40 protein-coding genes (1 of these 40 cut by a window edge) are annotated in these 41171 nt (G+C 68.1%); 16 read left to right on the plus strand and 24 right to left on the minus strand.

The genetic code is table 11. The features are described from left to right. Positions 1–1000, plus strand: the 3' portion of a protein-coding gene (locus AB0M15_RS11510; RefSeq protein ID WP_363816487.1) for a (p)ppGpp synthetase. The gene continues 29 nt to the left of window position 1, outside the view; 1000 of the gene's 1029 nt are visible here — the last part of the coding sequence; its start codon lies off the left edge, out of view; its stop codon occupies positions 998–1000. On the opposite strand, the gene AB0M15_RS11515 is transcribed toward AB0M15_RS11510, so the two are convergent. Both AB0M15_RS11515 and AB0M15_RS11520 read right to left on the minus strand, forming a co-directional pair. Further along, the gene (locus tag AB0M15_RS11515) at positions 997–1965 is read right to left on the minus strand and encodes a winged helix-turn-helix domain-containing protein (RefSeq protein ID WP_363816489.1); all 969 of its coding nucleotides are present in this window, start codon (positions 1963–1965) and stop codon (positions 997–999) included. The genes AB0M15_RS11510 and AB0M15_RS11515 overlap by 4 nt on opposite strands. 52 nt (positions 1966–2017) lie before the next feature. Continuing rightward, complete coding sequence (locus AB0M15_RS11520; RefSeq protein WP_363816491.1) at positions 2018–3448, minus strand: MFS transporter; 1431 nt, start codon at positions 3446–3448, stop codon at positions 2018–2020. A gap of 141 nt (positions 3449–3589) precedes the next feature. On the opposite strand from AB0M15_RS11520, the gene AB0M15_RS11525 reads away from it, so the two are divergent. From AB0M15_RS11525 to AB0M15_RS11535, 3 genes are all read left to right on the plus strand, one after another. After that, positions 3590–5353, plus strand: coding sequence for an ABC transporter ATP-binding protein (locus AB0M15_RS11525; RefSeq protein ID WP_363816493.1), 1764 nt, complete (start codon positions 3590–3592; stop codon positions 5351–5353). Next, positions 5350–7128 (plus strand): ABC transporter ATP-binding protein, encoded by a 1779-nt coding sequence (locus AB0M15_RS11530; protein WP_363816495.1) that lies wholly within the window; start codon positions 5350–5352, stop codon positions 7126–7128. The genes AB0M15_RS11525 and AB0M15_RS11530 overlap by 4 nt, the downstream gene beginning before the upstream one ends. 84 nt (positions 7129–7212) lie before the next feature. Then, positions 7213–9003: an alpha/beta fold hydrolase gene (locus AB0M15_RS11535; protein WP_363816497.1), complete on the plus strand. Its 1791-nt coding sequence runs from the start codon at positions 7213–7215 to the stop codon at positions 9001–9003. Here the strand turns inward: AB0M15_RS11535 and AB0M15_RS11540 are convergent. From AB0M15_RS11540 to AB0M15_RS11555, 4 genes are all read right to left on the minus strand, one after another. After that, on the minus strand, positions 8996–9913 hold the full coding sequence (locus tag AB0M15_RS11540) for an LD-carboxypeptidase (protein WP_363816499.1): 918 nt from the start codon (positions 9911–9913) through the stop codon (positions 8996–8998). The genes AB0M15_RS11535 and AB0M15_RS11540 overlap by 8 nt on opposite strands. Beyond that, complete coding sequence (locus AB0M15_RS11545) at positions 9910–10548, minus strand: flavin reductase family protein (protein WP_363816501.1); 639 nt, start codon at positions 10546–10548, stop codon at positions 9910–9912. The genes AB0M15_RS11540 and AB0M15_RS11545 overlap by 4 nt, the downstream gene beginning before the upstream one ends. Before the next feature lie 36 nt (positions 10549–10584). Continuing rightward, positions 10585–14004 (minus strand): phosphodiester glycosidase family protein, encoded by a 3420-nt coding sequence (locus tag AB0M15_RS11550; protein WP_363816503.1) that lies wholly within the window; start codon positions 14002–14004, stop codon positions 10585–10587. 139 nt (positions 14005–14143) lie between these two features. Beyond that, entirely contained in the window at positions 14144–14461 is a 318-nt protein-coding gene (locus AB0M15_RS11555) for a rhodanese-like domain-containing protein (protein WP_363816505.1), read from the minus strand. A gap of 139 nt (positions 14462–14600) precedes the next feature. On the opposite strand from AB0M15_RS11555, the gene AB0M15_RS11560 reads away from it, so the two are divergent. Further along, positions 14601–15584 carry a hypothetical protein gene (locus AB0M15_RS11560; protein ID WP_363816507.1) on the plus strand — a complete coding sequence of 328 codons (984 nt, stop codon included), beginning with the start codon at positions 14601–14603 and terminating at the stop codon, positions 15582–15584. A 4-nt stretch (positions 15585–15588) separates the two neighbouring features. Here AB0M15_RS11560 and AB0M15_RS11565 read toward each other — a convergent pair whose 3' ends face one another. Then, positions 15589–16446, minus strand: coding sequence for a DNA-formamidopyrimidine glycosylase family protein (locus AB0M15_RS11565; RefSeq protein ID WP_343966764.1), 858 nt, complete (start codon positions 16444–16446; stop codon positions 15589–15591). A gap of 77 nt (positions 16447–16523) precedes the next feature. Here AB0M15_RS11565 and AB0M15_RS11570 point away from each other — a divergent pair, with 77 nt between their 5' ends. Together AB0M15_RS11570 and AB0M15_RS11575 are read left to right on the plus strand one after the other, a co-directional pair. Then, entirely contained in the window at positions 16524–17021 is a 498-nt protein-coding gene (locus tag AB0M15_RS11570; protein ID WP_363816509.1) for a CbrC family protein, read from the plus strand. Positions 17022–17100: 79 nt separating this feature from the next. Next, positions 17101–17244 (plus strand): hypothetical protein, encoded by a 144-nt coding sequence (locus tag AB0M15_RS11575; RefSeq protein WP_185441943.1) that lies wholly within the window; start codon positions 17101–17103, stop codon positions 17242–17244. A gap of 3 nt (positions 17245–17247) precedes the next feature. Here AB0M15_RS11575 and AB0M15_RS11580 read toward each other — a convergent pair whose 3' ends face one another. From AB0M15_RS11580 to AB0M15_RS11595, 4 genes are all read right to left on the minus strand, one after another. After that, complete coding sequence (locus AB0M15_RS11580) at positions 17248–18069, minus strand: class I SAM-dependent methyltransferase (RefSeq protein WP_363816512.1); 822 nt, start codon at positions 18067–18069, stop codon at positions 17248–17250. A 44-nt stretch (positions 18070–18113) separates the two neighbouring features. Continuing rightward, the gene (locus AB0M15_RS11585; protein WP_363816514.1) at positions 18114–19055 is read right to left on the minus strand and encodes a DUF6528 family protein; all 942 of its coding nucleotides are present in this window, start codon (positions 19053–19055) and stop codon (positions 18114–18116) included. Between the two features lie 90 nt (positions 19056–19145). After that, positions 19146–19787 carry a hypothetical protein gene (locus tag AB0M15_RS11590; RefSeq protein ID WP_363816516.1) on the minus strand — a complete coding sequence of 214 codons (642 nt, stop codon included), beginning with the start codon at positions 19785–19787 and terminating at the stop codon, positions 19146–19148. After that, entirely contained in the window at positions 19762–20316 is a 555-nt protein-coding gene (locus AB0M15_RS11595) for a SigE family RNA polymerase sigma factor (protein ID WP_363816518.1), read from the minus strand. The genes AB0M15_RS11590 and AB0M15_RS11595 overlap by 26 nt, the downstream gene beginning before the upstream one ends. A gap of 142 nt (positions 20317–20458) precedes the next feature. Here AB0M15_RS11595 and AB0M15_RS11600 point away from each other — a divergent pair, with 142 nt between their 5' ends. Continuing rightward, entirely contained in the window at positions 20459–20968 is a 510-nt protein-coding gene (locus AB0M15_RS11600; RefSeq protein ID WP_363816520.1) for a hypothetical protein, read from the plus strand. On the opposite strand, the gene AB0M15_RS11605 is transcribed toward AB0M15_RS11600, so the two are convergent. Next, on the minus strand, positions 20943–23273 hold the full coding sequence (locus AB0M15_RS11605) for a tetratricopeptide repeat protein (protein WP_363816522.1): 2331 nt from the start codon (positions 23271–23273) through the stop codon (positions 20943–20945). The two genes, AB0M15_RS11600 and AB0M15_RS11605, sit on opposite strands and share 26 nt — an antisense overlap. Positions 23274–23397: 124 nt before the next feature. Here AB0M15_RS11605 and AB0M15_RS11610 point away from each other — a divergent pair, with 124 nt between their 5' ends. After that, a complete protein-coding gene (locus AB0M15_RS11610) occupies positions 23398–24570 on the plus strand; it encodes a peptidoglycan DD-metalloendopeptidase family protein (RefSeq protein ID WP_363816524.1) in 1173 nt (390 codons plus the stop codon). A 61-nt stretch (positions 24571–24631) separates the two neighbouring features. Here the strand turns inward: AB0M15_RS11610 and AB0M15_RS11615 are convergent, their stop codons facing one another. After that, positions 24632–24901: a hypothetical protein gene (locus AB0M15_RS11615; RefSeq protein WP_363816526.1), complete on the minus strand. Its 270-nt coding sequence runs from the start codon at positions 24899–24901 to the stop codon at positions 24632–24634. Positions 24902–24984: 83 nt separating this feature from the next. Here AB0M15_RS11615 and AB0M15_RS11620 point away from each other — a divergent pair, with 83 nt between their 5' ends. Continuing rightward, complete coding sequence (locus AB0M15_RS11620) at positions 24985–25938, plus strand: helix-turn-helix domain-containing protein (RefSeq protein ID WP_343966749.1); 954 nt, start codon at positions 24985–24987, stop codon at positions 25936–25938. A 489-nt stretch (positions 25939–26427) separates the two neighbouring features. Here AB0M15_RS11620 and AB0M15_RS11625 read toward each other — a convergent pair whose 3' ends face one another. The 5 genes from AB0M15_RS11625 to AB0M15_RS11645 form a co-directional block, all read right to left on the minus strand. After that, on the minus strand, positions 26428–27207 hold the full coding sequence (locus AB0M15_RS11625) for an ABC transporter permease (RefSeq protein ID WP_363816529.1): 780 nt from the start codon (positions 27205–27207) through the stop codon (positions 26428–26430). After that, entirely contained in the window at positions 27204–28193 is a 990-nt protein-coding gene (locus AB0M15_RS11630; protein WP_363816531.1) for an ATP-binding cassette domain-containing protein, read from the minus strand. The genes AB0M15_RS11625 and AB0M15_RS11630 overlap by 4 nt, the downstream gene beginning before the upstream one ends. Positions 28194–28344: 151 nt before the next feature. Continuing rightward, the gene (locus AB0M15_RS11635; RefSeq protein WP_363816533.1) at positions 28345–29040 is read right to left on the minus strand and encodes a PadR family transcriptional regulator; all 696 of its coding nucleotides are present in this window, start codon (positions 29038–29040) and stop codon (positions 28345–28347) included. 67 nt (positions 29041–29107) lie between these two features. Next, the gene (locus AB0M15_RS11640; protein ID WP_363816535.1) at positions 29108–29620 is read right to left on the minus strand and encodes a GNAT family N-acetyltransferase; all 513 of its coding nucleotides are present in this window, start codon (positions 29618–29620) and stop codon (positions 29108–29110) included. 42 nt (positions 29621–29662) lie between these two features. Then, positions 29663–30751 (minus strand): adenosine deaminase, encoded by a 1089-nt coding sequence (locus AB0M15_RS11645; protein WP_363816537.1) that lies wholly within the window; start codon positions 30749–30751, stop codon positions 29663–29665. 72 nt (positions 30752–30823) lie between these two features. On the opposite strand from AB0M15_RS11645, the gene AB0M15_RS11650 reads away from it, so the two are divergent. Further along, entirely contained in the window at positions 30824–31327 is a 504-nt protein-coding gene (locus AB0M15_RS11650) for a DUF1016 N-terminal domain-containing protein (RefSeq protein WP_363816539.1), read from the plus strand. A gap of 57 nt (positions 31328–31384) precedes the next feature. On the opposite strand, the gene AB0M15_RS11655 is transcribed toward AB0M15_RS11650, so the two are convergent. Continuing rightward, on the minus strand, positions 31385–31846 hold the full coding sequence (locus tag AB0M15_RS11655; protein WP_363816541.1) for a nitroreductase family deazaflavin-dependent oxidoreductase: 462 nt from the start codon (positions 31844–31846) through the stop codon (positions 31385–31387). Positions 31847–31968: 122 nt separating this feature from the next. On the opposite strand from AB0M15_RS11655, the gene AB0M15_RS11660 reads away from it, so the two are divergent. Then, positions 31969–32658, plus strand: coding sequence for a TetR/AcrR family transcriptional regulator (locus tag AB0M15_RS11660; RefSeq protein ID WP_363816544.1), 690 nt, complete (start codon positions 31969–31971; stop codon positions 32656–32658). Here AB0M15_RS11660 and aat read toward each other — a convergent pair. After that, entirely contained in the window at positions 32642–33328 is a 687-nt protein-coding gene (gene aat / locus AB0M15_RS11665) for a leucyl/phenylalanyl-tRNA--protein transferase (RefSeq protein WP_363816546.1), read from the minus strand. The genes AB0M15_RS11660 and aat overlap by 17 nt on opposite strands. Positions 33329–33424: 96 nt before the next feature. Here aat and AB0M15_RS11670 point away from each other — a divergent pair, with 96 nt between their 5' ends. The 3 genes from AB0M15_RS11670 to AB0M15_RS11680 all read left to right on the plus strand — a co-directional run bounded on the left by AB0M15_RS11670 (position 33425) and on the right by AB0M15_RS11680 (position 36030). Beyond that, a complete protein-coding gene (locus tag AB0M15_RS11670; RefSeq protein ID WP_363816548.1) occupies positions 33425–34336 on the plus strand; it encodes a class I SAM-dependent methyltransferase in 912 nt (303 codons plus the stop codon). 124 nt (positions 34337–34460) lie between these two features. After that, positions 34461–35156 (plus strand): EcsC family protein, encoded by a 696-nt coding sequence (locus AB0M15_RS11675; protein ID WP_363816550.1) that lies wholly within the window; start codon positions 34461–34463, stop codon positions 35154–35156. 43 nt (positions 35157–35199) lie between these two features. Further along, positions 35200–36030, plus strand: coding sequence for a helix-turn-helix transcriptional regulator (locus AB0M15_RS11680; RefSeq protein ID WP_363816552.1), 831 nt, complete (start codon positions 35200–35202; stop codon positions 36028–36030). Between the two features lie 181 nt (positions 36031–36211). On the opposite strand, the gene AB0M15_RS11685 is transcribed toward AB0M15_RS11680, so the two are convergent. Continuing rightward, positions 36212–37138, minus strand: a complete 927-nt coding sequence (locus AB0M15_RS11685) for a hydroxymethylglutaryl-CoA lyase (RefSeq protein ID WP_363816554.1) — start codon at positions 37136–37138, stop codon at positions 36212–36214. Between the two features lie 52 nt (positions 37139–37190). Here AB0M15_RS11685 and AB0M15_RS11690 point away from each other — a divergent pair, with 52 nt between their 5' ends. Beyond that, positions 37191–37835 (plus strand): GNAT family N-acetyltransferase, encoded by a 645-nt coding sequence (locus AB0M15_RS11690; protein ID WP_363816556.1) that lies wholly within the window; start codon positions 37191–37193, stop codon positions 37833–37835. Positions 37836–37967: 132 nt separating this feature from the next. Here AB0M15_RS11690 and AB0M15_RS11695 read toward each other — a convergent pair whose 3' ends face one another. The 3 genes from AB0M15_RS11695 to AB0M15_RS11705 are packed head-to-tail and all read right to left on the minus strand — an operon-like array spanning position 37968 to position 41004. Continuing rightward, positions 37968–38771: a metallophosphoesterase family protein gene (locus AB0M15_RS11695; protein WP_363816558.1), complete on the minus strand. Its 804-nt coding sequence runs from the start codon at positions 38769–38771 to the stop codon at positions 37968–37970. 44 nt (positions 38772–38815) lie between these two features. After that, entirely contained in the window at positions 38816–40180 is a 1365-nt protein-coding gene (locus AB0M15_RS11700) for a hypothetical protein (RefSeq protein ID WP_363816560.1), read from the minus strand. Further along, a complete protein-coding gene (locus AB0M15_RS11705; RefSeq protein ID WP_363816562.1) occupies positions 40180–41004 on the minus strand; it encodes a hypothetical protein in 825 nt (274 codons plus the stop codon). Before AB0M15_RS11705 ends, AB0M15_RS11700 begins: the two co-directional genes overlap by 1 nt. Between the last annotated feature and the right edge of the window lie 167 nt (positions 41005–41171).

A 41171-nucleotide genomic window follows, 5' to 3' on the forward strand; every position in this document is an offset into this window, starting at 1 on the left:
GGTGCAGGCGGCTGCGCAGTACGAGCGGACGCATCAGCAGTACGTCGGCGGCGCCCGCAAGCTGGAAGCGCTGATCAACGAGCTGATCGGCGAGGAAGAGGGCATCAACTACCTCAGCGCCACCGCCCGGGCCAAGGATCCCGAGTCGTTCCTGGCGAAGGCGTCCAAACCGCATCCGGACGATCCCGGCAAACCGAAGTACGACGATCCGCTGAACCAGATCACCGACCTGGTCGCCGCCCGGATCATCACCTTCCTGGTCGAGGCCGTCGACCGGGTCTGCGAGGTGATCGAGTCGGAGTTCGAGATCGTCGAGCACACCGACATGGGCGCGCACACCCGCGCGCAGGGCGCCTTCGGGTACGCGAGCAAGCACTACCTGGTACGCCTGAACGCGCACCGCCGCGAGCTGCCGGAGTACGCGGTGCTGAAGAACCTGACGATGGAGATCCAGGTCCGTACCGCCGTCCAGCACGCGTGGGCCGAATTCGAGCACGACATCCGCTACAAGCTGGACATCCCGCCGGATCGCAAGCCAGAGTTCGACCGGCGCTTCCTGCTCGCGGCGGCCCTGATGGAGCTGGCGGACAACGAGTTCGCGGAGATCGACAAGCTGTACCGCGAGTTGGCCGCCGCCGAGCCGGACGCGGCGCCGATGGACCTGACGACGGCGAATCTGACCACGTACCTGACCAGGCGCTACCCGGATGCCCCGCACGCCAAGACGAACCACTACGCGTGGATCCTCGGCATCCTGGCCCAGCTGGGCATCACCACCGAGGACCAGTTGACCGAGCTCCTGCAGGACATCGACAGCAACGCCGTCCAAGCCGCGATGACACATCGCTTCCCGGCCGGTACGGTCCGCCGGCTCGACGACGACCTGCTGGCGGCGAAGGGCTCGGAGTACGTGGATCTCTTCCCGGCCGAGGAGCGTCGGCAGAAGATCCTCCGCGGTCGATTGAAGGCACTCGCCCGCGCCGGACTGTTCGAGGGCTAGCGCGGTCGCTGGCGTAGTAGTGCTGCGCCGAGTGGGGTGAGGACATGCAGAACAGTCTTGTCGGCGCGGTGCGTCGCGATCAGGCCGCTGTCGCGGAGCACGGTGAGGTGGTGGCTGGTCGTGGGGGCGCCGATGCCTACCTGGACCCCGATCTCGCTGGCGGTCAGCCCTGAGGCGGTGGCCCGGAGGACGGCAGCTCGGGTCTTGCCGAGCAGGGCCGCGGCGGTCACCTCTCCGGTCTTGGGGTTCGGGGGCTCACGTAGTACCGGGTAGACGAGGACTGGTGACAGGTCTGTGTCCGCCAGGGTGATCGCGTTCTGCCAGCAGAAATAGGACGGGATCAGGCGGAGGCCTCGGCCGGCCAGGTGGATGGTTCGGTTGATGGGGTAGCGGACCTCGAGGACTGGTGAGCGCCAGCGCATCAAGGGCTGGAAGCTGCTCAGCAGTCTGTCGGGGCCGCCTCGAGCCAGTGCGCGAGCACGGGTCGCCCGGTCGGCTGCGAGCTCTGCGGAGATCAGGTCGGCGTGGGGTTCGATCACCTTCTGGTGGTACGTCCGCAGGGCGGCTCCAAGGTCGGAGCGCAGGTCGCCCGCGGCGAGCCGAGGACCCCACGAAGGAGCCTGATGGACCAGTGCCAGCGTCTTGAGTTCATCGGTGACTCGCTCGGCGGGGGTCGACAGGATGGAGTCGATGTCGGCCTCGAGGCCCCCAGCGGCGGGCGGGGTGAGGAAGTCGGGGAAGTAGGCGGCCCGGGGGAACAGCGGCAAGAGCATCGAGGTGACCTGCTTGCGCAGTACCGGTTCGGTCAGGGTTTCGGCGGCAGCCCGGTACCAGGGCGCGTAGGCCCACCGGCCCCGCCTGGTCTGGAGCCGGTCGAGACTGTTGGCGATCTCCCACAGCGGGTCGGCGGTGGTGGCGACCCGAACCTGAGAGAGGTCGTCTTCGGTGAAGATCACTCGCAGCATGTCGCCCCCAGTCGGCCTCGACTACAGATCGAAGGCGAGCGGCGACGGCCTGTCAAGCAATTCGAGCTGCGGACTCCATGTCGGCGGCCACGCGGGCAGCCGTACTGCGCGCCCAGCGGCCGCTCGTGATCAGTCCGAAGACGAGGACCAGTACGCCGCAGCCCGCGATGATGTACCACCCGAGCCGAGCCGCCGAGACGAAACCGGTCTCCAGCGGGCCGGTCAATCGGGCGGTCAGCACGGTACCGACGATCGCGACCCCCAGCGAGGCGCCGACCTGACGACTCGTGGAGGCGATCGCGGCGGCGACACCGGCCTGCGAGCGCGGCATCCCGGAGACGGCCGCGTTGGTGATCGGCGAGTTGAGCATGCCGAAGCCGAGACCGAAGATCAGGTACCCGAGCAACAGCAACGGGACGGCAGTAGTGGCGGTCAACTGGGCGAGCATCAGCCCACTCAGGGCGAGCATCGTGCCGGCGACCACCAGCGGCAGCCGCGGCCCACGGTTGCCGACCAGCCAGCCCGAGACCGGCGCGAAGACCACCGTCATCGCGGCCATCGGCAGCGTCAGCAGGCCCGCGTGCAGCGCGGTGAAGCCCCGAACTTCCTGTAAATAAAGGGAATTCAGGAACAGGAAGCCCGACAACGCGGAGAACCCGGCCACCGCGATCAGCGTTGCCCCCGAGAAGGGTGCGCTGCGGAAGAAGCGCGGATCGAGCAGCGGCTGCTCGCGCCGCTGCTCGTAGAACACCAGCGCCAGCAGCGAGAGCACCACGACGGCAAAGCAGGAGATGATCAGCGGCGAGCCCCAGCCGGCCGACCTTCCCTCGATGATCCCGTAGGTCAGCCCGACCAGGAACAGGATCACCAGCGACTGCCCGACCGGATCGAGCCGGCGCGCGACCGCCGCCCGCGACTCGGGAACGAAGAACGCGGTCAGCACCAAGGCAATGACGACAACCGGCACGTTGACGAAGAAGATGAACCGCCAGCCGGCCGAGTCGACCAGCGCGCCACCGACCACCGGGCCGACCGACATGCTCAGCCCGACCACGCCACCCCAGACACCGATCGCCTGGGCGCGCTCGCGCGGATCCGTGAAGGTGTTGGTGATGATCGACATCGCCACCGGGTTCAGCATCGAGCCGCCGATCGCCTGCACCATCCGGAACGCGATCAGCAGGTCGACCGTGGGCGCGAACCCGCAGGCCAGCGAGCCGAGCCCGAACAGCACCAGCCCGGCCTGGAAGACCCGCCGCCGGCCAAGACGGTCGGCGGTCGAGCCGGACAGCATCAGCAGGCTGGCGATCACCAGTGTGTAGGCGTCGATCGTCCACTGCAGCTTGGAGACCGAGGCGTTCAGCTCGGACCGGATCGAGGGCAGCGCCAGGTTCACCACGGTCGTGTCGAGGCCGACGATGAACAGGCTCAGGCAGCAGATCGCCAGCACCAGCAACCGACGCCGCCGACTCAGCTCCTGCACTCGTCTCCCTCGCTCCGACCTCGGTTGAAGACTGTACTATCCAGCCGGAAAAGCCTTGGCGAAGTGTCGGCGGCCCGACCTAGTCTGGATCCATTCGCCTGATCAGGTCCGAACAAGCCCCTCTAGTTCCTTTGGGACGTCATGTCGCTGCGCCTCATTCCGTTCGCCGATCCGGGTGTGCCAGACACCCGGTCCGGCCTCCGTCTCATACTCTGGCTCGAACACCAGCAGCTACGTGGTCAGGCCGTAGCGCTCTGTTGGGGTCTGCTCTACTTCGGTGGCATCGCCGCCGCGCCCGTCGCGGTCGGGCTGGCCGTCCAGGCCGTGATCGACAAGTCCTGGGCGCGGCTCTTCCTGGCCGGCCTGTTGCTGCTCGCGATGGGTGCTGCCAAGGCGGGCGCCGACTCGTTCTTCCACAAGGCGGTCGTCACCAACTGGATCGCCACCGCCTCCCGGCTCCAGCAACTGCTGTCCCGCAAGGCGGCTGAGCTGGGCTCGATGCTGACCCGCCGGATCGCCGCGGGCGAGGTGGTCGCGGTCAGCAGCGGTGACGTCGAGAAGATCGGCTGGTTCGTCGAGGTGCTCGGCCGGTTCGCGGCCGCGTTGCTGACCTGCTTCGCGGTGGTCGTCGGGCTGCTCTTCTACGAGCCGCGACTCGGCCTGGTGGTGCTGATCGCCGTACCGATCCTGGCCTTCTCGATCGTGCCGCTGATGGGTCCGGCCGAGCGTCGCGCCGACGCGCAGCGGGCCAAGGGTGGCCGCGCCACCGAGTTGGCCGCGGACACCGTCGCCGGGCTGCGCGTGCTGCGTGGCATCGGCGGTGAGCAGCTCTTCCTCGACCGCTATCGCGCCGCCTCACAGGAGTACCGGCAGTCCGCGGTCCGTAGCGCGCGGATGTGGTCGCTGATCGCGGCCATCCAGGTGCTGCTGTTCGGACTGTTCCTGGTGCTCATCGTGTGGATGGGCGTCGGGCTGGTCACCGACGGGCACATCAGCGTTGGCGAGCTGGTCACGACGTACGGGTTCATCACCTTCATGCTCGTTCCGCTGCACACCTTCGAGGAGACGGCGAGCGCCTTCATCTTCTCCAAGGTGTCCGCGCGGCGGGCGGCTCGGGTGCTGTCGCTGCAGCGGATGGATGACAGCAAGGGCACGGCAGAGGCTGAGGTGCCGCACGGCGACCTGGTCGACCCGCTGTCCGGGCTGACCGTGCCGACCGGGAGCTTCACGGCCGTGGTCTGTGGCAACCCGGATGCCGGTGGTCTGCTCGCGGACCGCCTCGGCGGCCACAGCCCCGAGGCCGAGCCGGAGGACCCGTCTGTACTGCTCGGTGGCGTCGCGCTGGACGACCTCCCGCTGTACTCCGCAAGGACCGCAGTGCTCGTGCAGGACAAGGACCCCGTACTCCTGTCGGGCACCGTCCGTGAGCTGTTCGACGTGCCGGCCAGTGGAGCCGTGTCGGTCGAGGCAGCGCTCGACGCGGCCCAGTGCGCCGACATCCTCGACGTACTGCGCCAGTCGCTGCCCGACGGCGGTACCGATGCCACGGCAGCCGTGCTGACCGAGCGCGGCCGGTCCCTGTCGGGTGGACAGCGGCAGCGGGTCGCACTGGCCCGCTCGCTGTACGTCGACCCCGCGGTGCTCGTGCTCGACGAGCCGACGAGTGCCGTGGACGCCCACACCGAGGCGCGGATCGCGGACAGCCTGCGGTTCCTCCGGTCAGGCCGGACCACCGTGGTGTTCACCTCGAGCCCGCTGATGCTGGACCGGGCCGAGCGGGTCGTGTTCGTGCCGGACGGCCGGGTCGACGCCGTCGGCACCCACCACGAACTGCTGCACACCAACCCGCGGTACCGCGCGGTGGTCACCCGTGAAGAAGAGCCAACTCTTGAGGAGTCGCTGTGAAGCGCCCCGAGTACGACCCGGCAGCCCCGCAGGAGGCGGCTCGCCTGCCGGTGGCCGGTACCGCGACGGTGTCGGCCTATCTGAAGACCCTGTTCCGCAGGCACCGGCGTGCCTTCGGCTGGCTGACTCTGGTCAACGCAGTGGCGGCGCTGAGCGGCATGGTCGGGCCCTACCTGCTCGGCAACGTAGTGGAGAAGCTGTCGCTCGGCGAGAAGGACGTCAACCTTCCCTACGTAGTGCTGGGCTTCCTGATCGCCCTTGCCGTGCAGACGGTCTTCGTCCGGCTCACCCGGCTCCGCGGCGCGGTACTGGGCGAGGAGATGCTCGCCGACCTGCGCGAGGACTTCCTGGTCCGTGCGGTCGCGCTGCCGCCGGGCGTGCTGGAGCGGGCCGGCACGGGTGACCTGCTGTCCCGGATCACCACTGATGTGGACCGCCTTTCGCACGCCATGCGGGACGCGGTGCCGCAGCTGACCATCGCGGTGATCTGGGCCGGACTGCTGATCGGCGCGCTGATCGTCACGGCGCCGGAGCTGGCCGTGGCGATCGTCATCGCCGCGCCGATCCTGATCATCGGTGGCCGCTGGTACTTCCGCCGCGCGCCATCGGCGTACAGGTCGGAGGCTGCGGGCTATGCGTCCGTCGCCTCGGCACTGGCTGAGACTGTCGATGCCGGGCGGACCGTCGAGTCCCACCGGCTCGGCAACCGCCGCGTGAAGATGGGTGACACCCGGATCGGCCAGTGGGTCGCCTGGGAGCGGTACACGCTCTATCTGCGGATGATCCTGTTCCCGGTGATCAACATGACCCACACGGTCGCGCTGGCCGCAGTGCTGGTGATCGGTGGTGGGCTGTCGATCAAGGGCTGGATCACTGTCGGCGCGCTGACCACTGGTGCGCTCTACATCCAGATGCTGGTCGAGCCGGTCAACATGATGATCCGCTGGTACGACGAGCTCCAGGTGGCCCAGGTGTCGCTGGCCCGGCTGGTCGGAGTACGGGAGATCGAGGAGGAGACTGCTGCTGCGCAGGGCGAGCCGGAGGGTCGGACCGTGCTGGCCGACGAGGTCCGGTTCGGCTACCTGGAAGGCCGCGACGTGCTGCACGGCGTCACGCTGACCGTCGAGCCCGGTGCCCGGGTTGCGCTCGTAGGCCCTTCAGGAGCAGGGAAATCGACGCTCGGCCGGTTGCTTGCCGGGATCTACTCGCCACGGGTGGGTGACATCACCTTGGGCGGGGCGGCGCTGGACAAGATGTCTGCCGAGCAGGTGCGGAGCCATGTCGCCCTGGTGAACCAGGAGCACCACGTGTTCGTCGGTACCGTCCGGGACAACCTGCGGCTGGCCCGGACCGGCGCTACCGATGCAGAGCTGTGGACTGCCTTGCGGGCGGTCGATGCGCATGCGTGGGTGGCCGGGTTCGAGCACGGGCTCGACACGGAGGTCGGGTCGGGTGGGGTCTCGCTGACTCCGGCACAGGCTCAGCAGGTCGCGTTGGCCCGATTGGTCCTGGCCGACCCGCACACGCTGGTCCTGGACGAGGCGACCTCGCTGATGGACCCGCGAGCGGCCCGTCATCTGGAGAGGTCGCTGGCCGGAGTACTGGAAGGCAGGACGGTCGTCGCGATCGCCCACCGCCTGCACACCGCGCACGACGCGGACGTGATCGCGGTGGTCGAGGACGGCCGCATCGTCGAGCTGGGCGGCCACGACGAACTGGTAGGAGCCCAAGGCCCCTACGCGGCTCTCTGGCACTCCTGGCACGGCGAACGCTGAGCACGGCAAGGTGAGGGGCTCCCAGCCCCTCACCTTGCATGAAGTTGCAGTCCGCGGAGTTTGACCGCGTGTGAGGATTGGAGGGTGCTGACGACGCTGCTCTCGCTGCCTACCGTGATGGCCTTCGATGTGGATCCGGCGGGCAATCTGCTGGTCGGGTACGACGAGAGCGGGATCCGGCAGATCCATCTGGTGGGGGCGGACGGGGCTTGGCGTGCACTGACTGCCTTGGACGACACCGCTCGGGCGGCGCGGTTCGTACCGGAGAGCCGGCTGGTGGTCGTCGAGCACGACAGCGGCGGGGATGAGCGCGGTCAGCTGTCCTTGCTCGATCTGGACGACAGCAGTGGGGTGCTCTCGCCGCTCACGCATGACCTCGCGTACTTCCATCACCTCGTGGATGCCAAGCCAGGCAGGGTTTTCTTCACCACCAACCGCCGCAACGAGGTGGACTTCGACCTGGTGATGCTCGACCTGGCCAGTGGCGACGAGACCACGCTTTACGACGGCGGCGGCTACCTGAGCTCGGCACAGGTGTCCCCCGACGAGCACTGGGCGGTAGTCGCGCTCGCCGGCGGCCCTGGCAACTCGGTCCAGCTCCTGCTGGTCGACGTGGCCAGCAAGACGGTCACTGCGCTCACCGGGTACGACGACCCGACGTATCACGAGGGGGCGTCGTGGCTGCCCGACTCGTCCGGGTTCGTCGTCGCCAGCGATGCAGGGCGCGACCGGCTGGCCTTACGCCGGTACGACGTCGGTACTGCGAGTTGGACCGACCTCCTGGTCGACGACAAGCACGACCTGGCCGGGTGGGTCTGCCCGGACGGCGAGCACCTCCTGGTCGGGACCACCGACGACGGTGTCGTGAGCATGGCGCTGCACAAGCTGGCGGACGCGTCGTACGTCGCCCAGCTCGACCTGCCGATCGGCGGCTGCGCAGCCCGGCTCATCATCGCTCCCGACCCCCTCTGGTCAGCCGATGGCAGCTACGCGTTGCTCAACCACAGTTCGCCGATCGACCCGCTGTCCGTGTTCCGCTACACCCGCGAGACCGGCGATATCGTCGCTGTCCAGACCCCGGTGAGCTTTGAGTTGCCGCAGGGGCCCAGGCATCCCGAGAGCCATCGGGTGACCTCCTTCGACGGCGAGCAGATCCCTGTGTTCGTGTATCGGCCTGTTGATGGCAGCGGCGACGGCTCGGCCGTGGTGTGGGTGCATGGTGGCCCCGAGATGATGGCGATGCGCATCTGGAACCCGGTGGTCACAGCGCTGACGGCGGAGGGCCACACGGTGATCGTGCCCAACGTGCGCGGCTCAGCGGCGTACGGGAAGCGCTGGTACTCGCTGGACGACAAGGAGTTGCGACTCGACTCCGTGAAGGACCTGGCGGCGATCCACGACTGGCTGCCGTCGATCGAGGTCGATCCCCAGCGCACTGCGTTGTGGGGCGGGTCGTACGGCGGCTACATGGTGCTGGCGGGGCTCGCGTTCCAGCCGGAGCGGTGGGCGGCCGGGGTGGATGTCGTCGGGATCGCTTCGCTGGTGACGTTCCTGGAGAACACGTCGTCGTACCGGCGGGTGGCTCGCGAGCGGGAGTACGGCGTACTGGCAGTGGACCGTGCGTTCCTGGAGGAGGCCAGCCCGCTCAACCGGGTGGACGACATCCGGGCGCCGCTCTTCGTCATCCATGGCGCGAACGATCCGCGGGTGCCGCTGTCCGAGGCGGAGCAGATCGTCGAGGCGCTCAGCAAGCGAGACGTTCCGTGTCAGCTGCTGGTCTACCCGGACGAAGGCCACGGCCTGGCCAAGCGCGCCAACCGCCTCGACGCCTACCCGCAGGCGTTCGCGTTCCTACGGGAGCACCTGTCTAGCTGAAGGCGGGCATCTGCGGAGTGAGAGTCCCGGCTGTCGCATCGAGTCGAACCGGCAGGCCGAGCGGTACTGCGAGATTGACCTCTTCGTGCCCGATCGCCGCGCCGTCGACCATCGGTACGCCGAGGGGCTCGAGTCGCTCACGAACCACGTCGGTGACCAGCCCCTGATCGTCAGCCTCGCTGAAGTCGCCGATCACCAGACCGGTGACATGGTCGAACCAGCCGGCTCGCAGCAGTTGGGTGAGCAGGCGATCGACCCGATAGCCATCCTCACTCACGTCTTCGAGCACAACGATGCCGTCCGGCCGTACGGAGGTCGGAGTACCCAGGCTGGACGCCAGGAGAGCAAGGTTGCCACCCAGCAGCCGACCCTCCGCAGTGCCGGGCACGACGGTCCGGGCGGCTCTGGGCGCCAGCAGGTCCTTGACGGACTCGGGCTCGAACAGCAGGTCATGCAGCCGCTCGCGCCCTTCGAGTGCACCCAGTTGCTCGACGGCCGCAGCCATCGGGCCGTGAACTGTGACCAGCCCCTGAGCATTGAACGCCTCGTGCAACGCGGTGATGTCGCTGAAGCCGACCAGCAGCTTGTCGACTCCAGCGAGCTCGTCCAGGTCCAGATGCTGCAGCAACCGCTGCACGCCGTAGCCGCCGCGGCCACAGAAGACGGCTGCGTACTGCGGGTCCAGCCACGCGGCCCGGAAGTCCGCTGCGCGCGCAGCGTCGTCACCGGCGAGGTAGGGGAACCGCTCATGCCGGGTCAGCACGGCCGGCATGACGTCGATCTCCAGACCCCAGTCCCGTAGGTGCGCAGATCCCGTCTCCAGCCGCCCAGCGACCATCGGGCCGGCCGGAGCCACCACAGCGACCCGGTCTCCACTACGCAGCCGCTGCGGGCGCCTCACCTCAGTCATGCACCAGACGCTACCTGCAGCGCCGGCATCTGCCAGCCACGAGCCAGCGACGACTCGTACGCCGGTGCGCCACCGGCGAAGTACTCGGTGAACTTCATGATCAGCGGCTCCCAGCGCAGCGGGTCGATGTAGCGGTCGTCGTTCATCAGCAGGTCCTCCCGCACGTGAACGCGCCGTACCGACATCTCCATCGCCCGCAGCGTCGAGTCGGGGCCGCCGACGGTGTGGATCGCCTCGATCCGCCCCTCGAGGTTGATCGGGCTCTCCTCGACGGCGTCCACGTCCACCAGCGTTCCCGGCGTCCTGCTCCAGCCGGCCGCCGCGAACTTGTCCGGCACGTAGCGATAACCGCGAGCCCGCTTGGCTTCGGGGATCTGCTCGGACCCGGTCAGCAGCGCGATCCGGTCGAGCCCGGCGACCATGGCCGGCTCGACCAGGTTGAGGATGCAGTCCGGCCGCTCGGTCAGGTTCTGCACGGTCTGCGACGCCGCGGCCATCCCCAGCATCGCGGTCTGGTGCAGCCACCAGGCCGAGGACATCGGCGCGAGGTTGGTGCTGCCGTCCGGGTTCTGCGAGCTGATGAGGACCACTGGCGTTCCGAAGTACAGGACCTTGGGCTCGATGATTCGCTTCATGCCTATCGAACGGCTGCGGAGCCGGTTGTGTGAGGGCTACCAGTTGACCTGCACAGGCGTGGTCTTGCTGGTGCCGTTGACTGTCACCCCTAGCTGGACAGTGCCGGGGCGGAGGCCGGTGAGGGTGCCAGTGGCCGGGTCATAGGCGGCCACTGCCCAGAAGGGCGCAGTACGAACCGAGCCGATGTGCAGCAGGGATGAGCCGAACCAGTCGGCGGAGACCGGGAAGGACACCGGCACTCGCCGGTTCTCCTGTACTACGGTCGCCGCGACCGATGCTGTCTTGCCCATCTTGAGCGTGGTCGGCGCGGCGAGCTCCAGCGAGTCCACATGCGCCCTGAGCTCGACCTGGAACCAGTCACGCTCAGGTGCCGACCAGCGCCGCTCACCAGCCGCCGCCTCCTTCGCTGACGGGTCGATACCCACCAGCGCCCACCCCGTGAAGCCACCAGCGTCCGGAGCAGCTGCTGGGCCCTTACCCGAGTTGCCGGTCAAGGGCAGCAGCACTCCGTCAGTACGGGTCGCTGCGAAGGTCCCGGCGTGAGCCGCCATGTACGCGGCGCCCTTACCTGTCGAGGACCGGAAGTCGGCCAGCCAGCGGACCAGCAGTTCGGCCTCCTTGCGATCGCCGAGCTGCGAGTTCTGCGTCGGCGACGGGTCGTCGATCGGGTGGTGCGCCATCACCACGACGTTGCGAATCGCCTTGTTCCGGGCGGCGTCCTCGAGTTGCTGCTTGAGGTCGGCGATCTGCGCGAACCCACCGGCCCGCAGCGATCCGAGCGACGAGTCGCGCAGGATGAAGCGAGTGCCCTTGTGGTCGAACGTGCTGGTCGGCGCGCCGAACACCTTGGTCCACTCGGACAGGTCGCCAGGTCCGTAGCTTTCGTGGTTGCCCGGCACGTAGTGCACCGGCACCTGGCCGGCGACCTCCTCGTCGATGATCTTCTTCGCCAGCGCGATGTCCTGGGCGAAGCCGCGGTCGACGAAGTCGCCGTTGATCACCAGGAAGTCCGGGTTCTGCGCGAGGGCCTCGCGGATCGTCCGGCGGGCCTGCTTCACGTAGTCCGAGTTCGGGTCGTCGGCGGTGAACTGCGCGTCCGACATCACCGCGAACTTCCAGCGCCCGCCGCCGGTCGCCGTACCGTCCGTGACCACCATCGGGTCGATCACCTTGGCCGGCGGCGAGACCGTCACCGGCGGGGCGCCGCGGACGGTCAGGTCGTCGATCACGATCCGGCCGGAGTACTGCCGGGTCGGCACCGTCTCGACGACGTAGATCCGCCAGAACCGCAACGGCATCGTCAGCCCGGGCGGGATGTTCGCCTCGACGTACTTCCAACCGGTCCAGTCGACCGCCGCCGCAAGGTTGAGCGTCTGGGCTGAGCCGCCCGCGCCGTCGTAGGCGTTCGCACGCAACCACGCGCCCTTGCCATCGCCGTAGACCCACGCGCCCAGCTTCTGCGGCTGGCCGGGCAGCGTCTGCTGCGGAGTCTGCGCCAGGTACGCCGCCCGCGTCGCGGTGCTCCCCGTCAACGAGTAGTCCAAAGCAATCGCCTGACCGCCATCGTGGCCCTCGGCAACGGACCTGCTTGCCGTCGCCGCCCCGACCGGTACTGCGTTCGCCACCCAGCGGGCCGGATCGTCGACCTCATCGACGATCTGGCTGGTCAGCCCTGCGGTGACACTGAGTTGCGTGGTGAGCGAGCCGACCTTCGCGGTGACGACGGTCGAGACGGCGTCGGTACCGATCGCGCTCACGTCGAATCCGTTGCCTCGCGCAACCACTGTGACGAGCTTGTCGTCGACGGTGAGCTTGACGTCGCGCGGTTCGACCCAGGTGGAGAAGCCGTCCGAGTCGTAGCCGTTGACGGTGAAGAAACCCTTGGTGGTGGCGTCCGGCAAGGACACCTGCCGGGTCGAGGGGGCCAGGCGGATCGGAGTACCGAGCACTGTCATCGGGAAGCGGCCGCGGGCCGACCCCTTCGCGGCCGTGACGATGACGTCGCCTGCCCGGCGGCCGGTGACGATGCCCTCACGGCTCACTGCGGCATTGCTGCCGGTGGACCAGTGCGGCGTACCGGTGGCTGGTGCGTAGGTCTCGTCATGGCCTTTGGCGGTCAGGACCCGGGAGAGGCCGGTGAGGACGCGGGAACTCTTGGAGATGTCGGTGTCGGCGTCCTCGGCCGCGGTGCCGGTCGCTTCGATCCGGAAGCCCTCGAGCTTGCCGGATCCCTTGGTGGGAACGAGTCCGAGGCCGTTGGGGACCAGTCGCTCGCCGCCGTCGGACGGGTCGTTGACGACCTCGGGCGCGGCCTCGCCGGGTGAGCGGGCGAGCATCGTGGAGGAGCCGCCGCCGTCGAGGTTGAGGACGTCGTCGGCGCCGAGGCCGATCATCAGCTGGCCCATTTCCTTCAGGGACAGGCCGCGCGAGCCGGTGGCTCGGCCGTCGACGGTGAGGAGGACCATGCGGCGGCCGTTCTCGGTGAAGCCGACGGCGGTTCGCGGGGCGAGGTCGGCGTCGGGGACGTCGTCGGGGACTTTGCCGTCGTGGGCCAGCTGGACGTTGCCGCTGATCGCTACGGCGGCGTCGAGGGCGTCTGGGCGGGGGCCGTATTGGATTTCAACCTTGTCGCCGGGTTCGAAGGCGGTCAGGGAGGTGGCGCCTGCGTCTCGGCCGATGAGGGCCAGCTCGTTCGCCGCTAGGGGCGTAGTACCGGGGGTGGTGGTCGAGGAGACGACCACGCCGTCGCGGAGAAGGACCTCGCGGACGTTCGGTACGCCGTCGACGGTTCGGGTGCGGGGTGCGTCGCCCCACTCGGGTGTGTAGAGGCCGATGCCTCCTGCGTTGACGCCGGGCGAGTTGAGGTTGGTCAGGTCCAGCTTGGTGGCGTCGTCGTCGGTCGCGGTGCCCTGGAGGAAGACCTGGGCGATCCGGCCGAGGCCGTCCTTGCCGATCACCGCGGTGTCGTTGTGGCCCGCCGCGGGGGCGTTGACCAGCCGGCCGTGGTCGATCCCGACGCCGAGCGGGGCGGTGGTGTCGTTGATGTCGAAGAAGTCGCCGTTGACGCCTGCGATCGCCCCCTTGCTCGCGAGCTGCTGGCTGAGCGGCTGGCCGCCGGAGACTTTGCCGGTGTTGACATAGTCGACGGTCACGCCGTGCCGGTCGAGATCGGCGACGATGATGTCGCCGCGCAACCAGCCGCGGGCGTCGAGCCGCTCGAAGGCGGTGTGGTCGACGCCGGGCGCGATCGGGTCGTCCTGCCGGCTCGTCACCAGCCCGTCGCCGGCGATGGCGGCGTCGGGCGGCAGCGGTTGGCTATCAGCGGCCGGGTTCTCGAGGGGCTGCTGCTCGACGGATCGGTGCTCGACGGATCGGGCGAAGGCCGGGGTCACCGCAGTACCGAGGACCAGGCCAGTTGCTGCGGTGACACTGACGGCAACGCGACGGAACGACACAGCGGCCTCCTCGGCGTGGGCGGACGCGGCCATCCGACGCCGTGCGACCTACCGCCGTGTGAGACGCAGGTGTACGCCGGTCAACCGATCGGTGACAAAGTAACGTCTTTGATCGGCTACCGGAAGATTATTGCCAGATTCAGTCGAGCGCGACCGGCCGGCCGGCGCCTTCCCAGGCCGTCATGCCGCCGTCGAGGTTGATCGCGTCGCGGCCCTGGGACGCCAGGAACTGGGTCGCCATCGAGGACCGGCCGCCGACCGCGCAGACGCACAGCACCTGCTGGCCGAGCGGCACCTCGCCGACCCGCTCCTGCAGCTGGCCGAGCGGGATGTGCACCGCGTTCTCGATGTGTCCGCGGGCCCACTCGTCCGGTTCGCGGACGTCGAGCACGAAAGCCTCGGCGAGCAACGCGTCATCGACGTCGGCAACCACCACTGCGGGAATCTCCGGAGTCATGCGTTGATCATCGCAGCCCCCGCCGCCCACCGCGCCATCCGGTCCGCGGATCGGCCGAGGTCTTGCTCTCTGGGAACGTTTCCCCTCTACTGTCAGTGATCACGCAGTGACTCTGTTCCGCCCCGAATGAGGAGCCACGATGCGCACTTTCAGCCTGCCCGGAAACCGATCACTGAAGCTGGCCGTCGCCGGCTTCCTACTCACCACCGCCGCCACCGGATCGGCGTTCGCCGCCACCCCCACAGATGCGCCAGGCCCAGCCGCGACGTCTGCAGTACGAGCACCTGCGCTGCCGTCCAAAGCACCTGCCGGTGCGATCGAGCCGACCGGCTACTGGACCGCCGAGAAGATGCGGAACGCCATCCCGGCCGACCTTCCCGGTGACGCCAAGGTCCCCGGGAAGCAGGACCCCGCACCGCGGACCGGACCGCCGAGCATCGCCTCCCACCCGGTCGCGCCGCTCGGCCGGGCGCCTTTGAACGACGTCGTACCGAGCACCGCCGGCAAGGTCTTCTTCTCCGACAACGGCCTGAACTACGTCTGCTCCGCGGCCTCGGTCAACAACAACTACAAGAACCTCGTCGTCACCGCAGGCCACTGCATCCACAGCGGTCAGGGCGGCAACTGGCACTCGAACATCGTCTTCGCGCCGTCCTACTACAACGGCCAGTCCGGCGCCGGGCTGTGGAACTGGGCGGCCGCGCGCACGTTCAACGCTTGGATCAACAACAGCAACTTCAGCTACGACCAGGCGTTCTTCACCGTCTGGCCGCGCAACAACCGGAGCCTGATCGACACCGTCGGCGGCAACGGGCTGGCCATCAACAACAGCCGCAACCAGCCGAACTCCCGGATCTGGGGCTGGCCGGCCGAAGCGCCGTTCAACGGCGAGGTCCCGTACTACTGCGACGGCACGACCTCAGCTTGGGGTTCGACCGACGCGGCCCTCGGCTGCAACATGAACGGCGGCGCAAGCGGCGGCCCCTGGCTGAAGGACCGGATCGACCAGAACCTCGGCTACATCTTCGCCTCGACGTCCCGCCGCACGACGAGCGGACCCCAGGTCCTGCTGGCCACCCCGTTCAACTCCGAGGTGCTGGACATGTTCAACCAGATGACCTGATCACTTATTTGAGGAGCTTGGACAGGCGGCGGTCGGCCAGTGGCTTGCCGCCTGTCTGGCAGGTGGCGCAGTACTGCAGGGAGGAGTCGGCGAAGCTGACCTCGCGGACGATGTCGCCGCAGACCGGGCACTTCTGACCGGTCCGGCCGTGCACGCGCATGCCGCTCTTCTTCTCGGACTTCAGGTCCTGGACGGCGAGGCCGGCCGAGCGGGCGACCGCGTCGCGCAGGGTGTCCTGCATCGCGTCGAAGAGTTGCTGCAGCTCGTCGGCGGACAGGTTGGAGGCCGGTTTGAAGGGGCTCATCTTGGCGACGTGCAGGATCTCGTCGGAGTACGCGTTGCCGATGCCTGCGATGACCGACTGGTTGCGCAGTACGCCCTTCATCTGGACCCGGCCGGCCGCCTTCAGGATGTCGCCGAACTCCTCGATGGTGAGCGTGAACGGGTCCGGCCCGAGCTTGGCGATGCCGGGCACCTCGGCGGGGTCGCGGACGACGTACACGGCGAGCTTCTTCTGGGTGCCGGCCTCGGTCAGGTCGAAGCCGGAGCCGTCGTCGAGCACCACCCGGCAGGCGATCGGTCCCTTGCCCGGCCGGACCAGGCCGGTGGACTGCTCCTCGCGCCAGCGCAGCCAGCCCGCGCGGGCGAGATGGATGATCAGGTGGATGCCCTGCGCGGAGATGTCGATGAACTTGCCGTGCCGCTGCACGTCGTCGATCAGCAGGCCCACCAGCGAGGAGATCGGCGGGTCGTAGGTCTTCAGCGCGCTGATCGCGGTGATGTCGGCGCGCACGAACGCCCGCTCGACGGCACGTTCCCGCAGGAACCCCGCCAGCGACTCAACCTCCGGCAACTCGGGCACGCCCCCCAGTGTGCCTTACGGGACCGACAGTTCCGAGAAACTTGCACGCCTGTACTTCGGTCCGCCAAGGTCTGGGGGTGAGCGACGTACCGACCTTCCGCTATCACCCCGATCCGGTGGCCACCGGCGAGGTGATCACCGGTGACGCGCCGTGCCGGTGCTGCGGCCGCCAGCGCGGATTCATCTACACCGGGCCGGTCTACAGCGCGGACGAGGTGGTCGAGGAGCTGTGCCTGTGGTGCATCGCGGACGGCTCCGCGGCCACGCTGTTCGAGGCCGAGTTCACCGACGTGGCGAACGTCCCGGACGACGTACCGCAGCCCGTCCTCACCGAAGTACTCACCCGCACCCCGGGGTTCAGCGGTTGGCAGCAGGAGCATTGGATGTTCCACTGCTCCGACGCCGCGGCATACCTGGGCAAGGTCGGCTACGAGGACCTGCTGACCGTCCCCGAGGCCCTGGAGATGCTTCAACAGGATTACGTCCGGACCTTGTCGCCGACCGGTGAGGCGACCGGTTACCTCTTCCGCTGCCTCCACTGCGGCACCCACCTGGCCTACAGCGACCACGTCTGAGGGACAGCTGCGGGGGATCACCCATGGGGAATGGTTGTGGGTACCGCTACCTTCGTAGGAAGAGAGAAGGAGGCCCCCGATGGGTTTCGTCAAGACACTGGTCAAGGGCGCTGTGGTCGCCAAGCTGCTGCAGGTCGCGCAGCGCGAGCTCAGCAAGCCTGAGAACCAGCGCAAGGCCAAGGAGATGTTCCAGAAGGTGCAGCAGCGCCGGAGCGCTCACTAGGGCCTATCTGCGACGCGCTTGCAGGGTGTAGGTGGCGGGGAGCCGTTCCGGTTGATCCGTGAGGCGCCACTCGCCCTGCTCGTCGCGCGCCATGTGGCCGGGCAGCGGATCCCAGGGAGCGCTGTCGTGCTCCTCCAGGTGGGTGACGTCCAGGCCGGCTTTCTGCAACGCGGTGAAGATCTCCCCGAGTCCGTGGTTCCACTCGTGGGTGGTGTTGTGGCTGAACTCGACATCGGTCTCGACGTAGGTACCGCCCTCGTCCCAGACCTGCGGCGCTTCCGTCTCGAAGTACGGGGCCTCGAGCACGATCTCGCCACTCGTCTTCGAGACGCCCAGCGACCAAAGCATCGGGTGCCCTTCGCGGATGAACAGCCGCCCACCGGGCTTCAGCAGCGCGGCCACGACGTCGGCCCAGCGCTGGATGCTCGGCAGCCAGCCGATGGCGCCGATCCCGGTGAAGACCAGGTCGTACTGCGCTTCGCCGAGCACCTCGACAGCGTCGTACACGTCGGCCTGGTGGAAGTCGATCTGGTGCCCGAGCCCGTCGGCGAACTTCTGCGCCTGCTCGATGGCCGGCCCGGAGAAGTCCAGCCCGCTCATCCGCGCACCGAGCCGCGCGAGCGACACCGTGTCGGTCCCGATGTGGCACTGCAGGTGCACGCCACGTAGCCCGGCGATGTCACCCAGCCGCGGTACGTCGAACTGCACGACCTGGCTCAGGTACTCGGGGTCGGCGAACTTGTCCAGCATGTAGTCGGGAGACGCGGCGTGCGCCGGCACCCGCTCGTCCCAGCTGGCCCGGTTCACTGTGCGGTAGTCGTCCATGAGCCCGACTGTGACACAGCTTCCCGGGCCACGCCTGTGGTTTTCTACTGGAAGGCGGTGGTCCAGATCCGCGCCTTGTAGAACTGCGCGCCCGTACGGGTCCGGTCCGGCGAGGCGGAGAAGCGGACCGTCTTGTTCGCCCAGTCACGCGGCTGGGTGCCGTCGCCCTTGATCGAGACGACCTCGCCCGACGAGTGCTTCACGTACGACTTCACGCTGCGCTCGGTGGAGATCTGCCGGCTCCGGAACGTACCGCCGTCGGTGAGCAGCTCGTACACACCCTTTGTTGCCGTGATCAACATCTTCTGCTTGTTCGTGTAGTCGGGCTGCAGATCGTGCCCGAGGTTTCCGCTGCCCAGGCTGAAGTGCGCGGCGTACTTGAGCCTCGTACTGCGCTTGCTCCCGGTCACCGCGTAGTGGCTGAACCGGTTCTTGCCGACCACCCAGAGCAGCGAGTAGGTCGGATCCCACAGCACGCCGTGCGCACCGGCGTAGTCGATCGTCTGTACCTTCGCCAGGCTGCCCAGGTTGCCGACACTGCTCGGCGCGTACACGGTCAGCTTGCCGTCCGAGCTGGCGACGATCACCGAGCCGTTGCCCGGTACCCGCTCGATCGCATGCGGGTTGCCACCAGGCGTCGCCGACCAGGACAGGTCGTTCAGCTCGGTGTCCTTCTCGCTACCGATGTTGACGATCCCGGCCTTGCCACCGGACGCGGCCACCAGCGCGATCCAGCCCTGCGCCTCGGTCGCCCGGAACTTCACGTCCGACAGGTTGGCCCACGCCCCGCCACCCGGGCTGAAACTCCAGTGCCGGTTGGCGTCGCTGAACGCCTTGTTCTTGTCGAACACCATCACCTTGTTCTGCGTCTGCTCGGTGGTCCCGACGTAGTAGCTCGCCGTCGCCGCGGCCTGCGCCTGCTGCTGTCCGAGAGCCGCCGCCACCGGCGCCGCCGCCAGGCCGAGAAGTAGGGTCCTGCGCTCCATCAAGTGAACCTCCGTCAGTCGGGGTGGACCATCCACCCTGCCAACCGATGGGGTCAACCTTCGATCTGAGTCGAATAGCTTGACAGATTTTTACCGGCGCCCGTCCGGCAGCCGCCGGTTGAGGGAGAAGAGCCGGCCGAGGACCGGCATCAAGATGATGTTCAGGCCGTGCAGGACGCCGATGATCAGCAGGATTCCGCCGACCCGGGCCGCCTCGAAGCCGACCTGGGCGGGCAGCACGCCGAGGCCCCAGGTCTCGCGTGGCGCGAAGCTCACGGTGAACAGGATGTAGGCCGCGAAGATCAGGTAGTAGACGATGTCCGTCAGCACGATGTAGCTCTTGCCGGTCTGCGGATTGTCATGGAACACGTCCGCGGCGTACGCCCGGCCGAACCGTTTGATGAACGGTCCCAGCCAGAGCGCGATCCCGATCAGCACCGCGGTGGTGATCAGCTCGAGAATCCACCAGTCCATCAGCAGGTGTCCGTTCTTCGTCGGGGTGACCAGCAGGATGATTGCCACCAGCAACAAGACGCCGGCGGCCAGGGCCAGCACGCCCCGCCGGATGCCGCGCCGCCAGGCCCGGTCGTCGGCGATGCTGCCGAGCACCCGGTCGAACAGGTCGGGCGAGGTACTGCGCGGTTGAGCTGGTCCGAGCGCCTCGACCAGGCGGCGCTCCACCTGCGACGCGTCGGGGGGCGAGCCGTCATCGCGCGACTGATGCGTCGTCATCGGGTTCCTCCAGTTCCGCTTTGAGTGCTCTGAGGCCGCGTTGCAGATGGGTCTTCACCGAGTTCGGCGACAGGCCGAGGGTCTCCGCGATCGCGCCGACGGACAGCTCGACGTAGTACCGCAGGACGACGCAGTCACGTTGCCGCCGGGGCAGTCCGCGGAGCGCGGCGATCACCTCGCGTCGGCTCTCGCCGACCGCCGCATGATCCTCGGCGGACCGGTCGTCGGGTTCGGCCGGCGGCCGGTGCCGCAGCGACACCAGGCCGCGCCGGTTGTGATCGCGGGCCAGGTTGATCACGATCGAGCGCAGGTACGCCGCCGCCCGGTCCGGGTCGGCGATCCGGTGCTGATCGCGCGCCAGCCGCAGGAACGCCTCCTGCACCAGGTCCTCGGCCGCCGTCCGGTCGTCGACGAACCACCTGGCCAGCTGCACCAGCCGGGCTCCCTCAGCCCGGAACAGCGCGACGACGAGCCCGTCGGCGTCTTCCCGCGGTACGCCGGCGCCGGACAGTTCCGCAGCCGCATCCATAGCCCCCATCACCTTGACGGACGAGCGAACCAGCGAGCCGGGTGACACCGCGAAAATCTTCGTCCCGCTGTCGCCCGGGCATGGCTGTCGCCCCGTCTGTTGCAGTGATTCGTGCACCCAGCATGACTCGATCGGAGGAGCCATGACAGCACCAGCGAAGGTATTGCGATCCGCGGCCATCGGCTTCGCGCTCGGGCTGTCGTGGGGCGTGGCCGCCCGAGTGTGGATGCGGTTGATCGCCACGGATCCCGAGTTCACCTGGACCGGTACCGGGATGATTCTGGGGTCGACCGCGATCGGCGGACTCGTGCTCGGCTTCCTGCACGGTGCTCGCCGGGCCGGCTGGTCGCGGGCCTGGCGACTGCTTGGTTTGTGCTGGCTGTTGGTCTTCGCCGGGCCTGGGATCGTGTTCCTGCCGGTCTTCTACCTAGGCGGGCTGCTCAGCTTCCACCGCGGCTGGCAGAAGGCAGCCGGTGCCGCTGGGATGGCTAGCGGTGTGGTGCTGCTGTGGCTGACCACTCGGCAGGATCCGCCTAGCAGCTACACCACGTTGTACGGCGGGTTCTTCGTCCTGTCGCTGGCCTTGGCAGCGGGAGGCGCCGAGCTCTATCGACCAACTGGGTCGGTCAGACGCGAGCTTGTGCGTCAGTGAGGGCTGCGGTGGCTTCGGCTAGGCGTTGCCATTCGCCTACCTGGTCCAGGCCTTTTACTGCCGTTCGGTAGGCCGTGGTTGCCTCGCGGAGGCGGCCTAGGCCGGCTAGGGAGCGGCCTAGTTCGTAGTGGGCTACCGCGGTGCCCCACTGGTCGTCGTGGGACTTGAAGACGGCTAGGGCTCGGCGGGCTCGTTGGAGGGCCTCTTCGTGGTTGCCCTGGTCGTTGCGGAGGGCGCTGAAGCGGTACTCGGCCATGGCGACTCCTCGCTCGTCGCCTAGGTCGGAGCGCATCTTGAGGGCTCGGCGGAGGCAGGCGGCTGCTTCGGTGTGCTTGCCCAGCATCTGCAGGGCGTGGGATCTGCGGCCTATTGCGGCTGCTTCGCCCCACTGGTCGCCTAGGACCCGGCACTGCTCGGCATGGTCGGCATGGCGGGCTTCCGCTTCGGAGTACCGGCCTAGGCCTTCGTGGGCGAGTCCTAGGCGGCCGAAGAGTTCTGCCTCCTCGGCGGCGAGTCCGGCGGCCCTGGCGTCGGCTAGGCCTAGTTCGCAGGAGGCCAGGGCTGCGCGGTACTGGTGTTGGCCGAGTTGTCCTAGTCCGAGCATGCTGTGGGCGAAGGCGCGCTCTGCCAGGTTTTCTGATCGGTCGGCGGCAGCTCGAGCGTGCTGGGCGACTTCGATCATGTCGGACCAGCGGCAGCGCAGGTCGTAGTACCAGGGGATGCGTTGGGTGAGGTCTTGCAGCAGGGGGTCGAGTTTGCCGTCTACGCGTTCGCCAGTACGTCGTACTGCGGCCAGCAGCGCGCCTGCCTCCGCATCTAGCCAGGCCAGAGCTGCTGCGCGACCGCCCGGGTAGTCCGACGACTCTGGAGCTAGCGCGGCTGCGGCAGCTCGTGCCTGGCCGAAAAGCCAATCAAACAAGGCGAATTCGGCTTCAACTCGTTGGCCTTCCTCCTGCAGGAGTTCGGAGGCGTAGAGGCGGAGCAGGTCATGCATGCGGTAGCGCCCAGGGACTGCCGCCAGGCCGATGAGACTTGCACCGGCCAGCTCTTCCAACGCGCTCTCAGCCGGCGCACCGAGAAGAGCACTAGCTGCCTGTACTTCGAAGTCGGCGCCTGGGGCGAGCACCAGTCGCCGGAACAGTCGACCGGCCGTTGGTGAGATCTCCCTGTAGGACAAGGCGAATGCGCTCCGCACGGCCAGATCGCCGGCGGTGAGTCGACCTAGGCGGCTCTGCTCGTCTCTGAGCAGCTCGGCGAGGTGTGCGATCGACCAGTCCGGCCAGCAGGCGAGCCTGTTCCCTGCTATCCGCACTGCGAGCGGTAGGCGTCCACAGGCGGCGACAACCTCGGCGACGGCTTCCGGCTCGGCCGCAGCACGCGCCTTGCCGACAATGTCGGTCAGCAACGCTTGTGCATCGTCCTCGGCCAACTCCGCAAGATCCACCCGCCGCGCACCCGCTAGCCCAGTCAGCCGCTGCCGACTGGTGACGACGACCAGTACAGGCCCTGGACCCGGCAGCAGCGCACGTACCTGCGCCTCGTCACGCGCGTTGTCCAACACCAGCACGCACCGCCGCCCAGCCAGCCGCGACCGGAACATCGCCGCCGCCCCACCCACATCCGGCGGCAACTGCAGGTCGGGCACACCGAGGGCCCGCAACAACCGATGCAACACCACCTCAGGGGAGGCCGACCCCAGCTCTACGAAGAACTGCGCGTCCCGCAACCCCAACGCAAACGCATGCGTAGCCGCCCGCACCGCCAACGTCGTCTTCCCCGCCCCCGGCTGCCCAGCCACCACCACGGTCACCGGCCCACGCCCGGCCAGACAGTCAGCCGCAGCAGCCAGCACGCCGGCCACCTCCGCACCCCGCCCCTGAAAGTCCCGCGGCGCAGCCGGCAACTCAGCAATAGCAAAGGCGGGCCGCCACCCGTCGTCTCCGGCGGTGCCGCCCGGCCCCGCCTCCTCCCGCCACCCAACTCCATCGCCACCGCGCCCGGCCGTACCTACCCCGCCCTGATCCCCACCTGCGCCGGCTGCCCACTCCGGATCTGTTTTCTGCACGGCGCGCTCAGCGAGAGCGGCTGCGCGGAGTGCCGCGAGTTGGCCGTCGGTGATGTTGAGCTGCTGCTCGTAGCGCTCGATCAGGTCGGCGGGGGCCAGGCGCCGGCCCTTCTCGTAGTCCGAGAGGCCGCCGTGGCCCTGCATACCCAGGCGGGCCGCGAGCTGGCGGAGCGACAGGCCGCGGGACAGGCGGTAGCGGAGCATGGCAGCGCCGAGCGCAGCCAGGGCGGAGCTGTCCATTGCCTCACCTCACCCCAGCTGGACAGTCTCTGGACGGCATCCAGCCCACAACATAACCGACGCTCCGTAGTCGATCGATAGCTTCGAGCCACCAATCCTGTTCCGTCCCATCAGGAGGTTCGTTATGACGTTCAATTCGCGTCGGCGCTGGGCAGTCGTGCTCGGTTCCGGCTTGTTTGCGGGAGTTCTGGCAGTACCGGCCACAGCTGCCCAAGCACCGCAGCAGGACTTGCAGCAAGCGGTGGCGGCCAAGGTCAACCTGGCCAAGTCGAGTAAGGCCAAGGCGGCTGGGCTCCAGGTCAATGTGACTCGCGGGGCCGGTACGGGCTCGGTCTTCGGTACTACCGTCTCGCTGGCGCCCAAGGGGCAGGACACGCATCCCGAGGGGTGGTTGTTCGCGGCCAGGCTGGTCGACGGGAAGTGGCAGGTCGGGCTCGAAGGGGAGCGGGCCTTCAGCGAGCTGGCCGCATCGTCCCCAGTGGTGTCGGCGAAGGAGAAGCAGCTCTTCGGGCAGTCCTTCGCTCCCCAAGCGGCCGGTGGAGACTTCCGGACCGGTATGCGACTGCCGTTCGCGACCGGCGCCTCCTGGAGCATGCCGGGTGGGCCGCACGGTTGGGCCGGTACCGATACGCCGTACAGCTCGGTGGATCTGGCCGGTGGCAACGGCCAGGTGCTCGCGGCGCGCGGCGGTACGGCGTACACGATGTGTGGCAACGGGAAGGGCTGGATCCGGGTCATCCACGACCGCGGATACGCCACGGACTACTACCACATGTTCAACAACATCGCGGCGAACGGACTGGCCGTCAGCGAGGGCACGTTCCTCGGCAACATCGGTACGGACGTGTCGTGCGGCGGGTCGGCCAGCGGCAACCACGTGCACTTCGCCCTGCGGCAGAACAGCGCGTATGTCGGGATCGCCGGGCACAACGTCGGCGGGTGGGTGTTCCAGAACGCAGCGTCGGCGTACAACGGCACTGCGCTGCACGGGAGCACACTGCGCAGCCCGGGGCAGCAGCTGTACAACTACGGAGCGCTGGGCTTCACGCAGGGCATCATCGACTCGTTCGGCGGTACTACGGTCAACAAGCGAACCGGGCCGGGCACCAACTACGCGCTGGCCGGCAGTGTGGCCGACGGGACGACGGTGAACATCTCCTGCTCCAAGAACGGCACGTCGCACACGGGCCGCTGGGGAACCACCAGCCTGTGGAACCGGCTGAGCGACGGCACCTGGGTGAGCGACGCGTTCATGTGGACCGGGCTGGCGACGCCGGTGAACGGCACCTGCCCGTAGTACCGGCTGGACATAGCTGTGGCGGGGAGGGTGAACCTCCCCGCCACTGTGCTGCTAGGCGTCAGGCCGCGTGGCGGCCGTGCGAGTGGAGGACCCGGGCGCGACGGATGCTGACGACGCTGCCGGCGTTGGCGACGGGCTTGTGGGAGAACGGCTCTGCCGCGCCACCGAGGGCGAGCAGGTCGAGCTTGGACCTGGCGAGGTCGCGGTCGTCGGCAACCCAGGTGCCGTCGGGCGCGTGTCCGAGCCCGGTGGCGTTCCGCCTGCTGCTGCCTTCGAGAGCCGCGATCACTACCAGCGCGAGTACTGCGAGGACGATGATTCCGCTCATGGCAGTAATCATGCCACCAACCACATCCAGCCACAATTGGCACTATTGACAGTCATCCACAAATTACTGCCATACTGGTTCGCATGCTGCGGAAGATCGCTGTGGTGCTGATGGAGGACGTCGCGCTGTTCGAGTTCGGCGTGCTGTCGGAGGTGTTCGGGATCGACCGGACCGACGACGGCGTACCGGCCTTCGACTTCAAGGTCTGCTCGACCACCCCGGGCGTGCCGCTGAGCACGAGCAGCCACTCGGCCGTGATCGCGCCGTACGGGCTGGAGGAGCTGGAGGACGCCGACCTGGTCGCGCTGCCGGCCACCACCTGGCGCGGCGCGTACGACGAACGCATCCTGGACGCGCTGCGCAAGGCGCACGAGCGCGGCGCGATCCTGCTGACGGTCTGCTCGGGCGCCTTCGTGCTCGGGATGGCCGGGTTGCTCGACGGACGCTGCTGCGCGACCCACTGGCGCTATGCGGACAAGTTCCGCGAGCAGTTCCCGCTGGCCAAGCTCGACGCGGACGTGCTGTTCGTCGACGACGGCGACATCATCACCAGCGCCGGTACGGCCGCCGGCATCGACGCCTGCCTCCACCTCGTCCGCCGCGAGCTCGGCAGCGCGGTGGCGACCCGGATCGCCCGCCGGATGGTGGTCCCACCGCAACGCGACGGCGGCCAGCGGCAGTACGTCGAAGTACCGGTCCCCGAATCATCCGGCGAGAGCCTGCAGCCAGTCCTCGACTGGATGGTCGACAACCTGACCATCGAACACACCGTCCCCGACCTGGCCCGCCGCGCCCAGATGTCCGACCGCACCTTCGCCCGCCGCTTCGTCGCCGAAACCGGCACCACGCCCCTGAAATGGGTCACCACCCAACGAGTCCTGCACGCCAGAACCCTGCTCGAGCAGACCCGCCTAGGCATAGAACAAATAGCCACCGAAGCCGGCTTCGGCACCGCAGCCCTACTGCGACACCACTTCCGCCGAGTAGTAGGCGTCCCACCCCAGGACTACCGCCGAACCTTCCAAACCGCCAGCTGACCTCACTGACAACTCAGCTTCCCACCGGTTTGGTGAGGTCCGCAATCCCTTCTACCGTTGGCGAATCATGCCCGCCCATGCCTTCGTCGACGAGTCCTCCAGGGGCGGCTATCCGGATCCACATGAAGCACGAGAGCGACGGACGACGTCTGATCGAGGAGCTCGGTGTCTCTCGGATGGTTGTCGAGTCCTGTGACCAGGATCGGCAGGACAACCAGGTGATTCGCGAGATGGTGGTGAAGGCTCAGGCGGAGGAGCGGTTCAGCTACCTGCATTCGGCGCCGGTGCGGGGATGTGCGGCTCCGGGACATCGAGCCCTGAGGACCCAGACACGCGAAACCCGGGCGACCGACCGTCCGGACGGCTCCCGGGTTCACTTCCCACGGCTATTGCCTAGGCTGCTCTCTACTTTACACACTCACTCCTCCAGCTTTCCATCTCGAACTGCGCCCTGCGACTCTGCCGGAGGGCGCAGTTCGAGGATCTTCTTCAGACCGAGCGCTGGTACGTGCGGAAGGCTCGGGTGGAGAGGTAGCCGACTATCAGGGTGAAGGCCAGTAGGTACAGGCCGTGGCGTGCTGCGGAGTTCCAGTCGGGGGTGGCTGAGAGGGCTTGGCGGGCGGTGATGGCGGCCCAGTCGACTGGGTTGTAGCGGGCTGCTACGGCTACCCAGTGGGGGGCGAGTTTGGGGTCGAGCATGATCGAGGACATGAAGGTCAGGGGGAGGGAGATGAACTGGGAGATGCCGATCAGGGCTTCTTGCTGGCGGGTCAGCAGGGCTACGGCGTTGGAGAGGGAGCCGAAGGCTGTGCCTACCAGCATCGAGACGATGATCGTTACTACGTAGCCGAGGATGCCGCCGTCGTAGCGGGCGCCGGCTGCGAAGCCGATGGCGAAGACCAGGATCGTCTGGATCACCGTGGTGGTGCCGTTGCTGATCAGTTGACCGGCCATCAGGGCGCCGCGGCGGACCGGTGAGGTGAGCATTCGGTCCATCACGCCGCGCTCCATGTCGGCGATGAAGGTGGTGCCGTTCCAGCCGCTCGTCATCAGGGCGGTCATCATCACGATGCCGGGGGTCAGGAACGCGATGTAGGAAGAGTCGCTCCAGCCTGGCAGTGCTACAACACCCTTGAAGAGTTGGCCGAACAGCAGGAGCCAGATTGCCGGTTGCACCAAGGTGAAGGCGATCAGGGCGGGAGATCGGTACTGCGCTCGCAGCCAGCGGCCCGTGATGAATCCGGTGTGAGTGACAACTGTGGCGCTCATGCCGCTTGCTCCTTGTCCGCCGTCTTGAACGAGCGACCCGTGTACTGCAGGTAGACGTCATCGAGAGACGGCCGCGACACCGTGACCGCGGTGACCGGAATCGCCTTCTCCTCAAGGGCTCCCAGTACTGCGGGAACCGCCGTCGCCCCACGATCGACGCGGGCTCGCAACGTGTTGCCGTCGACAACGATCTCGCCGATGCCGGGGAGGGTGCCCAACAGTTTGGCGACTGTGCCGTCGAGATCGGCGTCCACCAGCTCGACCTGCACGGAGTCGCCACGCAGCTCGGCCTTCAGCGCCTCGGGGGTGCCTTCAGCAACGATCTTGCCGTGGTCGACGATCGCGAGCTGGTCGGCCAGCCGGTCGGCCTCCTCCAGGTAGTGGGTCGTCAGAAGGACGGTCAGACCTTCGGTACCGGAGAGGCGCTCGACCTCGTTCCACAGATCGGCGCGGGCTTCCGGGTCGAGGCCGGTGGTCGGCTCGTCGAGGAAGAGTACGCGCGGGCGATGGACGAGTCCGAGGGCGACATCGAGCTTGCGCTGCATGCCACCTGAGTACGTGCGTACTTGACGGCCGGCGGCCTCCGTGAGGTCGAAACGGGCGAGGAGTTCGGCTGCTCGGCGTACGGACTCCTGCCTGGACAATCCGTAGATGCGGCCGGACAGGACGAGGTTCTCCACACCGGTCGCCATCGGGTCGGAGCTCGACTTCTGCGGCACATAGCCGATCGCGTGCCGGACCTCGGCCTGCTGCTTGACGACGTCGAAGCCGGCCACCCGGGCGGTACCGGAGTCGGCCCGCGACAACGTGGTGAGGATCTTGACGGTGGTGGACTTGCCCGCGCCGTTGGGCCCGAGCAACCCCAGTACTACGCCCTCCGGGACCGTGAAGCTCAGTCCGTCGAGCGCCCGCAGCGGCGGCTTCTTGCGGCCGGCGGGATAGGTCTTGACCAGTTCTGCTGCCTCGAGGGCAGGGGGTGGTGCCATGGTGACGTGACTCCTCTTGCTGAGTGATGAGGAGTCGACCCGGCTATCCTGACGAGTGCGCCTTGGGTGTCAGGTCTCGCTTGCGGGATCGACTCGAGGAACTGCGGCCCTTGACCCGGGAGTTGCCGCTCCCTGGTCGAGGGCCGTGCTGCTATCTGGCCTCCGGTGGGATCTCCTGTAGCCAGGGGAGCTCCTCTCCGAAGTACTTGACCGGATCCTTGAACAGGTCGGCCGGTTGGATGCCGTACTTCTCGACGGCCTCGAATCCCTTGCGCCAGAAGGCGGAACCCTCCAGCTCGTCGGTCCGGATCGCCCGGACCAGCTGCCGGGTGAAGGTGATCTCCGCCCGGACCAGGGCGAGCCGGAACTCGGACTCGACCCAGAAGATCCGCGGGAACTTGTTCGACGCCATCTCCGCGTGCGCGGTCTCCAGCTTCTCGATCTCGGCGACCAGCGTCTCGATCCGCTGGTCGAGCAACTCGACCGCCCGGTCCGGCGAGAACGCCGGCAGGTAGGCCAGGCCCGCTTCCAGCTGGCTGTACTCACGCTCCGGACTGCCGAGCAGCTCCGCCAGCCAGTCGGCGAACTCGTCCCGGCCGGCGGCGGTGATCGCGTAGACGGTCTTCTCGGGGCGATTGCCGTCGCGCACGGTCTCGACCGCCTCGATGAAACCGTTCTTCTCGAGCGCGGCGACGACCGAGTAGAGCGAGCCGTAGTTCAGCTTGATGCTCATGTCCTTGCCGCGGGTCTTGAGCATCGTCGAGATCTCGTACGGGTGCATCGGCCGCTCACTGAGGCTGCCGAGCACGGCGAACGCCAGCGGGTTGGCCACCTTGCGCTTGGCCATACGCCGCCTCCTCGATCTCGATTACTCGAAATCGAGTATTAGTTCTGGGGTATCCGATGTCAAGTAATCAGACAGACCGCTCGAAGAGGAGTTCGAGACCGTCTTCCTCGTCCCACTGCTCGCCGGCCTCGAGGAAACCGAAGCCGGCGATGGTCGCGAGCGAGGCGGCGTTGGTGGGACTGATCGAGGCGCGCACGGTCTTCACGCCAGGTTCGGCGGCGGCTCGCTCGATCAGCGCGGTGAGGATCGCCTTCGCATAGCCCTGCCGCCGGTACGCCGCGTCGACGGTGTAGCCGACCTCGACCATGCCGTTCTCGTCGGGCGGACCGTGATAGCCGCCATGGCCGATCACGACGCCTTCCGGCTCTGACACGGCGGCCCGGACGATCCAGCGCTGAGCCTCCGGATCGTCCTCCATCTGCGCGATCCGGTAGTTCCAGAGCCACTTCGACTCGTCGTTGGTGAACAGCTCGGTCAGTTCGACGCCGGTCCCGAGGCTGGCCCCGGCCAGATCGTCCGCGAGCAACGCGGTCATCGTCGTAGGGGACAACTCCACGAACCGGATCTGCTTGGTCGTCATGGCCTCGATGCTGCTGCCGACCAGGGCCCGGCGTCTATTGCTTTAGCCCTCTTGGTTCAGCGCTGTGGCGTACCAGGGCTTGATGATGCCGTCGATGATCGCGAGCCGTTCGTCGAAGGGGATGAACGCCGACTTCATCGCGTTGATCGCGAACCAGCGGAAGTCGGCCAGGCCGTAGTCGAAGGCTTCGGCGAGCAGGGCGAGTTCGCGGCTCATCGACGTACCGCTCATCAGCCGGTTGTCGGTGTTCACGGTGACCCGGAACTTGAGCTTCGCGAGCAGGCCGATCGGGTGCTGGGCGATCGAGTCGGCCGCGCCGGTCTGCAGGTTCGAGCTCGGGCACATCTCCAACGGGATCCGCCGGTCGCGCACGTACGCCGCCAGCCGGCCGAGCTCCGCCTTGCCGTCCAGCCCCGCGCTCTCGTCGTACGAGATGTCGTCGATGATCCGGACGCCGTGACCGAGCCGGTCGGCGCCGCACCACTGGATCGCCTGCCAGATCGAGGGCAGGCCGAACGCCTCACCGGCGTGGATGGTGAAGTGCGCGTTCTCGCGCTGCAGGTACTCGAAGGCGTCCAGGTGCCGGGTGGGCGGATAGCCGGCCTCGGCGCCGGCGATGTCGAAGCCGACGACACCGCCGTCGCGGTAGGCGATCGACAGCTCGGCGATCTCCATCGACCGCGCCTGGTGCCGCATCGCGGTCAGCAGTTGCCGCGCGACGATCGGCCGCTCGGCGCGAGCCATGCCGTCCTCGAATCCCTCGCGCACGGCGTCGACCACCTGCTCGAGGCTGAGCCCGGCGGTGAGGTGCTGCTCCGGGGCGTACCGGATCTCGGCGTACACGACACCGTCGGCGGCCAGGTCCTGTACGCACTCACTGGCGACCCGCTTGATCGCCTCGGCGGTCTGCATCACCGCGACGGTCTGGTCGAAGGTCTCCAGGTACCGCTCGAGCGATCCGGAATCGGCCGACTCGACGAACCACTGGCCGAGCTCGCCGGCATCCGTCCGCGGCAACTTGTGCCCGACCTCCGCGGCCAGCTCCACCACGGTCTGCGGCCGCAACCCACCGTCGAGGTGGTCGTGCAGCAAGACCTTCGGCGCGACCTTCAATTCCTCCTGCGAGATCATGCCGCCATCTTGCCCCAAGCTGCCCGCCGAAGGCCTTCGTGTCGCCGACGGCCTCGGTCACATCCTTTCCGCATGACCCCGATTCCCGCCGCCAGGCCCTCGATGCCGTCCTGGTACCCCGCCTTCCTCGAGACGATCACAGCCCAGCTCGTGACGGACCGCGAGCCACTGCTCATCCATTGGTCGATCGGCCGGGAGATCCTGCACTGGCAACAGAAACCGGACTGGACGAACCGCTGCCTCGTCCACCTCTCCAGTGACCTGATGGCCCGCTTCCCCGCCCACAAAGGCCTCTCGGTCCGCAACCTCAGCTACATGCGCGCCTTCGCCGAGGCCTGGCCGCACGAGGCGTACGCCCGCGGCCCGCTCGCCGACCTCCCCTGGTACCACCACCTGACCCTGCTGCAACTCCTCGACAGCCCCACCCTGCGCCTCTGGTACGCCCGCGAGGCCCTCGACCACAACTGGACCCGTACCGCCCTCAAGACCAACATCACCAACAACCTCTACCGCCAAGCCCATCTCCGCCGCCCGGGCAAGCCCACCCCAACCGACGAACCCACCCCTGAACCTTGATTCCGACACGCCCGAGCCCCCTGCCCCGAGCTGCCCCACGTCGATTCAGGGGTGCTTTCAGGCGGTGTGGATGCGGAAGACGGGGACGCCCGGGGCTACGTGCAGGAGGGTTTCGAGCGGGGAGTCCTTGCGGACGTCCTTGCCGAAGAAGGCGCCGACCTCCCAGGCCCACTTCACCAGGTAGGTGCGGATGATGTCGGGCTTGTCGGCGTCGGCCAGCTCTTCGGCGCGGAACGTCTCGACCCGGCGGCCGACGCGGAGGGTGCCGGTGCCGCTGGCGCGCAGGTTGCGGACCCACTGGACGTGGCCGCGCGGCGCGACCAGGTAGCGCTGGCCGTCGACGACGAGCAGGTTGACCGGGTTGCTGCGCCACTCGCCGGACTTGCGGCCCTGGACCGAGAGCACCCGGCTGCCCATCAGGCTGATGCCGAGGTTGGTCAGGCCGGCCACCACCTTGTTCATCGCCAGCATGCTGCCGCGGCCGGTGGTCACCACTCGCTTGTCGTTGTACTCCTGCATCAGGATCGCCTCCCAGTTTGCGAGAGCGGTGCTCTCTGTTGTGACCAGTGAACACCGATTGGCGGCCCGAGTCAAGAGCAGTGCTCTCGATTTAGTCCGGTGATCATGGCAGACTGCTGGGTATGAACGCCGGACGGACCGCCCGTGACCGAGCCCGGGCCGAGCTGACCCATGAGATCAAGGACGCCGCGCGCCGCCAGCTCGCCACCGAGGGCGCCGAACGGCTGTCGCTGCGCGCCGTCTCGCGCGAGCTCGGCATGGTCTCGTCGGCGCTCTACCGGTACTTCCCCAGCCGCGACGATCTGCTCACCGCGCTCATCATCGACGCATACAACGCACTCGGCGCCAAGGCCGAAACAGCGGCCAAGAACGCTGGAACTCCACGCGAGGCGTGGCTCGCCGTTTGCCGAGCCGTCCGGGCGTGGGCGATCGAGCACCCGCAGGAGTACGCGCTGATCTACGGGTCACCGGTCGCCGGATACAAGGCGCCGGAGAGCACGATCGAGCCGGCTGGCCGGGTGGCGATCGCGTTGCTCGGCATCTTGAGTCAGGCGCAGGCTTCCGGCGTACTGGTTCCGCCCGAGGACGCACCGGAGCCCGCCGGATTGATGGTGGAGCAGCTCGGCGTCTTGGCCGAGATGGCACCCGGAGTACCGCTGAAGGTGCTGGCCCGCGCGATGATCGCGCTGACCCAGCTCTACGGGATGGTCAGCTTCGAGCTGTTCGGGCAACTGGTCGGGACGATGGACCCGGCCGACGAGTTCTTCGCCGACGCGACCGGCCAGCTGGCCACCTTCATCGGTATCGGCTGAGGCTTCCACCGAAGGCGAGCGGCAAGGGGAACGCGAGCGCGCGATCCACGCGACGGACGTACGTCTCGCGCGGAATCGAGACGGCGCCGAGCGTCGCCAGGTGGCTCGTCACCCACTGGATGTCCAGCACGCGCTCGGAGGCGAACTTGTCGCTGAGCAACTCGATCAGCCCCAGCACCGCGGCCTTCGAGCCGTCCGTCTTGTGGTGGAACATCGACTCGCCCGCGAACAGCCCGCCGATCGCCACGCCGTACAGCCCGCCGGCCAGCTCGTCGCCGTCCCACGCCTCGACCGAGTGGACCCAGCCCATCTCGTGCAGCTTCGTGTACGACGCGATGATGTCGTCGTCGATCCACGACCCCGGCCGGGTCGGATCCGCGCACGCCCGGATGACCTGGTCGAACGCGGTGTTGACCCGGATCTCGAACCGCTGACGCGCCCGCCGCAGCGACCGCGACGGCGTGAACCCGTCGACCTCGATCACGCCGCGATCCACCGGCGACCACCACAGCAGCGGCCCGTGACTGTCCGGCATCGGGAACAGCCCCCGCTTGTACGCCGCCAGCACGGTGCCCGGCTCGAGATCCGCCCCGGCCGCCACGACGTCGCTCGCACCGGCGACCGCGACCGGCGGGAACTCCCACGCGGAGGCAGGTGGATCGATTGGCACGCCACCATCCTGGCCTACTCCGCCGACAGACCTCACGCCACCCAGGGAGCAACATCTGTTGACAGAGCCGCATGCCAGCAACATATGCTGCCCAGCATGAAGATCGTCGAGGAGATCGAAGGGTCCGGCGGGCTCGGTGGGCTCGCGCGGATGACCGAGGTGATCGCCGCGCTCGAGCATCGGCGGACCGAGCTGATCGAGCAGTTGCGGTCCCAGCGGCTGGCGAGTTGGGAGGAGATCGGGCAGGCGTGCGGGATGACCCGGCAAGGGGCGAGCCGGCGCTGGTCGAAGCAGTCCCAGGCGGCATCCTTCGGTGACGCAGCCGCGGCGTACCAGCGTGGACGACCGTCCTATCCGTTGTCGGCCGTCGACTGGCTCGTCCCCGGTACTGCGAGGTCGGTGCTCGATCTCGGCGCCGGGACCGGCAAGCTCACCGCGTTGTTGACCGCTCGCGATCTGGCGGTGACCGCCGTCGAGCCGTTGGAGGCGATGCGCGACGAGTTGGTCGCCGCGGTGCCGTCGGCCGACGTACGGGATGGATCGGCTGAGGCGATTCCCCTGGATTCCGGGGCTGTTGACGCTGTTGTGGTGGCGCAGGCTTGGCACTGGTTCGATCCGGCGAAGGCGTTGCCGGAGATCGCGCGCGTGCTGACTCCCGGCGGGACGCTCGGGTTGGTGTGGAACATCCGCGACCACTCGGTGCCCTGGGTTCTTGAACTCGATCGCGTGCTGCACCGGCACGCTCGGCAGGAGATCGACTCCGCACCACCGATCGGTACGCCGTTCCGCAGGGTCGAGCGACTCGAGATCCGCTGGGAGCACGCGCTCACCCGGACCGAGCTGCTCGACATGGTGGCGTCGCGGTCATACGTCATCACGATGCCGGCCAAGGACCGCGACGAACTCATGCACCAGGTCACCGAGCTGCTCGACTCGCATCTCGACCTGCGCGGCCGCAAGAACCTCACGATGCCCTATGTCACCCGCTGCACCCGCGCTCAGCTCTGAGTAAGCAAGGGACTGGCCGGGGTTTCTCCCGAGTGGCGCGTGCTGCGGTGGCACGTAGAGTTGAGTGTGCTGCGCCTGTCCACGGGTCTCCGGGGACAGGTGTCCGAGTTTGTGAGGGAGTGCTGTGGCCGGAGTAGCCAGGTTTGTTGCCAGCAGTCTTGCGCCTGCTGCCCAGCGGTTCGCTCCGCAGGCGGCCGCCGGCGTGCTCCGTCAGGTCCTGGAGATCGCGATCGACGGGTACCAACGGTTTCCCGGCGCCGAGAAGGTGGCCGAACGGCACCTGGCCAAGCACGACGGCGACGCGGAGCTCGCGGTCGACACGGTGATCGAGCAGCACATCCGGCTGGCCAGCGTGCAGGGATTCGTCACCAGCATCGGCGGGCTGGTCACGCTGCCGGTCGCACTGCCCGCCAACTTGACCGGCTTGGCGGTGGTACAGGCTCGGATGGTCGCGTCGATCGCTCATCTGCGCGGCTTCGACCTGGACGATCCGCGGGTGCGGACGGCCGTCATCACCTGTTTGCTCGGCGAGGACGGCGTGACTGACCGGCTGAAGAAGGCGAGCCTGCCGACGTCGCCGCTGGCGATCGCGACCGCGCCGGTGTTCGACCCGGAGCTGGACCGAATGGTGGCCGGCGAGGTGGTCGGTGAACTCATCGCGCGGATCGGCGGCAAGCGGATGGGTCTGATGGTGACGCGCCGCGTTCCGCTGCTGGGTGGCGCCGTGGGCGCCGGGGTCGACGGCTGGTCGACGTTCCGGATCGGCCAGTACGCCGACAAGAGCCTGGTCCGACGGATTCGTCGCCCGATCGAGCAGTAGTAATCCTGAGGAAACTGTCGGCGGTGCGTGTCAGCATGACTTGGTGAGCACACGTCGGGCTGAGCTTGGGGAGTTTCTGAAGGCGCGCCGCGCCAAAGTCACGCCCGAAGCCGTCGGGCTGCCTCCGGGTGGGCGGCGGCGTACTCCGGGCCTGCGGCGCGAGGAGCTCGCCCAGCTCGCCGGGGTCGGCGTGACTTGGTACACCTGGCTCGAGCAAGGCCGGCCGATCAACGCGAGCGGGCAGGTGCTCGACGCGGTCGCGACCACGCTCGGGCTGAACCAGCTGGAACGCGCGCATCTGTACTCGCTGGCCGAGGCGACACCGGTGCGTACGAAGACCGGCGTCTGTGCGGACGAGTCGGTGCTGAGCGAGATCCTGGCCGCACTCGATCCGCTGCCCGCGCTGATCACCAACAAGCGCTACGACATTCTCCAGTCCAACCAGGCGTCCAAGGATCTCTACCACGACTGGCACACGCTGCCCTGCATCCACCTCAACCTGCTGTGGTGCATCGTGACCGAGCCGCTCGCGCGCGACCAGTTGCTGAACTACGACACCGAGGTGCCGTATCTGGTCGCCCGGATGCGATCGGCGTACGTCGAGCACATCGGCGATCCCGACTGGGAGACCGATCTGGACCGGCTGCGCAAACTGAGCCCGGAGTTCGAGCAACTCTGGGCGACGCACGAGGTCGCGGACGGCGAGGCGCGGCTACGGCGACTGGTGCATCCGGTCGCCGGCGAGCTGACCTTCACCGTGACTGAGTTGGCCGTGTCGGCCCATCCCGACCTGGTCCTGTTCGTCGACACCCCCACCGACGACCGCACCCGCGAGCACCTACACCTCACTCGCCGGGAACGGGCAGAGGTCTAGGCCCAGCGCTGCGCGCGACTGCGCAGGCGGCGGCCCGGCGCCGCGTGCGACTGCGCAGGCGGTGGGCGGGCGCAGTCGCCCAGCGGGCGGTGCCGGTGGGCGGGCGGGTGCCGGTGGGCGGGCGCAGTCGCCTAGCGGGCGGTGCCGACGGCTGCAGCGGCCGCCGCGCTGCTCCGACAGGCTAGCCCGCTAGCGCTTGCACTACGCGGCTGGCGGAGGGCTTGCCTAGTTGCTTGGCCATCCAGGCGCTGGTGGTGACGAGGCTTTCCAGGTCGACGCCGGTTTTGATGCCCAGGCCGTCGAGTTGCCAGAGCAGGTCTTCCGTGGCCAAGTTGCCGGTGGCACTCTCGGCGTACGGGCAACCGCCTAGCCCGCCGGCCGAGCTGTCGACCGTCGTGACGCCCTCTCGGAGCGCGGTGAGGGTGTTGGCGAGCGCCTGGCCGTAGGTGTCGTGGAAGTGGACAGCCAGCTTGCCGACGCCGACGCCCGCCTTGCCGAAGGCGTGGATCAGCGCGACGACCTGACCGGGCGTCGCGACGCCGATCGTGTCGCCGAGGGAGAGTTCGTGGCAGCCGAGCTCGACCAGCCGCGCCCCGACCTTGACCACCTGGTCGATCGGTACGTCGCCCTCCCACGGGTCGCCGTAACACATCGAGACGTAGCCACGGACGCTCAGACCTTCGTCGAGCGCGCGCCGCACAGTCGGTGCGAACATCGTGAACTGCTCGTCGACCGTCGAGTTCAGGTTCTTCGCGGCGAAGGTCTCGGTCGCGCTGGCGAAGATCGCGATCTCCTGTACGCCCGCTTCGAGCGCGCGGTCGAGGCCACGCTCGTTCGGCACCAGCACCGGCGTACGGAGTCCGTCCGGAAGGTCCACGCGCTGCAGCAGCTCGGCCGCGTCGGCGAGCTGCGGCACCCACTTGGGGTGCACGAAGCTGGTCGTCTCGATCGTGGTCAGTCCGGCCGCGGCGAGCCGCTGGATGAACTCGGCCTTGACCGCGACGTCGACGATCGCGTCCTCGTTCTGCAACCCGTCCCGTGGTCCGACCTCGTAGATCGTCACGCTCTCGGGCAGCCCTTCGGCCGCGACCAGCTCAGGCTTACGCACGTGTGCCTCCAATTCAGGAGCCGGGGAGGGTTCTCCTCCACAATGGCTCGTGATGACAACTCTGGCTGACATTCTGCGCGGGATCGAAGGCGGCGTCTTCCCCGCCCCGGACCTGAGCATCACGGTGGTACCGGCGCCGTCCGACCGCGAGTCCTGCGTGGTGGCCCTCACCGCGCACATCGTGATCGCCGCGGACGTCTCCCCAGCCTGGGTCGCCGGCCTCATCCCCGACGGCGACCTCTCCGCCCCGCTCAACCCACCGTTCCTGTACGCCCTCGAGCAACTCACCGGCCGCCGCGTCAACGCCATCGACCAGATGCTCCTCGCCCCAGCCCTGACCGATCCGGCCGAACGCGCCACCGCCGTCAAGGACCTGACCGACCTCACCGAACGCGGCCACCCCCGAATCGAACGAGCCTGGCGCTACCGCGACGACGTCCACGCCTACACCACCCCGTACGGCGGCCTGGTCCTCACCGGCCGAGGCCTGGCCGGCCGCCTAGAGGTAGCCCTGGAAGTCCCCGAATCCACCCGGGGCAACGGCCACGGCCGCCAACTGGCCCGCGCGGCCCGAGCCCTGATCCCACCCGGCTCCCACATCTGGTCTCAGGTAAGCCCCGGCAACGCCGCCTCCACCCGCACTTTCCTCGCCGCCGACTACCAACCAGTCGGCTCCGAGGCCCTCTTCGTCCGCTAGCCGGCGCGAAACCACCTTGCCGCCGAGATCGCGTCGGCGCGGCCGACTGGCATCGATTCCCCAGCTGACTCGTTGTCCCCAGACTTTTGCACAGCGTTATCCACAGTTGGGCATGACGACGAGGCTGTCGGACTAGGCCGGTTGGATCGCGGGGTGGGGACGGCGGTGGTAGGTGGGGGTGGTGTTGGCGTAGAGGTCGCCGCGGTAGAGGCCGTGGAGGATTTCGGCTTCGTAGCCGTTGAGTTCGGGCATGGACAGGGCGCGGGCTACTTCGAGTTCGGCGTGGGCGTCGTAGGGGACGCGGACGAACTGGATGGAGAAGGGGGCGTCGTCGATGGAGTCGGGGATGCCTTCGAGGATGACGTAGACGGGGGTGGGGTCGGACATGCTGTTGCCGACGCTGCCGGTGTTGAAGAGGGTTCGGCGTTGCAGGTCGACCTCGTAGAAGGCGTCGTGGGTGTCGCCGTAGCCGACCACGGTCGGGATCGGGCCGTCGCCGGTTGCTTCGGTGTTCTCGAACATGCCGAGGAACTCCTGCTCGTCATGGTCGAAGCGGACCCGGCGGTGAACGCTGGTCGCCGACGCGTGGAAGAGCCGGATCCGGCGGCCGCTGAGGAGGAAGTCGTGGCTGAAGGGGAGCGCGCGTAGCCAGGTCCACTGGTCTTCGCGGAGTTCGTTCTTCCACCACCGCAGGCCTTCACTGTCGAATTCGCGGGCCGGGTTCGGCAGGAAGTCGTCCCAGTTGCCGAGGATGTTGACCTCGCACCGCTCCCGGCACAGGTCGACCACCGCGCTCCCGCGCGGTCCCTTGCCGACGTAGTCCCCGAGATTGAAGACTCGCTCGATCCCGCGCCCCTCGATATCGGCGAGCACCGCCTCCAGCGCCGACAGATTGCCGTGAACATCAGAAATAAGCGCGATCCGCTGCAAACCCATACCCCCATCCTCCCGTCCCCACAGGTCGACCTAGCCGGCCGCCGTCACCAGCTGCCGGAAGGGCCCGCCGGATTAGACGTCGAGGAGCCACGCGGTGAGGTTGGCGGCGGAGGCTTGGAGCCTGAGCCGGGCGGACGAGCACCGCGGGGGCCGCCGGGGCGGGAGCCGCCTGAGCTGCCTGGGCGGGAGGCGCCGGAGCCGCCGCCTGAGGAGCCGCCGGAGGCTGAGGAGCCGCCGCCGGGTTCGCCGGCTGAGTGGGCTACCGCGCCGGCTACGGAGCCGGCGGCCTTCTTGGCGCCGGCCATGGCGACGCCTGCTGGACCTGCGCCGGCTCCGATCGCGCCCGTGGCGCCGCCGCCGGCACCTGCACCGGCGCCAGCACCGGCTCCACCTCCCGCTCCCGCTCCAGCGCCTGCTCCACCTCCACCGGACTTTGCGGATGCTGAGCCGGAGGAGCGGCCTACGTTGATGGCGCCTGAGGCCAGGCCGCCGGGGTCGGCGACTGCGGCGCCGGTGCCTGAGTTGCCTCCTGCTGCGGCGGCGGTCAGGGGGACGGTGAAGCGGAGAAGGGCTGGGAGGGCGACGACGGCCAAGCCGAGCATCATCATGCCGGTCAGCGTCTGGATCAACCCGTCGCCGGTCGAGTTGATCATGCCCTCGTGGGTCATCTGGATCGCGGCCGCATAGATCAATGCAGCCGCGGGTTTGTACGCGATGAAGGCCAGCGCCCAGCCACAGAACTTCTTGAACCAGGCCTTGCCGAGCTCGGTATGCGTCGCGACCGCTGCCAGCGGGAACATGCCGGCCAGCAGGACGATCATCGCCGAGCGGATCAGCAGCAGCACGATCTGGATGAGCGATCCGAACAGCACACCCAGGGCCGAGAAGATGATCAGGAACAGCGGCATCCGCTGGGCGATCTGGCTGCCGTCCTGCATCATCACGCCCCTCATCGCGGTCTCGAAGCTCTCGCCCGGCGGCAGCGACGCATCGACGATGTTCTCGGCGAAGCTGTCCGAAAAGGAGGACAGCAGTTGCAGGGTGCCGGTCCCGGCCGCGGACGCCAGCACGAACGTCATCATTGCCTTGAGCAACTGCCGGAGCGGGTCGCCGCGCTGCTCCCAGGCAAGCCTGATGCCGGCCACCATGATCGCCAGCCCGAAGAGCGTGGTGGTCAGCCAGAAAGTGTGCGTCTGCAGGAAGGCGATCGTCGGCTGGTTCGTCCAGTGGAGCTTGGCGTCCTCGGTGGCCAGCGTCGGGCCGGGGATCCGCACCCAGAAGGTCGCCTGCGAGTGCAGGCAGGCGAGCACGGCATCGGACAGCTGCCGGACCAATCCTTCGGTGGCGTTGCTGATCACGTTGCCGAGGCCTTCGCCGACCTTGCAGCCGACGTCGAATTTCCCGCACATCAGACACCGCTCCATTCGACGAAGTCGTTGAGGTTGTGGTGCTGGGAGTACGGCGTACCGACCGCGGCGGCGTCTGGCGGTGGTACCAGGTGCCAGTCGCCGGCGTGCCAGGTCAGCGTGAAGGTGGCGCTCATGAACTCCGTCTGCACCGGCATCGCGAGCATGATGGTGACGCGGTCGCGGTCGGCGTCGACGATCCGGTAGCCCGCGACCTGCGCTGGAGTCGATGCGGTGTCGGGCGTTTCTTTCCGCACTGCCTGAAGCAGGAGGTCGGTGTCGCGGCCGGGGACCATCAGTTTGGTCGCCGTCGGGATGACCTTGGTCTGGTCGGCGAGGGCGGCGATCACGTTGTACGCCGCGTACACCGCCCCGGTCGGCGAATGCGCGAAGCATCTCCGGAAGCCGTCGGCATCGGTCTTGCCCGGCCCGTACGCCGATGAGCGCGGCACCACGACTCGACGGCTGATCTCCCAGAGGTCAGCCTTCGGTGGCCGGCTGGACGGCGTCGCTTGCTCGCCATCCGGCAAGCCGCAGCTGCTCGAAGTACCGGAGGACCCCGACGAGGTCGAGCCACGCGGCCTGGCCACGGCCTCGCCGGCGGGCTGTGGGGTGTTGGAGACCGCGCGGTCCTGACTGGAGGGTGGTTCAGATGCTGGACCGCCCTCGCCATCCGTCGAACGGTTGCTCTGGTCTGCCACCGACGCGGGAGTGCTCGAGGGGGCGGTGAAGAGGAGGAGGGCGCCGCAGGCGAGGATGGCGGTCAGGGTGATGCAGGCGGCGATGAAGCCTGGGCCGTACGGGGACTTCTGGTCGGGCTCGGTCATCGGAAACTCCTGCTTTCCCCTCGTCGGACTGACTGGTGAAAGCCTGGCAAAGATCGGCCGGCCGCCGCGGAAGTTATCCACATGGGTGTGCATCCGCTGGATGTGCATGATGAGTTCGCTGGCCGGATGACCCAGTTATCCACAGTCGCCCGGAGTCCGGGTTGACA

Origin of the sequence: Kribbella sp. NPDC051718 (genome assembly GCF_040681515.1) — a bacterium.
GTDB lineage: Bacteria > Actinomycetota > Actinomycetes > Propionibacteriales > Kribbellaceae > Kribbella.

What these genes read in the sequence shown, in the direction of transcription:
- AB0M15_RS11515 (WP_363816489.1), bottom strand. Translation starts at nt 1,965, where the DNA reads ATGCTGCGAGTGATCTTCACCGAAGACGACCTCTCTCAGGTTCGGGTC.
- AB0M15_RS11525 (WP_363816493.1), top strand. Translation starts at nt 3,590, where the DNA reads ATGTCGCTGCGCCTCATTCCGTTCGCCGATCCGGGTGTGCCAGACACC.
- AB0M15_RS11540 (WP_363816499.1), bottom strand. Translation starts at nt 9,913, where the DNA reads ATGACTGAGGTGAGGCGCCCGCAGCGGCTGCGTAGTGGAGACCGGGTC.
- AB0M15_RS11545 (WP_363816501.1), bottom strand. Translation starts at nt 10,548, where the DNA reads ATGAAGCGAATCATCGAGCCCAAGGTCCTGTACTTCGGAACGCCAGTG.
- AB0M15_RS11555 (WP_363816505.1), bottom strand. Translation starts at nt 14,461, where the DNA reads ATGACTCCGGAGATTCCCGCAGTGGTGGTTGCCGACGTCGATGACGCG.
- AB0M15_RS11560 (WP_363816507.1), top strand. Translation starts at nt 14,601, where the DNA reads ATGCGCACTTTCAGCCTGCCCGGAAACCGATCACTGAAGCTGGCCGTC.
- AB0M15_RS11575 (WP_185441943.1), top strand. Translation starts at nt 17,101, where the DNA reads ATGGGTTTCGTCAAGACACTGGTCAAGGGCGCTGTGGTCGCCAAGCTG.
- AB0M15_RS11580 (WP_363816512.1), bottom strand. Translation starts at nt 18,069, where the DNA reads ATGGACGACTACCGCACAGTGAACCGGGCCAGCTGGGACGAGCGGGTG.
- AB0M15_RS11585 (WP_363816514.1), bottom strand. Translation starts at nt 19,055, where the DNA reads ATGGAGCGCAGGACCCTACTTCTCGGCCTGGCGGCGGCGCCGGTGGCG.
- AB0M15_RS11590 (WP_363816516.1), bottom strand. Translation starts at nt 19,787, where the DNA reads ATGACGACGCATCAGTCGCGCGATGACGGCTCGCCCCCCGACGCGTCG.
- AB0M15_RS11595 (WP_363816518.1), bottom strand. Translation starts at nt 20,316, where the DNA reads ATGGATGCGGCTGCGGAACTGTCCGGCGCCGGCGTACCGCGGGAAGAC.
- AB0M15_RS11600 (WP_363816520.1), top strand. Translation starts at nt 20,459, where the DNA reads ATGACAGCACCAGCGAAGGTATTGCGATCCGCGGCCATCGGCTTCGCG.
- AB0M15_RS11605 (WP_363816522.1), bottom strand. Translation starts at nt 23,273, where the DNA reads ATGGACAGCTCCGCCCTGGCTGCGCTCGGCGCTGCCATGCTCCGCTAC.
- AB0M15_RS11610 (WP_363816524.1), top strand. Translation starts at nt 23,398, where the DNA reads ATGACGTTCAATTCGCGTCGGCGCTGGGCAGTCGTGCTCGGTTCCGGC.
- AB0M15_RS11615 (WP_363816526.1), bottom strand. Translation starts at nt 24,901, where the DNA reads ATGAGCGGAATCATCGTCCTCGCAGTACTCGCGCTGGTAGTGATCGCG.
- AB0M15_RS11620 (WP_343966749.1), top strand. Translation starts at nt 24,985, where the DNA reads ATGCTGCGGAAGATCGCTGTGGTGCTGATGGAGGACGTCGCGCTGTTC.
- AB0M15_RS11625 (WP_363816529.1), bottom strand. Translation starts at nt 27,207, where the DNA reads ATGAGCGCCACAGTTGTCACTCACACCGGATTCATCACGGGCCGCTGG.
- AB0M15_RS11630 (WP_363816531.1), bottom strand. Translation starts at nt 28,193, where the DNA reads ATGGCACCACCCCCTGCCCTCGAGGCAGCAGAACTGGTCAAGACCTAT.
- AB0M15_RS11635 (WP_363816533.1), bottom strand. Translation starts at nt 29,040, where the DNA reads ATGGCCAAGCGCAAGGTGGCCAACCCGCTGGCGTTCGCCGTGCTCGGC.
- AB0M15_RS11640 (WP_363816535.1), bottom strand. Translation starts at nt 29,620, where the DNA reads ATGACGACCAAGCAGATCCGGTTCGTGGAGTTGTCCCCTACGACGATG.
- AB0M15_RS11645 (WP_363816537.1), bottom strand. Translation starts at nt 30,751, where the DNA reads ATGATCTCGCAGGAGGAATTGAAGGTCGCGCCGAAGGTCTTGCTGCAC.
- AB0M15_RS11650 (WP_363816539.1), top strand. Translation starts at nt 30,824, where the DNA reads ATGACCCCGATTCCCGCCGCCAGGCCCTCGATGCCGTCCTGGTACCCC.
- AB0M15_RS11655 (WP_363816541.1), bottom strand. Translation starts at nt 31,846, where the DNA reads ATGCAGGAGTACAACGACAAGCGAGTGGTGACCACCGGCCGCGGCAGC.
- AB0M15_RS11660 (WP_363816544.1), top strand. Translation starts at nt 31,969, where the DNA reads ATGAACGCCGGACGGACCGCCCGTGACCGAGCCCGGGCCGAGCTGACC.
- AB0M15_RS11670 (WP_363816548.1), top strand. Translation starts at nt 33,425, where the DNA reads ATGAAGATCGTCGAGGAGATCGAAGGGTCCGGCGGGCTCGGTGGGCTC.
- AB0M15_RS11690 (WP_363816556.1), top strand. Translation starts at nt 37,191, where the DNA reads ATGACAACTCTGGCTGACATTCTGCGCGGGATCGAAGGCGGCGTCTTC.
- AB0M15_RS11695 (WP_363816558.1), bottom strand. Translation starts at nt 38,771, where the DNA reads ATGGGTTTGCAGCGGATCGCGCTTATTTCTGATGTTCACGGCAATCTG.
- AB0M15_RS11700 (WP_363816560.1), bottom strand. Translation starts at nt 40,180, where the DNA reads ATGTGCGGGAAATTCGACGTCGGCTGCAAGGTCGGCGAAGGCCTCGGC.
- AB0M15_RS11705 (WP_363816562.1), bottom strand. Translation starts at nt 41,004, where the DNA reads ATGACCGAGCCCGACCAGAAGTCCCCGTACGGCCCAGGCTTCATCGCC.